This window comes from Tolypothrix sp. FACHB-123 (assembly GCF_014697075.1).
Taxonomy (GTDB): Bacteria; Cyanobacteriota; Cyanobacteriia; order Cyanobacteriales; family Nostocaceae; genus Aulosira.
Map to the genome: position 1 here is coordinate 1 of NZ_JACJRE010000032.1, position 57,671 is coordinate 57,671.

39 protein-coding genes, 1 pseudogene and 1 CRISPR repeat array (1 of these 41 running past the window's edge) are annotated in these 57,671 nt (G+C 40.4%); of the genes and pseudogenes, 22 read left to right on the forward strand and 18 right to left on the reverse strand.

The features are described from left to right. Positions 1-332 precede the first annotated feature (332 nt). Positions 333-1,628, reverse strand: a complete 1,296-nt coding sequence (locus tag H6G41_RS20325) for a chloride channel protein (protein ID WP_190747990.1) — start codon at positions 1,626-1,628, stop codon at positions 333-335. Positions 1,629-1,803: 175 nt separating this feature from the next. Between H6G41_RS20325 and H6G41_RS20330 the strand changes: the two genes are divergently transcribed. Next, positions 1,804-2,022, forward strand: coding sequence for a hypothetical protein (locus tag H6G41_RS20330; RefSeq protein ID WP_190550323.1), 219 nt, complete (start codon positions 1,804-1,806; stop codon positions 2,020-2,022). A 42-nt stretch (positions 2,023-2,064) separates the two neighbouring features. Here H6G41_RS20330 and H6G41_RS20335 read toward each other — a convergent pair whose 3' ends face one another. Further along, a complete protein-coding gene (locus H6G41_RS20335) occupies positions 2,065-2,736 on the reverse strand; it encodes a basic amino acid ABC transporter substrate-binding protein (protein ID WP_308796225.1) in 672 nt (223 codons plus the stop codon). Between the two features lie 328 nt (positions 2,737-3,064). On the opposite strand from H6G41_RS20335, the gene H6G41_RS20340 reads away from it, so the two are divergent. From H6G41_RS20340 to H6G41_RS20350, 3 genes are all read left to right on the forward strand, one after another. Then, on the forward strand, positions 3,065-3,325 hold the full coding sequence (locus H6G41_RS20340; protein WP_190748002.1) for a MoaD/ThiS family protein: 261 nt from the start codon (positions 3,065-3,067) through the stop codon (positions 3,323-3,325). A 113-nt stretch (positions 3,326-3,438) separates the two neighbouring features. Then, a complete protein-coding gene (locus H6G41_RS20345) occupies positions 3,439-4,833 on the forward strand; it encodes a TldD/PmbA family protein (RefSeq protein WP_190748109.1) in 1,395 nt (464 codons plus the stop codon). Between the two features lie 298 nt (positions 4,834-5,131). Then, complete coding sequence (locus H6G41_RS20350; RefSeq protein ID WP_190748004.1) at positions 5,132-6,535, forward strand: hypothetical protein; 1,404 nt, start codon at positions 5,132-5,134, stop codon at positions 6,533-6,535. Positions 6,536-6,585: 50 nt separating this feature from the next. Here the strand turns inward: H6G41_RS20350 and H6G41_RS20355 are convergent, their stop codons facing one another. From H6G41_RS20355 to cas6, 5 genes and pseudogenes are all read right to left on the reverse strand, one after another. After that, positions 6,586-6,903 carry a hypothetical protein gene (locus H6G41_RS20355; RefSeq protein ID WP_190748006.1) on the reverse strand — a complete coding sequence of 106 codons (318 nt, stop codon included), beginning with the start codon at positions 6,901-6,903 and terminating at the stop codon, positions 6,586-6,588. A 765-nt stretch (positions 6,904-7,668) separates the two neighbouring features. Continuing rightward, positions 7,669-8,277 (reverse strand): dephospho-CoA kinase, encoded by a 609-nt coding sequence (coaE, locus tag H6G41_RS20360; RefSeq protein ID WP_190748111.1) that lies wholly within the window; start codon positions 8,275-8,277, stop codon positions 7,669-7,671. 89 nt (positions 8,278-8,366) lie between these two features. Further along, positions 8,367-9,938 (reverse strand): uroporphyrinogen-III C-methyltransferase, encoded by a 1,572-nt coding sequence (cobA, locus tag H6G41_RS20365; RefSeq protein WP_190748009.1) that lies wholly within the window; start codon positions 9,936-9,938, stop codon positions 8,367-8,369. Between the two features lie 108 nt (positions 9,939-10,046). After that, positions 10,047-10,300: direct repeats of the CRISPR family, unit length 38 nt; unit sequence GTTTCAATCCCTCATAGGGATTAAGAGAAATTGCAATT. Positions 10,301-10,322: 22 nt separating this feature from the next. After that, a pseudogene (cas4, locus tag H6G41_RS20370) lies at positions 10,323-10,760 on the reverse strand (CRISPR-associated protein Cas4); the annotation flags it as partial. 30 nt (positions 10,761-10,790) lie between these two features. Continuing rightward, entirely contained in the window at positions 10,791-11,609 is an 819-nt protein-coding gene (gene cas6 / locus H6G41_RS20375; protein ID WP_190748011.1) for a CRISPR-associated endoribonuclease Cas6, read from the reverse strand. Positions 11,610-11,716: 107 nt separating this feature from the next. On the opposite strand from cas6, the gene H6G41_RS20380 reads away from it, so the two are divergent. Further along, positions 11,717-12,127, forward strand: a complete 411-nt coding sequence (locus tag H6G41_RS20380; protein ID WP_190748014.1) for a hypothetical protein — start codon at positions 11,717-11,719, stop codon at positions 12,125-12,127. Here H6G41_RS20380 and cas5d read toward each other — a convergent pair. From cas5d to cas3, 7 genes are all read right to left on the reverse strand, one after another. Beyond that, positions 12,124-12,831, reverse strand: coding sequence for a type I-D CRISPR-associated protein Cas5/Csc1 (gene cas5d, locus H6G41_RS20385; RefSeq protein ID WP_190748016.1), 708 nt, complete (start codon positions 12,829-12,831; stop codon positions 12,124-12,126). The two genes, H6G41_RS20380 and cas5d, sit on opposite strands and share 4 nt — an antisense overlap. 5 nt (positions 12,832-12,836) lie before the next feature. Beyond that, positions 12,837-13,865: a type I-D CRISPR-associated protein Cas7/Csc2 gene (cas7d, locus tag H6G41_RS20390; protein WP_190748018.1), complete on the reverse strand. Its 1,029-nt coding sequence runs from the start codon at positions 13,863-13,865 to the stop codon at positions 12,837-12,839. Positions 13,866-13,933: 68 nt separating this feature from the next. Beyond that, the gene (cas10d, locus tag H6G41_RS20395) at positions 13,934-17,296 is read right to left on the reverse strand and encodes a type I-D CRISPR-associated protein Cas10d/Csc3 (RefSeq protein WP_190748020.1); all 3,363 of its coding nucleotides are present in this window, start codon (positions 17,294-17,296) and stop codon (positions 13,934-13,936) included. Further along, positions 17,289-17,732 carry a DUF86 domain-containing protein gene (locus H6G41_RS20400; protein ID WP_190748023.1) on the reverse strand — a complete coding sequence of 148 codons (444 nt, stop codon included), beginning with the start codon at positions 17,730-17,732 and terminating at the stop codon, positions 17,289-17,291. The genes cas10d and H6G41_RS20400 overlap by 8 nt, the downstream gene beginning before the upstream one ends. After that, entirely contained in the window at positions 17,729-18,181 is a 453-nt protein-coding gene (locus H6G41_RS20405; protein ID WP_190748025.1) for a nucleotidyltransferase domain-containing protein, read from the reverse strand. The genes H6G41_RS20400 and H6G41_RS20405 overlap by 4 nt, the downstream gene beginning before the upstream one ends. A gap of 58 nt (positions 18,182-18,239) precedes the next feature. Beyond that, positions 18,240-19,259, reverse strand: a complete 1,020-nt coding sequence (locus H6G41_RS20410; protein WP_190748027.1) for a PDDEXK nuclease domain-containing protein — start codon at positions 19,257-19,259, stop codon at positions 18,240-18,242. 74 nt (positions 19,260-19,333) lie between these two features. Next, a complete protein-coding gene (gene cas3 / locus H6G41_RS20415) occupies positions 19,334-21,526 on the reverse strand; it encodes a type I-D CRISPR-associated helicase Cas3' (protein ID WP_190748029.1) in 2,193 nt (730 codons plus the stop codon). 99 nt (positions 21,527-21,625) lie between these two features. Here cas3 and H6G41_RS20420 point away from each other — a divergent pair, with 99 nt between their 5' ends. Continuing rightward, the gene (locus H6G41_RS20420) at positions 21,626-22,495 is read left to right on the forward strand and encodes a WYL domain-containing protein (RefSeq protein WP_190748031.1); all 870 of its coding nucleotides are present in this window, start codon (positions 21,626-21,628) and stop codon (positions 22,493-22,495) included. 85 nt (positions 22,496-22,580) lie between these two features. On the opposite strand, the gene H6G41_RS20425 is transcribed toward H6G41_RS20420, so the two are convergent. Genes H6G41_RS20425 through H6G41_RS20435 form a run of 3 tightly spaced genes read right to left on the reverse strand, consistent with a single transcriptional unit; the run spans position 22,581 to position 24,830 of the window. Further along, positions 22,581-23,048, reverse strand: a complete 468-nt coding sequence (locus tag H6G41_RS20425; protein ID WP_190748033.1) for a tetratricopeptide repeat protein — start codon at positions 23,046-23,048, stop codon at positions 22,581-22,583. A 4-nt stretch (positions 23,049-23,052) separates the two neighbouring features. Beyond that, the gene (locus tag H6G41_RS20430) at positions 23,053-23,988 is read right to left on the reverse strand and encodes a homogentisate phytyltransferase (RefSeq protein WP_190748035.1); all 936 of its coding nucleotides are present in this window, start codon (positions 23,986-23,988) and stop codon (positions 23,053-23,055) included. Then, complete coding sequence (locus tag H6G41_RS20435; protein ID WP_190748037.1) at positions 23,988-24,830, reverse strand: methyltransferase domain-containing protein; 843 nt, start codon at positions 24,828-24,830, stop codon at positions 23,988-23,990. Before H6G41_RS20435 ends, H6G41_RS20430 begins: the two co-directional genes overlap by 1 nt. 151 nt (positions 24,831-24,981) lie before the next feature. On the opposite strand from H6G41_RS20435, the gene H6G41_RS20440 reads away from it, so the two are divergent. The 11 genes from H6G41_RS20440 (at position 24,982) to tilS (ending at position 45,861) form a co-directional block, all read left to right on the forward strand. Further along, a complete protein-coding gene (locus H6G41_RS20440; protein WP_190748039.1) occupies positions 24,982-26,316 on the forward strand; it encodes a TrkH family potassium uptake protein in 1,335 nt (444 codons plus the stop codon). 155 nt (positions 26,317-26,471) lie between these two features. Continuing rightward, on the forward strand, positions 26,472-27,167 hold the full coding sequence (locus H6G41_RS20445) for an NAD-binding protein (RefSeq protein WP_190748041.1): 696 nt from the start codon (positions 26,472-26,474) through the stop codon (positions 27,165-27,167). A 729-nt stretch (positions 27,168-27,896) separates the two neighbouring features. After that, positions 27,897-29,759, forward strand: a complete 1,863-nt coding sequence (locus tag H6G41_RS20450) for a hypothetical protein (RefSeq protein WP_190748043.1) — start codon at positions 27,897-27,899, stop codon at positions 29,757-29,759. A 93-nt stretch (positions 29,760-29,852) separates the two neighbouring features. Next, positions 29,853-30,422 carry a DUF11 domain-containing protein gene (locus H6G41_RS20455; RefSeq protein ID WP_190748045.1) on the forward strand — a complete coding sequence of 190 codons (570 nt, stop codon included), beginning with the start codon at positions 29,853-29,855 and terminating at the stop codon, positions 30,420-30,422. Positions 30,423-30,517: 95 nt separating this feature from the next. Further along, complete coding sequence (locus tag H6G41_RS20460) at positions 30,518-32,044, forward strand: DUF11 domain-containing protein (RefSeq protein WP_190748047.1); 1,527 nt, start codon at positions 30,518-30,520, stop codon at positions 32,042-32,044. Continuing rightward, the gene (locus H6G41_RS20465; protein WP_190748049.1) at positions 32,041-35,961 is read left to right on the forward strand and encodes an Ig-like domain-containing protein; all 3,921 of its coding nucleotides are present in this window, start codon (positions 32,041-32,043) and stop codon (positions 35,959-35,961) included. Before H6G41_RS20460 ends, H6G41_RS20465 begins: the two co-directional genes overlap by 4 nt. A gap of 40 nt (positions 35,962-36,001) precedes the next feature. Continuing rightward, entirely contained in the window at positions 36,002-37,579 is a 1,578-nt protein-coding gene (locus tag H6G41_RS20470; RefSeq protein ID WP_190748051.1) for a right-handed parallel beta-helix repeat-containing protein, read from the forward strand. Between the two features lie 10 nt (positions 37,580-37,589). Continuing rightward, positions 37,590-40,553 carry a lamin tail domain-containing protein gene (locus tag H6G41_RS35230; protein WP_242037987.1) on the forward strand — a complete coding sequence of 988 codons (2,964 nt, stop codon included), beginning with the start codon at positions 37,590-37,592 and terminating at the stop codon, positions 40,551-40,553. A 440-nt stretch (positions 40,554-40,993) separates the two neighbouring features. Further along, positions 40,994-44,113 (forward strand): MFS transporter, encoded by a 3,120-nt coding sequence (locus tag H6G41_RS20480; RefSeq protein ID WP_190748053.1) that lies wholly within the window; start codon positions 40,994-40,996, stop codon positions 44,111-44,113. A gap of 286 nt (positions 44,114-44,399) precedes the next feature. Further along, complete coding sequence (locus H6G41_RS20485; RefSeq protein ID WP_190748055.1) at positions 44,400-44,708, forward strand: hypothetical protein; 309 nt, start codon at positions 44,400-44,402, stop codon at positions 44,706-44,708. Positions 44,709-44,841: 133 nt separating this feature from the next. Next, positions 44,842-45,861, forward strand: coding sequence for a tRNA lysidine(34) synthetase TilS (gene tilS / locus H6G41_RS20490; protein ID WP_190748057.1), 1,020 nt, complete (start codon positions 44,842-44,844; stop codon positions 45,859-45,861). A gap of 30 nt (positions 45,862-45,891) precedes the next feature. On the opposite strand, the gene hmpF is transcribed toward tilS, so the two are convergent. After that, positions 45,892-47,661, reverse strand: a complete 1,770-nt coding sequence (gene hmpF / locus H6G41_RS20495; protein WP_190748059.1) for a pilus motility taxis protein HmpF — start codon at positions 47,659-47,661, stop codon at positions 45,892-45,894. Between the two features lie 677 nt (positions 47,662-48,338). Between hmpF and H6G41_RS20500 the strand changes: the two genes are divergently transcribed. The 5 genes from H6G41_RS20500 to H6G41_RS20520 form a co-directional block, all read left to right on the forward strand. Beyond that, a complete protein-coding gene (locus tag H6G41_RS20500) occupies positions 48,339-49,523 on the forward strand; it encodes a response regulator (RefSeq protein ID WP_190748061.1) in 1,185 nt (394 codons plus the stop codon). Between the two features lie 224 nt (positions 49,524-49,747). Next, complete coding sequence (locus H6G41_RS20505) at positions 49,748-50,113, forward strand: response regulator transcription factor (protein ID WP_190748063.1); 366 nt, start codon at positions 49,748-49,750, stop codon at positions 50,111-50,113. A gap of 13 nt (positions 50,114-50,126) precedes the next feature. Continuing rightward, a complete protein-coding gene (locus tag H6G41_RS20510; protein WP_190748066.1) occupies positions 50,127-50,657 on the forward strand; it encodes a chemotaxis protein CheW in 531 nt (176 codons plus the stop codon). Positions 50,658-50,673: 16 nt separating this feature from the next. After that, entirely contained in the window at positions 50,674-53,535 is a 2,862-nt protein-coding gene (locus H6G41_RS20515) for a methyl-accepting chemotaxis protein (protein WP_190748068.1), read from the forward strand. A 145-nt stretch (positions 53,536-53,680) separates the two neighbouring features. Next, a protein-coding gene (locus H6G41_RS20520; protein ID WP_190748070.1) for a response regulator crosses the window boundary here: on the forward strand, positions 53,681-57,671 show its 5' portion. Its footprint extends 2,807 nt past the window's final position; 3,991 of the gene's 6,798 nt are visible here — the first part of the coding sequence; its start codon is at positions 53,681-53,683; its stop codon lies beyond the right edge, outside the window.

Below are 57,671 nucleotides of genomic sequence, written 5' to 3' on the forward strand. Positions count from 1 at the left end.
ATGTCAATACATATAAGGCTTTTGGCAAAATAAAGATGCTTTTTTTGTGTTTATATGAGTGCTATAACTAATAATTTGGCATAATAGCTACTGAAGAACCACATTTTCTTTTCTTTTGCCTTGCTCTAACTCAAGATAAAAATATCTACAAAATTTTTTTTAACATCATCTTTAGGTTAGCTTAGATTAAGCTTTGGGTTGGACTGTGTTTGTAAATGTCAACATTGAATCCCACACAAGGCGGCGAAACCCCGCCCCTGCAATTACATATCAAAACGCGGATTGGTATTAACTCTCACCAATGCCCCATGCCCGATGCCCCATGCCCTATTTCAATGCACCACTTCTGTTTGGTTTTTGAGTTGAGATGCAATCAAGGGAACTTTAGGTGCAAGGAAAAATCCCATCAAACTAGCAAAAAGTATGGGTGTGAAGGGACTAAAGTTAGTTAATTTCGACAGCAGTAAAGTGGTGCTGATGGGTGTGCGCGTCACTGCTGCATTAATCGCCGCCATTGTACAAATCATTGCTAAAGCCGGATTAACTCCAGGAATTAACATGGCTACGGCTTTACCAACACAAGCACCAGTAAAAAATAGAGGAATAATAAATCCACCACGCCAGCCACCTGTAACAGTCATGCTGATGGCTGCCATTTTACCTAAAGCGAGTAATAACAAGAAAATAGCCGTAAAGTTACTATTAAGAACAGTTTCTAATTCTTCATGTCCAAAATAACGGGTAAGAGGCAAAATCGTGGCTAAACTGCCAATTCCTAAGCCGGCGATTGTGGTACGTATATAAATGGGGCCGGGGATACTAGTAAATAAGCGATCGCAACTGCGAAAAATCGCCATAAAAATCCAGCCGACTACTGCACCTAAAATACCAAAGGCGATCGCTACAGCAAAATCATCAATATTATGTAAGTTGTATTGGGGAAAAGTCCAAGTTGGCGCAATTCCTAAATGGGTGATAGCTGCAAATACTAAATAACTGGCGCAACTAGCCACAATTGCCGGCATAAGTGCTTCGTAATATTCCACAATATGCTGATGATGCAAAATCTCTAAAGCAAACATCGCACCCCCCAACGGCGCGCCAAATAAAGCCGTAAAACCTGCCGCCATCGCTGCTAAACTCATAGATCTGAGGTCTTCACCTTGGAGTTTTAAGCGATCGCCTACCCAAGTACCAAAGGAACCAGTTACCTGTACTAAGGGCGCTTCTGGCCCCGCACTCCCACCAGCTGAGATACTAGCTAAAGATGCGAGAATCATTGAGGGATTTTTTCGCATATCCAGCCTACCGCCGCGAAAGTGAATATTATCGACAATCACAGCGATTTCACCCGGATTTCCCAGAAAATGAATCACTAAGCCAATTAATAAACCACTAAGCGGCATAATCAACAGCAGACTCAACCCTTGAAAATGTCGCAGTTCATGCGTAATCAGTTCAAGAATATGCCAATACAAACCAGCAAATAAACCACTCACAGTCCCCACAGCTATCCAGCAGAGAACCCAGCGAGAAATCATCAAAGGATGACGCCTAGCCAAGCCAAAAAGTTGAGAAATCGTCCAACGTTGAGTTTGGTTGCTATTCGGTGGCTGATTTGGTAGCACTGCTTATTTCCTGTTTTGAAACGAAATATACAGAATCATTACGTTTTCCATAGTAAAGGTTATTGGCAATGAAAAAGCAGCTTGCGTCTTCAGGATGAGCGATTTAAGCCCCCAGATAGTGTGTACCTAGCAACCAGAAAATTTAAGCTTGGCGTATAAATTGGGGTAAATAGTCATGAATAAAGAAACCGTTCCTAGCCAAGCCGAAAAGATGAATCCGGAAGGTGATGCATCGCAATTAAGCCCAGAAACCCTAGATAAAATCAAACATCCAGCGAAAATGGATGATGTCATCCGGGAACAATCAGCCGAAGAACGTCGCTCCAACCCGGCTTTAGTCCCGGAAATGCTAGATGAACCAACCGACGAGATGATTGGCTTTACCAAAGAGTAGAATAAATGACAATTGTAGAGACGCGATTAATCGCGTCTCTGATTAATTTGGTAACTTTGACGGTTTAGTACCCATCCATTTTTGATAAATTTGCTCGTAGGTACCATTCGCCAATAAAGTGCCTATGCCTTTGTTAATTGTCTCTAAATAAGGAGAATTGTGGGGTGTAGCAATCCCATAAAATTCTTCTGTAAGCAGGTTACTCACAACTTTAATACCTTTGAGTTGACCAGTTTTGATGGCATACAATGTAGCAAAGGCATCGCTAATTACTGCATCAACGTTACCATTTTGCAAGTCTTGAAAGAAATCAGGGCCGGAATTAAAGGTAATAATTTGGGCGTTGGGGATGGTTTTGGCAAAATCTGCCCCTGTTGAGCCAATTTGCACCCCGATTTTTTTTCCTTTAAGACTGTTGATGTCTTGAATATCTTGGTTGTTGGCGCGAACTGCGATCGCCAGTCCAGCTTTAAAATAAGGTCGAGAAAAGGAAATTGTTTTCTGGCGTTCGGCGGTAATGGTAATCCCATTAATCGCTGCATCTACTCTTTTGGCTTGTAATGTAGATATCATGCCATCAAAAGGTAGACTTTCCCATTCCACTTGTAAACCTGCTACCTGAGCGATCGCATTCATCAGATCGATATCAAAACCTTGGAGATTACCGTTAGCATTTTTCATCTCAAACGGTACAAAGGTTGGATCTGTAGCCACTTTCAGCGTTTTCAATCCTGAGTTTGGGCTAATGCTACTCGTGTGCAGCAAACTATTACAAGCAATCGTTAATAACAGACAGCTTAAGCCCAAAATTAGTTGACGCCATTTCCTCTTAATCGCTTTCACTACCAATCAAATACAGAGTGTGCAAAGTTTATCTACATGATTATTGCGCTTGTTTCCCAATACATGCTCATAAGAATCTATAATTGCATATACCTAATTTCCAGATACATTATTACCTGGTGTAGGTGAAAGCCTCTGAGGACAATGCAATCTGAAGACCAGAAATCTCCAGATTTAAGACTGGGGAACAAAAAATATTATGTCTAATTCTGAAATTACTATAACCGTCAAGCTATTTGCTGCTTATCAAGAAGCCTATGGCAAATCAGAACTGGTGTTAGAATTTCCCGATGGTACACCAGTGAGTGCAGTATGCGATCGCTTAATTGCCGAACATCCAGAATTGAAAAAATGGCGAGATTTAACGCGCTTTGGGATTAATCTGATATTTGTTAAACCAGACACTCCTTTGCAAAATGGCGATGAAGTAGTATTAATTCCGCCGGTGAGTGGTGGTTAAATCAATAGGCGATCGCATAGAACCTCGGAAATTCCTTAGACTAGTAATGGAGTAGCAGATATTGCTCGAATATTTGCCATAAATTGCAGTTGGTCATGGTTACTACCTACGAAATGCCGAACAAACTTGCGGATGCACAAAATTTGCTTTCTGATTTAATCTCCCGCTACTCATCTCGTGTAGATTATTTGATGATTCGCTTAGAACAAGCAGAAGGTACGGATATCTTGTTGCGGGGAGACAAGGTAGAAACCTTGAGCGAAGGGATTTCAATGGGCGGACATATTCGCGCTTGTTATAAAGGTGGCTGGGGACTGAGCTGTTTTAATCGACTTTCGACAATTCAAGAACGGATCGAAGAAGCGATCGCTGCTGCGCGTATGGTAGGCGATGAAGAGACTGTACTTGCACCGATAGATCCAGTTCAAACGATATGTCAGCTTCCCCTCACGGGGACAGATCCACGCAAAATTTCTTTAAGTCAGAAAAAACAATTATGCGATCGCTATTCTGATGTCCTCAAAAGTATCGATCCGCGAATTACAACAACTTCAGTCCGCTATGCTGACAGCGCCCAAAAAATTATCCTCGCCACCTCAGAAGGAACATTAATTGAACAATCTTGGGTGGACATGGAAATGCGCTTCGCTGCGACAGCCAGAAACGGCGAAACCGTGCAAACCGGGAGAGAAACCACCGGTTCCCGCAAAGCCTATGAAGACTTAACAAGTTTAGATGAACAAGTCAAAAGTGCAGCCCAAAGAGCGATCGCAGCCTTAACTCTACCACCAGTCAAAGGTAACACTTATACCGTCGTCATTGACCCCATACTTACCGGGTTATTCGTCCACGAAGCTTTTGGACATCTATCTGAAGCTGACATGGCTTACGAAAACCCAGACCTGTTAGAGGTTATGACCATCGGCAGACGATTTGGCCCCGAAGAACTACAAATCTTTGATGGTGCGGCACCCGCAGGACATCGTGGTAGTTATTTTTACGATGATGAAGGCACACCAGCCACCACAACTCAACTAATTAAAGATGGTATATTAGTTGGACGCTTGCACTCCCGTGAAACCGCCGGCAAACTAGACGAAACACCCACAGGTAATGCGCGGTGTTTAAATTATCATTTTATGCCCATCGTCCGCATGACAAATACCTGGATTGAACGGGGTAAAACACCAGTTGCAGACTTATTTACTAACATCAAAGAAGGCGTATATGCTCGTAATTGGTTAGGTGGAATGACCAATGGCGAAATGTTTACCTTTAGCGCTGGCGAAGCCTGGATGATTAGAAACGGCCAAATAGCCGAACCTGTCCGAGATGTCACGCTTTCAGGTAACGTTTTTCAAACATTAGCAGATATTGAAGCAATTGGTGATGACTTTTACTGGGACGAATCCGGCGGTTGTGGTAAAGGCGGACAAAATGGTTTACCTGTTGGCTGTGGCGGCCCCAGTTTACGAATTCGTGACGTAGTCGTCGGTGGCGAAAGTTAAACATTAGTAATTCGTAATTAATTAATAATTACAAATTACAAATTACAAATTACGAATTACGAATTACGAATTACGAATTACCAACCTGTAGGCTATGCTTTTAAGCATAGGGCAAACACATCTAATTTTTGATTGTGCTTATTTCCATGACCTTATGCACATAAAAATTTGACGTTCTTGGTCATGCTTTGCGTAAATCCTGTTGTATTTGTATCAGCAATTGACTAACAGAGGGGAAACTACTCATCAAAATTTGCCCGGCTGTTAAACAGGATTTAGTGTGAAAGGTAGTTGAGAAATGGATAACACTTCCACGACGCAAAGCAGCGCCAGTAATTCCCTATTGGCCAGATTTAATTTAGGACTCACTAAAAAGAAAATAGGCTTTGCTTCCTTAATTGTCTTTTTTGCTTTGCTTAGTTTGGGTGGTTTTTGGTTTACTGGTAGGTATAAATTCGCGAATAAAATGCCAGTTAAAGTCAGAGAATTTTCTAATGCTGAGTATCCGGCTAATCCCGCTTTGTTAAGCAAAAACTACCAAAGATATGCGAACCGCAAATTAACCATTATCAAGAAAGATACTAATCGCTTTGACTTTGTGTTAGAACCTACAAACACAAAAACAGCGAAGGTAGTTATTAAAAATGTTGACCTCACATTACTAGTACCTAAATTACCAGAATGGGTGAAAAAAGATAAGAATTTAGAATTAATCGCTTTGATTGAGCGAGAGTGGAACCGACAACAGGTGACTTTTCCTGCTAACTCAGAAAATATAGAAATCAGTGGTGGTGATGGCTTTGAAAAACAAAATATCACCGAAATTGCCGTAAGTAACAATTGCTTAAATGCTGGTTACTGGGAAATTGCGCTGTTTACCAAGGAGGATAATAATAAATCTTTGTATTACCAAGGTTGGTTTACTTTCCCCTTAGGACATTACAAAAATGTTTTTGAGAATAACAATAAAATTTCCTATTGGGATTATTGGTGGCAATTAGAACATTGGCAAGAACCAAGTGATGCCATCATCAAAAGTAATCTGCTGCGCAACGTTATTGATGAAAAAGCAGTTAATGTTACCTTTCCTTTAGATGAAAGGATTATTTCTTCAGGAGAACAGAGTAGAAAAATTCGCACCACACTTACTAATAACCTCATCACTTGGCGAGATTTTTACAACAATCAACGCGAAATTCAATTTGCAACGTTTCTTGCACCAGGATTTTATCAACCAGCACAACCTTGGAATACTCAATATTGGCGAATTGGCAAATTTGAGAAAGGCATTTTACGGAATGTTAAGCCTGTGAATAATTCGGTAATTTTACAGGAAATTGAGTTATTGTTTACTGATACCAAGACAGGCGAAAAAAATAAGTTCGCAATCGGTGGATTTAATTGGCAAGAGTTACCTAAATTGCCAATTACCGATTATGCTAAGGGCTTATCCATGCCACTGGGTATAGGATTACCACCATTTTTTCAAAGCTACGAAGATTTAAACCAAAAAAATCCAGATAAGAGCAATTATTTCAGTTTGCTTTTAGATTCTCAAAATCGCTGGATTAATCATCACCAATTAGGGGTTGATGGTACAATCATGCATCTAGATAAAGAAAACCCTAATATTTTGCATCTTTATTTACTTTCCTATGAAAGAAATACGCTAATTGCCCATTTTTTGGTTAATCGAGAATAAACGAAATCTTGTAGGGTGGGCAATGCTCACCCGATGAAGTTATATATTAATTACTCAAATTTGACTTGCTTGAGTAAAGCTATCCACATATCTGATGGGTCGGTATAATAATCAATTGACTCAACTTTATACCGAGAATTGGATTTTAAAATTATGTGATCGTGGAGCTTAATACCTTTTCCTGTTCCGGTCATATAAGCTTCCATACCTTCATCTATAATTTCCAAGATGTAGTCTTTGCCCGCAACTAATTGGCTGTAATCATGTACTTTAGTATTTAGTTTGAATTCCTTTGTTAAAGAGCGTATTGGTAAGAACACACTGAATAAAATAAAGGTGAAATTAATACCTGTTCTAATCAGAGACATAAGTGAGTTCTCCAAAATAATTTCTTTAACAGCAGAGTAATGATCCAATCAACAACCAAAAAGTTAGTAAAAAGTTTCGTTTCTGATAATATACAATTTAAATTATTATTGCTCAGATAGAGAAAAATTATTTTTTGTTAAAAATAATTCTAACTTAGAGGAATTATCGCAATTTTTTTGCTATACAATTAGGTGGCGATTTTGTTGATAAAATCGGATATAGCCAGCAATACCTACCCTATATTTGAAGAGTAGGTAATTTTGCCAATAAATTACACTGGAATCTAGAAAAGATTTTATGTGTTGATAAACAAGTAACTGCACTGATATTTGGTAAAAACCAACCAAATATTGTTCAGTTATCTATATTTATGATGAAAATGTAAAAGTCAGCACCCTAAAAAATAAATTTTGAGTTTATAAAGCTTGTCAACCAATTTTCTACATCAAAGACATTACTATTATCTAATATAAAAAATGAAATTACTTTAATTAATATTTAATTATTAGATAAAGTTAATCTTATTTTTACAACCCATATACAATGAGTCATATTAGGGTCAATCTGGTTACTAATTAGCCCTATATCCTCAATATAAATACCTGTTTAATTAACAGTTTACAACCCGATTGTACGATCGTCTACTGTGAAAACACCAAGATAGTATGTACTTTTGAGAAAATTACAAACACTTTGGTATTTCGATTGACAATAATTTAATTTTAAATGAAAACGAGACTATAAATTTTTTCAATGGACAGAAATTAAATTGGATTATGAGATGAGCTACCTTGTGCCAATGCAACATCTACCTGTTGCAGCAATATTTCTAGTGTAGAGGAATTATCTAACACCACATCTGCGAGATCTGCTTTTTCTGTCAGCGGCATTTGGCTATTAATTCTAGCTTGTGCTTGCTCTTGAGTTAAGTGATTGCGCTGCATTAACCTTTGTAACTGTTGTGATGGGGAACAGGACACTACCCAAATTTCTGTTATTAAATGAGTCATTTTGACTTCAAATAGCAGCGGTATGACTAATACTAATATGGGTGCAGAGGATTGGGCGATCGCCTCTTGAAAGCGATCGCCTACATAAGGATGAATTAAACTTTCTACCCAATTGCGTTCATCTGGACGCGCAAAAATAATTTCCCCCAGCTTTGGGCGGTTTAGGTTACCATCTGGGAGTAAAACATCAGTGTCATAACGTTGGGCGATCGCCCTGAGAATTGGTGAACCAACAGCCACTGCATCTCTAGCATAAATATCTGCATCAAAAATCGGCAGATTATAAGCATTAGCCAAATAATCAGCGACAGTGGATTTACCTGTGGCAATACCTCCGGTTAAACCGATGATACGTTTAGTCATGGGATATGGGGCATGGGGCATTGGGCATGGGGCATTGGGCATTGGTTAACAGTCAACCGTCAACCGTCAACCGTCAACCGTCAACATTGCTATTTTGCCCAGACAATTAATGCTTGGGTTAATCCATCTAAAGTATATTCTTCAGCTTCTACATCTACTCTTCCAATTAATTCCTGACAAGTTTTTGAGGTTTGGGGGCCAATTGAGGCGATACAAACTCCTGTTAAAACATCTGCAAGATTGGTGAATTTGCTATTAATTAATTGACAGAAAAATTGCACAGTTTTAGAACTAGCAAAAGTAATGGCATCTACTTCGTGATTTTTTAGGGCTAATTCTGCGGTTTGGGGAATACTATTAGGACAGCAAGATTGATAGGCTGCAACTTCGGTGACTTCTGCTTGCTTTGCAGTTAATTCCTTAACTAAAACCTCTCTACCACCACTTTCAACTCTAGGAAATAAAACTTTTTTTCCTAATAGTTCTTCTGGGAAGTTTTCTACTAAGGAATCAGCAACAAAATTAGGGGGAATAAAATCGGGGTGCAAACCACGCTTTTTCAAACTTTGGGCTGTTTTCTCCCCAACCACTGCTATTTTGAGATTAGCTAAACTACGGCTATCTTTACCCAGTGCGGTTAATCTGTCAAAAAAGTAGTCTACACCATTAGTAGAAGTGAGAATTAACCAGTCAAAGTGAGCTAAAGTAGCGATCGCTCTGTCTAATGCTTCCCAACTCGAAGGGGGGCCGATTTCTAAAGTAGGCATTTCAATCACGGTAGCACCTGCGGCTGTCAGGCGATCGCAAAATTGGCTAGATTGTCCCACTGCACGGGTGACTAAGATAGTTTTACCATTGAGAGGAAGTTGGGAATTAGCTGTCATAGTTACAGGGCTGGGAGTTTTGGTGATAGTTAACTGTTCTGTTGGTATTTTCTCAGGTTGTAGGTAATTCCGTAGCCCAACCACCTCGCCAATGACAATTACCACTGGTGACAGCGATAAGCCAGCGGTTATTTCTAAAATATTGCCCAGTTCCCCTGTCCAAATTTGTTGATTCACAGTTCCCGCCCACCGAATAATAGCTATAGGCGTGAGACGCGATCGCCCTTGACGGATCAGCCGATGTACAATCTCTGCTAGATGTTGTCCGCCCATTAAAATTACTATTGTTTCTAGCCTTGACAGGGCTTCCCAGTCTAAAGCTTCTGGTTCATGGGCTGTTAAAACTGCAAAACAGCGACTCAAAACCGGATCTGTCAGGGGAATTCCTGCAAGTAAAGGGGCGGCTAAGGCGGAAGAAATTCCCGGTACTACTTCAAATGCACAGCCAGCAGCTTTCAAAGCCTGAATTTCCGCACTACAGCGCCCAAAAATAAACGGATCGCCTGACTTGAGTCTGACAACTTGTTTACCCTGCTGACAATAATGAACTAATAACTGATTAATCTCGGCTTGGGGTGTGCTGGGTTTACCACCGCGTTTACCTACATCTAACTTGAGACAATCAGGTGATACTCGCTGCAATAATTGCTCATCTACCAAGGCATCGTATACCAATACCTGTGCCTGCTGCAAAAGATTGTCAGCTTTTACCGTGAGATATTCTATATCTCCTGGCCCTGCACCTACGAGGTATACTTTGCCCATTGCTTCAATCATGGTTGAAATTTGTACACACAATTTATTTTTAGGGTGTGTTGTCACCTAGTGCAACGCATCATGCAAGATTTGCGGTGTGTTAGGTACAGATACAGCTAGTACTTCTGGGTTTCAACCCCTCATAGGAATTAAGAGAAATTACAATCGTATTTCTATGGCTAAGTTTTTGCGCCAAATTCTTGGTTTCAATCCCTCATAGGGATTAAGAGAAATTGCAATTAATAGGTAATTCATCCTCTAATATCTCTACTAAGTTTCAATCCCTCATAGGGATTAAGAGAAATTGCAATTACTGGAGGTGAAAGGGGATAAAACTATAAGCGAGTTTCAATCCCTCATAGGGATTAAGAGAAATTGCAATTCACTGCGCCAAGCGATCGCACTTTGGCGCAATTCAGGAGTAATTTCTACTAATTGACGTTGATGTGAATGTGCATAATATATATAACCCGTATTGATACTCTTCCCCGTCATTTCTTCCAAACACAAAGCTTGCGCACAAACTTGCATTTCATCATTATCCCATTCACCCTTGCGACCGCGCTTGTATTCAATTGGGTAAAATGTGCCATTTTCCGCTTCAATTAAATCTGATTTACCTATCAATTTATACTTGTCAGATTTCAACCAAATGGCGCGGATTTGCCAAGTATCCTCACGATACCCATCACCAATTGTATGCACCCGCTCATGTAAACTTGTACCTTCAATTGTGTATTGATTATCAATAAATTCACCTGCACAAAACATCCGCCAACAGCGATGAGCGCAGTAAGCATATTGATTTAATGCCGCAATTGGAATGTAATCAATTTCATTCATAATTTAATTTGATATTTGCAAAGAAAAAACTTATATCCGACGTACCATACCCATACCCATCGTTGTTTTCCGCCCTAATCCTGCATATAATGCAAAATCTGCTAAAGCATTCATTTGCTTAATTGCTAACGGTTCCACCTCTCCTAAAATCCGATAGCTAATTGCACCAACACAACCAATAAATTTACTTTCATAGTTGCTGACAATTTCCGTATTAATATCAAAAGCACTCGGATAAATTGATTCAATAGGAATAGCCGAAAATTCTATGCCACTATATTTATTCCACCGATTTAGTAAGCTATTAAACACAGATTCTTTAATCGGTAGAAACGTATCATATCCACCTTGACGGAAAGATACCGGCGTAGCAAAATTAAAGCTCAAATTACGCTCTTTATTTGATGCTTGTTCGTAAAGTTGTGCATAATTACAAGCATTAGCCCAAGGTTGCTTTGATTGTGCTGTACCTTGAATTTGAGTAATATACAAATTTGCCGAACCTAAATGCCAAGGATGTTCTGGGTTAAGATTTAGCCACAGTGGAGTTAATTGGCTAAATAAATTGTCATCCAATAGAGACACACGCCACCAACAGGGAGTACCAGCCGGAATAGGTTTTTGATGAATAAATTGCAACGTTTGGTGATGTGGTTTGGGTTGTCGTTGAATTTGCAATGGAGAGAGAGTAAAGGCTTTATCTGCATTCGATGAGTGTAGATATTCTCCTAAACTGGAGTCTACAGAACTGATGAGACTGAGAAATAGTGCATGAAAATGTCTACCAGTCAGGAATCCTGGGTAGATAGGAGACTGGGGGACGAGATTAAGAACAAGACTGTAAGGCATTTTTTCAGCTTTTTTTTAGACTGAGATCTGCTACATGCAGGTAAAACTTAAATTATGCAAATGTTACTCTACTTTTGGTAAGTGTGATTACACCTGGAGAAAGACAGATGAGAATTGATGATTACAATGCAGCCAACGCGCTGACTGAAAAATTAAAGCAGAGCTTACCAATTACAGTAAAGGCTGGCAAAGAATTTCTCAAGACATTAAAGCAAAAAGGAGAAAACGCCAATCCAGACAGAGAATTTGAAGTTGATTTTGTTGGTTATTCAGGAGATGATGGCGGGATTATGTGCGGATTAAAAGAGCCGAATAATCCCGAAAGTAAGGAGAAATATGTTTCTTCTATTACTCACCTCAAAATTGATCCAAATCATCCCCTAGCTGCTGAAGTTCAGGCTTACCAACGTCAGCGAATTCGTAAGTTAATGTTGCAAAACTCCGGAGGTTTTACAGCAGAATTAATGACAATAGAGCCGACAAGAAAGAAAAAGTCTGCTAAAGGTTTCGGAAATTAACTCCGAAAATGATATTCCATGCAAAGGGGAATCTTGAGTTCTTTCATTTCTTTAAATTGGTAGTATTGCCCTCGCATTTGGATATTTTGAATTAAACTAACTGGAGGCATATTCACCACATCGTAACTAATTACTTGATTAGTGAACATTACATCTAAAGGATTTAAAGGATATTTGTAGGTGAATACACCTTCTGTAGTTTGAGGTTGAGGTAATTGTTCCACTGTCACCTCAGCCTTACTCATCCATTTCCCTAAGCGAATCCATTTTGGTAATTTAAGTTCTTTTTGCGAAATAACAAAAAACTCAAATATACTTTCTGGTGCAATTTCTTTGGCTCTACCAAAACTAGGAATATTTTTTTGCGTCTTCTCCATTTCTACATGGTAGTTATTATTAGCATATTTCCATGTATTGAGAATGGCAGTATGATTAACTGCACGCGCAGGTGTAACATAAATTCCCTGTTGATTTAGCGGCGTTAAATGTTCCTCATATTTGGGAACTTGTTCAGGACAAAAGTAACGATAGGAATGTTCTTCAGCTACATTGGTAGAGTAAACTTCGCTATCAACTAACCCTAATGCATAGCAGAGTGCATAATTGTGAATTACCGCTTCCGTTTCGTATAATCTTCCAATTTCACGAGTAGCGTAATAAAGACTGTCGTGTAATTCTAATTGACAGCAATAAATAATTGGCATAGCGATTACCCTGCTTTAGCAGCCGATTTCTTTTTGCTGATGTGTTTGTTAGCGTATTCTTTAGCTTCTGCATCAGCTTTTTGTAAAATTGATTTTATTCCTGCTTCGCTATTTGTGAGCGCTTTAACTTCACTTAGCAAGGGTACAAAAGTCTCACCAATAAAGTCAGTATGAACAATAAATTCATCAGCCATTAATTCCTCGATCGCACTTTTAGCAGCAGATATTACATCATCTTCATCTAACGGTTCAGGAGAATTGATACTGTTATTTGACTGCATTTTGTCGTATATTGCTTGAGTCCAGCGTAAATTACTAGTAATTTCTCCATCAGCAAATATAACACCAATTAACTCATTTCTTACGCGACCTGTGCGGGTTGTTTGCGCTCCATAATGGCGAGTCCGGAGGATGTTATTAAATACGTAAAGAAAACTAGCTTCAGTTGGGTCTTTTAATGTGACAATACTAGGAAAGAAAGTTTGCGGTAGAATATGATCCTGCTGGTTAATTCTGGCTGTTACTGAACCTAGTTCACCATCTAATTTACCATCTGACTTCTTTTCTCCTTTTGCTGCCATTGTACCATTTTCATAAGGAGCATTCAGGGTAAAAGTTTCGTGTGATTCATCAAAAGCTGTAATTGAAAATGCGGTATCTACAACGACTTTTGATTTCTCTGAGCCAGAATCACCAATCGCAAATCCATAAATAATACAATCAGGATTATCCATTGCAAAATTAACGTTGTATTCGCATTCTTCAGCAGTCATCAAGCCATAATTACGCAGCAATTCCCGCCCAACTAACCTTTCTGGTGTTGATTGTTTGCGTTTGAACATTGACAGGCGGCTAATTGTAGTTTTATCTTTGACTCCAGCCCTAACTCTGGCTTTATTGAGTTCTCCATCTGTTTGAAATAATGGGTATGATTCGGTGATACGAATAGTTAAAAAGTGGACATATTTACCCATTGGTTTGTAGGGAATGGCAGTTTGAAATAATTTAGGTTCAACTGTTTTGAGCAAAGCCATGATATTTCTCCAAAAAATATGATTATGCGATGTCATTTGCAAAGTCGTTAGCTGAAAATAGCTGTTATTTATTCATTATCTGATTCCGGCAACTTTTGATTTTTCTCTAGATTTTCTTTGTCGTCTTCTAAGCGATAAAGAAACTCACAAGTATCGCGAATTAAGTTGAGTTGACGGCCTGCTAAACGAGCGCGATCGCCTGCAAAAGATTTTTCAAATACCTCAACTACAAAGTACTGTGCAAAATCTAAAATCGCTTGTCGTTCTTCCTCCCGTTTACTCATTACCCAGCGTCCCTCAGCAGTGGAAGAATGAACGCGATCCATGAGTTTAAAAACTTCGGCGGCTACAGCTGTAACTAATGTTTCACCCCGAAATACACTTAACTCAGCTTTAAGTATAGTTTCAGATGCAATATCAATCGGTTTTAATACAGCATTAGCTTTGGGATTATATCGCTTATTAGCTCTATAAAAGCGGCGATAAAGTTCCGTTAATTTCTTAGGATGATTGAGACTTGATTCTTCTCCCACAATTAATTCCTCTTTGGTGTAGTCAAATTTTGCATAAGGGTCAAAACAAGGATAAAAATGATAGGTATAAAGCCGAATCTTTTCAATTCTGGCTGAGTCAACTCCCTGGTTACGTGCCCAACGATTTAGATAATAAAATACATACAAAGGACTAGTTTCTAAATCCTTAGCTAATTCGCTAAATCTTCCCCAGTTGGCATCATAACCAGATTTACCTTGCCGCGCATTCACATCTAAATGAATGGCGTAAGCAGCAGTCAACACATTCAGGGGAGCAGGGTATTGAATACCATTTTCTTGCCAACCTTCCAAAATGTAGTCTAAACGGAACCTATCTCTTTTTACCAAAGCGCGAAAAGCATGAGGCGCACTGTCAAGAAAAACGCTTTCTTCAAACTCTGCACCATCATTAAATGGTGGAATTGGCGATTCTGAAACTACAGTTTTGACATCCAAAATCATCGGGAAAGCAAAGGCTAACCAAGTAGGCATAATCCAAGATTCCGTATCTGTGCTGTCTCTTCCTGGAGGTAGCGCCATGAAATAAAATGTTAAAGGCTGGTCTTCAGGATAAGCAAGCTTAAATGTCCGGTCTTTTTCATTATTGAGATTTTCATCTATTAAAAAACTATCCACACTTTGATAATTTTCTTTATCTAAATGTGCTTGAAAATCCTTGGTGATAAAATGATTGCGGATGCTAGTATCAAAGCGAGTTTGAGCTACACCACTATAAGCTTTCTGTAAAAATTTATTAGTTTCTGGGGTAAAGTAATAAGTTGGATAAAAGTAGAGATAGCGATATTTACCATCTTCAAAACGTTTACCTACTGCTTGAGTTTGATTCATCAAAATTTGTCGCAGCATCATTTCCACACCTGCAATGCTGGAAATATTGCGCTTGGCATTAGAACCACCTAACATTTGTTTATTTGTATAAACTTGCGGTGTAAATAAAACTGCTGATTCCATCTGCTCTGTTACTGTGTAAGCAGAATGGGAAATTGAACAAATTAATTGTCTTCCTCTTCCTGGTTTTTTAGCAGCATTATAGTTACCTAACTCATTGAGAAAATTCTCTGTTTGCGTTTCAGTTGATTGTTGTTGATTTGTATTTGGCAACATCACCACTCGTGATACCCATTGCCTTAAATCATCCCAACCATCAGGTAATTGATATTGAGCAAGAATGGGTGAAATTAAACCTGTCAAATATTCAATAACTTGCTGGCAAATTTCCCTGACATCTTCCACACCTGGATGTGTTTCTAAATATTTAGCAGCGAGATAATACCATTCATAAGGTACGCCGCCAGTATTACCTTTTAACTTGTTTTTTTTCAGGCTTTCATTAATGCGCTGAATGTGGCGAATCTCAGGAATATATTCTGTTAAATTCCAGAATTCAGCGACTTTATGAGTTAAATCAAAAGCAGGTATTGCGGGTAATTTTTTATCTTTCTTGCGAATTGCTTCAATCCTGTTAACGGCTTCATCCCAAATTTTACGACTGACTAAATCGCCAAATTCTGCTATTTGGTCAATGCGGATATCATCGGTAAATTTAAAATCAAACTCAGCAGGTAAAACACCTTGTTGTTGAAACTTAACTAAATTTTCACTGCGACTTTTAGCAACAGATGGTTTAGTAGAACTTAAAATGCGTAATGTTGCATCTAAAGCTACTTCCATTAAGTCGGGAGAATCAAAAAATAAGTTATAATATTCGGCATATTTCATGCCTTTACCATCACGACCAAATCCTGTTTGTCTGAGTTTTAATTGTCCTGCACATAGGAACTTAATATTATTAACTACAAGGTCTGGTAACTCTTTTGTAGATAGATAAGGAGCATTACGCGCTGCGAGATAAATTACTCCTGTTGGCAGATATAGTAAAGGTTCATAATATATCTGCTCATCCGTATTGAGGCTAGTATAAGCTTGAATTACGGCATTATTAACAACATTAGTTAAAACACCCCGGTTTTCAGCAATACGGTGATAGGTAAATTTCAGTTGTCCATCACTGAGATTATGAATAATTTCTTGCAATCTCGGATTTTCTGCATCTTGGGGATGTTTAATAATAGAAGCGAGAGAATCAGCTAAACAAGTTAAATCAGCAAGACAGCGAAGAGTACGGTCTTTAAGAACAGGATTTAAGCCAAATTCCGAAAAATTCCAGTTAGTATCCCAACGACGTTGAGCATTGTAAGCCAAGCATAATAAATCGTCAATATATTCTGTATAAGTTTCTGGATTATCGGGATTGATAAACTTATTAAGTCCTAGTTGTTTGATTTTTTCATCAATAATTTGACGATGTTCTGCTAAGGCTAATTTGCGGCAATTTTCTGTGACATCGGGAAATTTTTCAAAGTCATGTAAAATGAACCCAGCAATGACTAAACGCCGTTCTCGTTCTTTGACTACCCGCCGAATAGTTGTATCTAGATTTTCTAAACGTTTCTCAATTAAATTTGCCGGAAATAAACCATTGAGTAAATGTGTATTAAGTGATTGATCTGCTGCATTATCTCGCCTAACTCTAGTGTCACCTGCGGCTTCTCGCTGTTGGTCTATTTTATCAAAAAATTTACCACCTTTAGCTGTGACACCAATTGCTATTTTTAGCAGATTAGGTAAAACATATTGGGCAAAATCTGCCATGACTATATCATCAGGATTTTGCGCTTTAATCGCTTCTTGCAGTAGCTTGAGTGTGAGTAATTGTTGTTTAGTTGCGATAGTGCGATTGTCATCACTATCAAAACCAAAATCACCTGATAACCAATCTTCATCCAATGACTCAGAATTTGCAGTGTTTTCTATATCTAAAAGTGATAATTGCTGATATTCATCTGAAGCTTTTGCAGCTTTACTTTTTTTAGCCATTCTCTTCACTCAAGGAAATTAAATATGAGTTGACTTGTCTGACATACAGTGGATATTGCTGTAATGCGAAACTAATTGCCCGAAAAACTTGCTGCGGATCTATATCGTCATATTCATGAACTAGGCGATTTCTTAATCCTGCTGATGGTGCCAATTGTCTTGCTAGTTCGGGAGAAATTACACCATATTTACCAAGCTCAATAAAAGCTTCAAAGTTAGTATTTGAATTCCCTGGATTTAGCTTCGACAAGATATGATCGTTGATATCTATCGCAGCTTGAGCGATTAATTGTAGTAGTCTTTCTACAACAAGTTGTTGACGGAAATCAGCTAAGAAGTCATCGAGAGTAGTAGCTCGAAACTCTTCTAACGTGTTGTAATATTTGGTAATGAACCTAAGTCTCACTAAAACTATTTCGGGATCTATATTACTCATGCTCCCCACTTATTTAGTTCTCTTTCAATAATTTGATGTTGCTCTTGCCGAAATTTCTTTAACTCTGATTCAGTTTTTAAGGAATTTAATCGAAAAGATTCAAATTGCTCAGGATATTTTTCAAACAAGAGAATTCCATCACGAGCCACGAAATGAGCTATTAGCCAAGAGCATTGGTTAAGTTCTACAATATCAATGTGGTCAGCATTGATTTTTAATACTTCGCCAAGCAGCATAGGTAATTCAAACAAACCTGAAATATTATTTTTTATGTAAGCTTCGCGCTGTTCTTCATCACACAAAACTGCAAAATCCCAGTCACTTTTTGCGTTGGCGTTACCAGTAGCTCTAGAACCAAACAGCACTAACATTTTTAAGTAAGGAATTTTTTCAGGAAGTTGTAAGGCTAATTCTTGCAATTCTGCAATTGTTGGAGTGTGGTCTTGCATTTGATGATCCTCCATTTTGGTGAATAATCGTCAACATTCATTTGCTCATTCTAAAACTTTATTCAAATCCTTCAAGTAATTTGGCAACTTGTTCAGGAGCCGGAAGCTGATTTTTTAATTCTTGAGGTAGTGTTGAAACTATTTGATATGTTCCTACACCAATTGGCTTATTAGATTCTTTCAGTGCATATTCAACAATCGTTCTCTGCTTAGATTTGCAAAGAATAATTCCAATGGAAGGATTTTCATCAGCTAGCTTTACTTTGTCATCTAAAACAGCTAGATAAAACTGCATTTTACCTACATATTCAGGTAAAAATTTACCTATTTTGAGTTCTATTGCTACCAAACACTTTAAACTGCGATGATATAACAAGATATCTATAAAATATTCTTCATCATCAATTTCTAAGCGATATTGACTACCGATAAAAGCAAATATTCCACCCATTTCCTGTAAAAATGGTTCAACTCTTGTTAAAATTGCCTCCTCTAGCTGTCGTTCATTATGTTCATCTGCTAGTTCCAAAAAGTCAAAAGTATATTCATCTTTAACTGCAAGTTTCAATTGATTGCGAATCTCTGCTGAAACAGTCTGATCAAAATTGGTTTGATTTAGCAGAGTTTTTTCATAAGTCTGATTCTCAATTTGGTGAATCAAAACATTCTTTGTCCAACCAAACTTACGAGTCATTTTGATATAAAATTCCCGTTCTAGGTTATCTTTGCACTTCTCTAAAATGACTATATTGTGAGTCCATCCAATTTCTCGCACCAATGGTGCGAGTTTTTCGTTCGCGGCATAAGTTTCATAAAAAAGCCTCATCCGCCAGAGGTTAGCAGTAGAAAAACCACTAATTCCAGGAAATTCTGTTTGCAAGTCTTTTGCTAACTTTTCCACTACAGATTTACCCCAACTATCTCCTTGTTGTCGGGTAACAATCATCTTCCCAATATCCCAGTACAGCGCAATGAGTTCTTTATTAACTGCCTTCAGTGCTTCATACTGGGCAGAACGTATGCGTTGTTTTACTTGCACTAGTAGATTTATGTAATCATTGGGAATTGGTTTACTCATAGCGGTAACTATTCAACTTATTGATAGCGAACTGACTTAGATGTATATACTAAACAGGCTACTCCAACTCTCTATTAGGGATTGGAAGCTGAAGCAATCCAAATTTCATCCCCTTTGCTTTTAAAGGTGTACGCCAGCGTATCTAGTAGTAGTGCAGAGTGACCAAACGCGATCGCATACGGTGTGTTAGCATCATGAACACTGTACTGGTCGCTAATCGGGTAAATTTGAAAATGCATTGGTAGTCTTAGCCGCATTCGCACTTCTGCAACTGGACGGCGAAGCACATAACATACCAAACCCTGTGTTTTTAAGCGTTTGTTTATCTCCCTAATCCATTGGTTTTCAGGTTGCCAAACTTCTATACCTGTTAAAACCTGGACTTTCCAAGCGTCTGTTATTGGTTGTAAGTCGCCAGGGTAGGTAAATTTCCAGTTCAACCGTTCCTCACGGTAAGAACGCAGCTTGATAAATGCTAGACAGTGAGCAAATCTACCTTTGGCGATCGCTTGTCCGGTGCGTTGTGCAGTTTCTTTCAGTGTCCGTGTAAATGCTGCCTCAGTCCACATTTCAATATCTAAGTTGCTCAAAATTCCGGGTAAGTCGTAGGTTTTAAATCTATCTACTTCGTTGGCTTCGGTTAAGTCATACAAACCACATTGCAATGGACTAGAACCGCGAAAACTAGCTGCATCTTCAGCAATAGGATTTCCTGATTTTCCAGAGATTTCTTGCCATTCTTTAGCCCATCCTTTAATCCGTCCAGCCATCGATTTCAGACTGGTATTAAAGACTTGCTCACTGACTGTTTGAAATTTATCTCGGCTTTGGGCATACTGTTGTTGAATCGTGCGATCGCTTAATTGAGAACATAACCAAAAAGACTGTACAGCACCCCAACGGCGATAATATCCCTGAAAATCATTAATTTGGCGATATTGCTCTTTAATGGTGTTTTGTAAAAACGGGCGATCGCAAATACAATTAACTGTTAAGGGCGGAGATTCTACCTGAAATAAACGCTCGACTAAAAAGTTAGGTACAAGCGCATAAGCTGTGAAATTTACAAACTCAATTTTCTGCCCTTCTTTGTCATAGCCATCATGTCTGCCTAACCTGCCTAAACGCTGGGTAAAATTACCTGCATCTGATGATTCAAAAATTAAAAAGTTAATTTTAAAATCAACGCCTACATCAATTGTACTTGTACCAATAACTAAGTCAGCAGCAAGACTTTGTTCTTTAACTGTTTTACCAGAAAGTCCGGTATTTTCGCCTACTTTTAAACCATAAGGCTGTAAAATTTCTTGAAAAAATGGAGTTAGTCGCTTAACTGCTGCAATAGAATTGAGAATAATTGCGCCTTTACTACCTGGATATTGTTGAAATTGATTAACAATCAAATCAGCATTTTCTTTTAACCAGGTTTCTGAAGCTTTAAAAGCTGGTTCTAAGGGGATAAAATTTAAAGCAATTGGTCGTGCTACTTGCCGCCATCCCTGATATCTTAATTGCTGTTCTTGTGCTTCAGTCTCAGGAAATTGATATTTATTTTGTTCGTAAGGATTGATTTCTCGACAACGAAATCCTGCTGTTTCAAGTTTATTAATTAAATTTTTATCTGGTGTGGCTGAAAGAAACAGAAATTTTTTACGGCGATTGGTGCAGCTAATTAATAACATTGTATTAATAATGCTGGCAATTTGGGGAGCAGCAAATACATGAAATTCATCTACAAGAAATAAGTCAAAATCTTTATCGATTCTGCCCCATAATTTATCTGGACTATCACCCTTAATAATATAAGCACCGCGATGTAAATAATGGAAAATATCCGGATTAGTTAATAATGCTTCTCGCTGGCTGGTGAGAGTTGCGATCGCAGCACTTTTCTTTAAGCCTTCATTTTCGGCATATATTTCTAAATCAGCACCACTGAGTCGCACTACACGGGGTTGATTTGGAGGTTGAAATGCTGCAATATATCCTTGTATTTGTATTTCTTGGTCACGCGCTAGTTCATTAGTTGGGTAAAGTCCAATAGCGGAAGATTCACCTTGAAGCACTTCTAAATATGCTGCCAAACTTTTACCATCGCCTGTCATGGCGTTGTTGAATATTACATCAATATTTGGATCGCGTAAAGCTTCTAAAGTTGCTGCTTGATGCCAAGATAATGACCAATCTTTCGGTAATTGTACACCTTTAGGTGTGGGGACTGTTTGCGAATAAACAGATTTGAGATTAATTTTGTAACTTTCGGACATAAACTTAAATAGTGTCCGTAACTGGTTGTTAAAAACAATATTGGCACGCAAAATAGAAGTTGACAAGAGGAAATACGGACAAAGTATACGGACAAATTTATGAGTAGAAAGGGTCAGTCTATAACTTTATCGATATCAGAACGAGATAAAGCCGAGTTAGAAAACTTAGCGCTAGAGTTTGGCATGAAGTGGGGCGATCGCCCAAATATCTCTAAACTAATAGAAGCGATCGCTCGTCATCATTTAATTATTGGTAAAAATCATGACTGGTCAGAATCGCGTCTGCGTGCTGTTCACCGTGCAATGCTGGTATTAGCTGATATTGGGCAAAATGAGCAAGCGCAAATAATAGCACAATTATTACTTGAGCGTAGCGAACTATCTATACCTCTGCGTACTGAAATTGACAATTTTTTAGGAAACTTACCGCCAGCTTGGCGTTTAGAAATAGATCGTTACATTTTACGAGAGCAACCATTTCAACTAAGTTATCAAGATGCGAGACAGCATATCTGGAATTTTACTGTCCGTTACGCCAAAGTTACACTGCATGAAAAGCGCCAATATCTTGATTGCTGGTGTGAAGAGACTGAGGGTAACTTGGATGTGGAAGACTTACAGCACAATTGGAGTTTACGTTTAGACAGGATTCAAGATGCTGCTGTTTCGCCGATTGTTGGTGAGTGGCGGAGTTCTGGGTTAGCAGAGATAGATGTAGAAATGCATCTGTTTGCGGGTTTAGCTTTTGCTTATCAAGCCAAACTCGAAGACAAAATCAATGAATGGCTACCAGATCAACCACGAGTCAAGCGTGTTATTAGGCGTGTTTCTAGTACATTTTGGTTCATTCGCGAGGTAATGCAATATGCACCCGATTGTGTAATTGTCGCACCAGAAAATGTGCGATCGCTTATCCAAGAGAAAATTAAAACTCTGTATCAGAATTATGGTTTAGATGTGTCTCCATAAAAATTTAGAGATATACAAACAAGCTCCCCGATTTTTTTGAAGAAGTCGGGGAGCTAAGATTACAAGATTTGACAACTGAATACGGTTACTTTAATTTAGCTTTCATCTTCTCTAAAAGCTGAGTAATTTTTTCCGCCTTTTCTGGTTGACGTTGTTTCTGCAATAAATCTTTCGCTTGTTGCAGGTTATTTATTGCTGCTTCTCGCTGTTCTTGTTGCATTAGCACATTAGCTAACCGCAAGTAACCTTGAGGATTTTTCGGACTGTGACTAATTGCATCTTCATAACATGCTTTCGCTTCTGCAATGTTACCTTGCTCTCTTAAAACATCTCCTAACAGCAAGCGTACCATATCATTAGTAGAATTCTGCGCCATAACTTGGCGAAAAGCGGCTTCTGCACCTTGATAATCTTGCTGTTGATAAAGATTGACACCCTTTTGAAATAAATTAGAAGTCAGCAAAGTTTTGACAGCAAAATAAATCAGGAAAGAGATACTAGAAACTACTGCAACAATTGCCAAAACATCAGTTGTGTGAAAGGTTTCTTGCATTTTTCTAAGCCAAAAGACAGGCGATAGGGAAAATCAAATACTCAATGAAAAACAGTTTCCAGATGAATTGGTAGAATTGGGTAATTGCTCGTTTTTCTTGTGTCTCTACTGCTAAACTGCGTACCCACATCAAGCACAGCACTATCAAATGGGTAATGACTAAAAAAACAGGGTTAACTTCAGCTAAACGTAACACCCCGACTAAAATCATCCCTAAATAGCAAGTAGTCAATACCCAAAGCGCCAAATTAAAGACTGCTTTCGGCCCTAGTTGAATGGTTAAGGTAGTGATATTGTATAAGCGATCGCCTTCCATATCGGGGATATCTTTAAAAATAGCGATCGCAAAGGTAAACACCAAAATAAACACCGTCAGCGCCCAAACTGTCCCGGAAATCGAGAGATTTTGCTGTAATAACCAGCTAAAGTGCAAAAATAACCCTAAATTAACAATCGTCCCTCGCACGGAAAAAATACAAAAAGCCGCCCAAAAAGGAAAGCGTTTCAAGCGCATTGGTGGTAAAGAATAAGCCGTACCAATAGCTAAACTAATCGCTACCATTCCCAATAAAAAAGGGCCATTAAACCAAGCAATTACTAATGCAAAAATGCCAGTAATCGCGACAATTAATTTGCCTTGTGTAACCGAAAAAGCCCCGGAAGCTAGAGGAAGATGTGGCTTATTAATCTTATCAATCTCAATATCTTCCAGTTGATTCAGCCCCACAATATAAACATTGCCACAGAAACAGGCCAGCCAAGCTCCGAAAATATGTGTGAAGGAGAAATTACCATTATTACCAGCAGCAATTGCAATTAAATACAACGCAAAGACACTTAAACTGGTACCAATAATTGTGTGTGGGCGGGAAAACTGCCAAAAAGCATAAAGCCAGCGACCCCACACCCCAAAAGACTTTTGTCCAGAAAACAGATTCATTATTTATTCCCGCACAACAACCCAAACCGAATCAACCCGCGTTGATAACCGCTACGCATCAAACCTAGTGATAGCGCCCCGACAATTGTTGTCCAACCGGCAGTTAATAAACCCCAAATCGCCTGAGGCGTAAACGCCGAATCAATCACAAAATCCCAAAATGGGGCGACAGCAGTTGACCAATCAGCCGTGCGAATATTTTGTAGGGGGAGTTGATGCGCGATCGCTTTATACTCTGGTAAGGAAATCACATAAGGTAAACAATATACCCGGTAAATTTCCTGCAAATGTTTTTGTTCATCAGCAGTCAACGGCGAGTTATCAATTGGGCGATGACACCAAGTCACCATAATTAACTTACCGCCAGGTTTGAGTACTCGGTAGCACTCTTGCAGAAACTTGGTTTTATCCGGCATGTGTTCGCCACTTTCCAAAGACCAAACCAAGTCAAAACTATTGTCTGCAAAGGGCATTTCTAGGGCATTAGCCACAAGAAACTGACTGCGATCGCTCAAATTTAACTCTTGGGCGCGTTCTGTGGCTCTAGCGGCTTGTACGGGGCTAAGAGTAATTCCCGTCGCCCTAGCTTGAAACTTCTCAGCTAAGTATAGAGAACTACCACCAATTCCACAGCCCACATCCAAGATATTTGCCGCCGTTTCTACCTCTGCCCAATTCAGCAGTTCTTCAATTAAATCAATTTGCGCCTGACGACGGTCTTTTTTATGCGTACCATTCGGCCCGTAGTAGCCGTGATGCATATGTTCGCCCCAAATGTCTTCCCAAAGACCAGAGGAAGCATCGTAAAATTGCTGAATTTGTTGGTAAATTGTTGCACTCATGAAGAAAGCGGTGTTAAGACGAAACAGAATTTAAATAAACATATTCGTAGGCTACCATGTGTGTTTTTAATTGAATAAGGGTGTTTTGAATTTTTGGCAGGCTAAACCCCATGCATACCCCTTTAACAAAATTTATGAATCTTACCCCGGTATGACTGTTGCCCGTACAATTTGTTTAGGCTTTTTAGCAGTTATCACTGTAGGAACTCTCCTACTGATGCTGCCTTTTTCAACTACTAGCGGGCATTGGAACGATCCAATTGTCGCCCTATTTACCTCAACATCGGCAGTTTGTGTAACTGGTTTATCGGTAGTCGATCCGGGCACATATTTTTCCTTTTGGGGTCAATTTTTTATTGCCCTATTAGCGCAAATTGGCGGTTTAGGTTACATGACTACCACCACCTTTTTGATTTTGCTGATTGGGCGCAAATTTGACTTGCGAGATAAAATCGCCATTCAACAAGCCTTAGACCGAACCGGAATTAGTGGTAGCGCTCAAGTAATTCGCTCAATTATTGCTACTACTTTAATTTTTGAAATTACAGGAGTGTTTTTATTACTACCAGCATTTGTCCCTGAGCATGGTTGGGATAAAGGATTGTGGCTAGCAATTTTTCATAGTATTAATGCTTGGAATAATGCTGGTTTTAGTCTGTTTAAAGATAACTTAATTGGCTATCAGTCATCTTTTCTGGTCGTCTTCACAATTACAACATTAATTATCTTTGGGGGGATTGGTTATCAGGTAATTTTAGAAATGTACCTGTGGTTACGCGATCGCTTCATGAGAAAAACAGCCTGCCAAATATTCTCGCTAGATTTTAAAGTTGCCACTAGCACCACGTTATTACTGTTGTTTATTGGTACTCTTGCCTTTCTTTGTATCGAATATCGCAACCCCCAAACCTTTGGCGGCATGAGTTTACGCGATCAGTTTTTATTAGCCTGGTTTCAATCTGTTACCCCTAGAACTGCTGGATTTAACACGATTGATATTAGTAAAATGACAACTGCTGGTTTGTTTATCACCCTGGCAATGATGTTTATTGGTGCTAGCCCTGGCGGTACTGGTGGCGGGATGAAAACCACCACATTGAGAGTTCTTACCAGTTGTACTCAATCAATTCTCCAAGGGAAAGAAGAAGTATTATTATATGAACGAAAAATAGCAATCAATCTCATTTTAAAAGCTGTTGGCGTTTTAGTTGGTTCTGTAGGGATGGTGATTTTATCTACAGTTTTAATTTCCCTGACAGACCCCAAATTGGATTTTATCCAAATTCTGTTTGAAGTAGTATCAGCTTTTGCTACAGTTGGTCTGTCAACCGGGATTACAGGAACAGTCTCCACAAGTGCTAAACTGATATTAATTCTCACCATGTATGTCGGACGGGTTGGTGTTCTTCTATTAATGTCTGCTATTCTCGGAGATCCGCGTCCTACCCGAATTCACTACCCTGAAGAAAACTTGTTAGTGGGATAATTAAAGTCAATATCCCAATCCAGATATCTCCATAACAGCTGAGAAATAACCTGATAAAATTTACACTGATAGACCAAAATATTTTTGAGATATTTTTGGATATCAGTGTAATTTTTTGCCCTAAACCCAGGGAGCGCTATTTAAGGATAAAACTTGTGAACCTGTCAGCATTAAGCTTTTTTCGCAGTTTACGTAAAGATAACCATCAATTTGCAGTGATTGGTTTAGGTCGTTTTGGTCGCTCTGTCTGTTCTACACTGCATAGATTAGGTTACGATGTCCTAGCTACAGATGTTGATGAAAAGCGCGTATCTGAAGCATTGACAGAGCAGATGGTTGGTCATGCTTTACAGTTAGACTCCACAGAATCCGCTGCTCTTAAAGAAGCAGGAATTTTTGAATTTGATACAGTTATCGTCGCCATTGGCAATTATATTCAAGAGAGTATCATTACTACATTAAACGTGAAAGAGGGGGGCGTCCCCCATGTTGTGGCTAAAGCTTCTAGTGAAGTTCACCGCAAACTATTAAAGCGGGTGGGAGCAGATCATGTAGTCTTTCCAGAATATGAAGCAGGTTGTGCTTTAGCACGCACCCTCACTAAACCATCAATCTTAGAGCGCTTTGATCTCGACCCCGATAATAGTATTGTCGAGGTGATTGTTCCTGATGAATTTCATGGAAAAACTATCACCGAACTGCAACTGCGTAACCGCTATGGGTTGAATTTATTAGCTGTGAGTCATGATGGTAAATTTCTGATTAATCCCGAACCGACAAAGCGCTTAGAGCGGGGTACGGCGATGGTAGTGATTGGCCATAATAAAGATATTAATCGCTTACCTATTTAATCTTGAGTTACAGCGAGCGATCGCATCTAGAATTACTTGCATCTTCATGGGGGACTGAGAATCATAGCCAAGAATATCCCCCTTTCTACCTCGATATTTGCAGCCTTTCACCGTAATTTCCGTAATCCTGCAAACCTTATAACAATAATGTGCAGTTAATAACCTGTTACATAACCGAATTTTGAGCAACTTTTGCCTATCTTCAGATTTTCCTCATTTTTAAGATTTAATATTTATTCTTTTTGTTTATATTTATTAAATTTCCTAACTAAACATACTCAGATTTTCTTCATTTTTCCGGCTTAATATGACATCAATAAGGTAATTATCTCCATAAAAGATAGATTTGCCTTCAATCAATAGAAATAGCATCTTTTGGCGTATTTCTATTATTCCAAAAAAAAATATCATTGTTTCTACTGAAGATTATTCAAGTTATACAATGTATATTTTTAGTTACCCTAAGCAAAATATACAAATATTTTCCGGTGATGTATGAGTGCAATTGTTGATACACCCAGAACACAGCACTCATGACTATGGGCAAAATATTTGTGTATATCTGCTGTCATAAAATTGAGGTCAATCAATAATTAATCCCTCAAACATGCGTTCCTAAAGCTATTAGCTTTAGGTTATTTTAACTGGGCAATTTCTCACCGCATTGTAAAAAAGAAATCCTGCGATCGCACGCAGGACTAGTTTTGATTGAATATATACACTTCCATCATGCCAAAAAAACAGAGATTTATCAAACAGTCTTCCAGGTTCTACCGTGCCTTAGTAGCAACAGCATTATTAAGCAATGGCGTTTTCCAGTTTGTTGCGCCAGTCTTAGCGGAAGGAACCGCTGCGGGACAAACCATTAGTAACACTGCGACTGCGACTTACGATAATCCTGACGATCCGACTACACCGCTCAATGCTACATCTAACACAGTTACCGTCACCGTAGCAGAAGTTGCTGGTGTAACTGTGACCGATAATGCGCCGACATTTAAGACCGATGCCAACGGTGATGGTGACTATAATACTAACGATATCATTTACTTCAACTTCAGTGTAAAAAACACTGGTAACGACCCTACCAAATTTGTTATTCCTGAATCGCCATTAGTGACAGATAACAATAGTGGAGTCACTCTAGGACAGCTTGATGGTAAAGTACAAATCAATTACGGCGATGCCAATGGTTGGAACGATCTCCCCAGTGGTGGAGTCACAAACTCTGTTGCATCTGATGCGACTATTTCAGTACGTGTACCTGTAAAAATATTGAACAATGGCGATCCGACAAATGGCGATCAAATCTCGGTTCAGTTAGGTGACACAACAAACAACGCTCAGAACATTGCAAGGACAACAAATGACGCCACTGACTTGTACACCCAAGATAACACAGGTACAGACAATGGTGATGCTTCTGCCAATCCGCCAGTGAACGGTGTTCGTGAAGCCAGTGATACCTCAACCTTGACACTCACACTCAAAGCTTTATTAAATGGGCCTCAAGGCACACCAGCAGCAGATTATAATGGTGATAATAATCAAGACTTTACCAACAAATCTTCAGCCATAAATCCAGGTACAGCCCCCGGTAGTCTGATAGATCCTAATGCTGTCACCTTTAACAATACAATTCAGAATACTGGTACAGGTACTAACAACATTTCTTTATTACCCACACCACCAACGAATATAGCAGATTTGCCTAACAATACTGTAGTTACCATTAGCGCCAATAATGGTAATACAACAGCTACCTATACATACAATAGTACTACTGGCGTTTTTACTTTTACTTCAGGAACAGGTGTTGTCGGAGGAAATCCTGTTAGTGCAACAAATCCTGTGCGGATTGATAACGTAGCAGCAGGCGATACAGCCCCTTACACTGTAGAGGTGAATTTACCGGCTAATACGCCACTGTCTACTGATATTGAGAAAGGCTTTCCAGTTCCCGTTACTGCTTTTGTAGATCTTAATTCTAATGCAGTAATTGATACTAGTGAACCAAGAAATATTACTATCGACAGGGTATACACTGGTTTCTTGAAGTTGGTTAAAAAATCTCGGATTCTCAAAGGTACTGGGCCAGATGTTGGCGCAGGTCAAGAGAATTTTGAATCCACACCAGCAGTCGATCCAGATGGTACAGGGCCTTTACCAGCTACCGACCCCAATCCTGGTGTTAATGATGTACCTAGAACTCCTGCACCTGGAAACATTATTGAGTACCAAATTACCTCTAAGAACATTTCTGAGGCCCAATCAGGTACAGGTAACAAGATTTTACAAGCTGCCAATGTACAGATTATAGAAGACGGCACCACTGGTGGTAATAACTGGGCGCTAGACAACAATACTAATAGTGAGATCGATACTAGTCATGTGACTGCCGATTCAGGTGGTGAAGAGATCGTTTACTACAATAATATTCCCCCAGCAATAGGTACAGCTCAGTCTGGCACAACTGCGGCGACCAATGTTACTAAGTATGTAGTCAAAGTTACATCTGGCAATGTGACACCTCAAAGCACGGTAACATTCACTTTCCAAAGAAAGATTAGTGGTACTACAGCTACACCATAAAGCAGTAATTCAGGGGCATCTTTTGCCAAAGATGTCCCTACTTACATAGCCAATTGATTGCAGACTTGAAAATTTTTGTAGCAGGAGATTAAGATGAAACGTTTTTCCATGATCAGTATAGGCGCGATCGCACTGGTTGCAGGTATATCCTTTGCGGGTAAAATTCCTGTTGTTAGCAATATATTTCATGGTGAAGTTGCGATCGCGCAAAATGCCAAAAAAGCACCAGTTCAGTTGCGCTTAGAAGCAGAAAAGAAAGTAGTACAACAAGATAGCCAAGGTAAGCAAACAGTTACATGGCAAGCTTTGCAAGGCCAAGTAGTGGTACAGCCAGGAGATGTGTTGCGTTATACAGTTACTGGTGGTAACAATGGCGATAAAGCTGTCAAGAATCTCACCATCAATCAACCAATTCCCCAGGGAATGGTGTATGTACTGAAATCTGCTACCGTCAACAATAAACAAGGCGCAAAGATTACCTACAGCATTGATGGCGGACGCAGCTTTGTCGAAGAACCGACAATCAAAGTCACTCTTGCTAATGGTAAACAAGAAACTCGTCCAGCACCAGCAACAGCTTACACCCATATCCGTTGGAATTTTGGCTCATCTGTTGCTGCTAGAGAGATAGTAAAGGGTTCTTATCAAGTTCAAGTACGCTAGGGGCAGAGAAAGGAGAGGGGGTAGAGGGGACAAATGCCCCATACCCAATGACTAATTACAAATTATTTAGTTAACTTGAACAGGAGAAAAATTCAGTGCGCCGTCAAAGTTTGCAACATCAGATTTCTGATGGTGGCTGGTTTAAGCGGTTTGCGACAACCATTTTATTAGGAAGTTTTTTACAGAGTCCAATACCTGTTTTTGCTCAAATTAATAATGGGATTGCCTCTACAGCAATCAATAACCAAGCTACATATACTTATACAGATCCAAGTAGTCAATATACATTTCAAGGGACTTCTGGTTTAAATCAGGCTGATTCTAAACCATTAATTGACCCATTAGGAAGAATCCTTGGTTGTGGTGGGCAAAAGTTACCTAATTATCAAGGATTTTCTGTAGCTTTGTATGAACCATTAGCTAGCGATCCACTAGGTACGGAACTAGGACAATTAGTATCGTTAACCAGAACAGAAATACCGGATATTCCTAATAATAATATTTCCAAAGGCATTAACCCAAATGCCGACAATGTTAACCCCTTTTCGCTGACAGATGCGACTGAGGGATATTACAACTTCTTATTCGATCAAGACAAGGGACAAGCCGATCAAGGTAAAACTTATATTTTGGTAGTCAATCCACCTGCCAACTCTATTTATACCCAAAGACGCATTAAATTAACAATTGTTAGTAACACAGGTGAAGGTAGTAACAGGCTGGTTCAATATACAGCTACTTCTCTCGATGGTTTACCAATCAGCGTTCAAGGTACAACCCAGCTCAGTGATACGGTTTTAATCTCCGATGCTGAACGCATTGGACTAGATTTATTACCGATGCAACTGGATTTAGGTATGTGTCAAACACAACAGTTGCAAATTATTAAAACAGCCGATCGCGCTGCTGCTGAACCTGGAGATACGGTAATTTATCGCCTATCTCTCAAAAATGTTGCTGACAGTACATTAGATAATATAGTAGTTAATGATACTTTACCTCTAGGCTTCAAATTTCTGCCGCAATCGGTGCGGGGTGAGGCTAATGGTCAAGCAATCACCTTTACCGCCGAAACTAGTGGATCGGAAATTATTCTGCGGACTACAGAAGCGATCGCACCTGGTAGCATTATCAATATAGCCTACGCTACCCAATTGACACCTGATGCGGTGCGCGGTTCAGGGCGCAATTCAGCAATTGTTAACGCCCAACGCATAGACAACGATTTCCCTGTCAAAGATGGGCCAGCTACTCACTCTTTAAAAATTCGGCCGGGAATTGTCTCTGATTGCGGTACGATTATCGGTCGGGTTTTCGTAGACAAAAATTTTGATGGCGAACAACAACCAGGCGAACCAGGCGTACCGAATGCAGTGATTTTCTTGGAAGATGGGAACCGCATCACCACAGATCCCAATGGTTTGTTTTCCCTCGCCAACGTTTTACCAGGAAACCACACAGGCGTTCTCGATTTGAGTAGTCTTCCTGGCTATACCCTTGCACCTAATGTCCGCTTCCGCGAACGCAATAGCCAATCTCGGTTAGTGCGTTTAGAACCTGGTGGTATGGTACGCATGAACTTTGCAGTCACTCCCACCTTTAACTCAGAGGTGAAGAAATGAAAACCAGACTGCACCATACTCATCTTGTCAATTTGCAATTAATCGCGGCTGTAGCTGGGACTGTAAGTGTAATTCTATATCCGGCGATCGCAAAAGCAGAAAATACTCCGATTATTCAAGAACAACAGAACTTTAGTGACGGAGAAATATCCTCTTTAGTAACAAACAAGTTAGAGGTTGAAGACAGCACCAAGGTGGAAAATAAACAACTACCAGCCACCTTTGCGAGTTTGTCCGAGGACTTAAACCGTTGCAACACCAAGGTGACATCAGAAATTACAGAGCAAAAAACCTCTTCCCTCTGTTCACCATCCGCAACAGAAGCCGTTGGTATACAACCGTTTCAACCAGCAGATGAGATTCAATTATCTAGAGGTTTACAGCAAGTAGCATCCGATCAACAATTACCCACTGGTACAATACAACCATTTCAACCAGCAGCTGAGATTCAATTATCTAGAGGTTTACAGCAAGTAGCAGCTGATAGCGAAAATTTATCTGTTACGGCTGGTATCCAACCCTTCCAAGCAACATCTGATATTAAGTTACCTAGAGGCTTAGAAAAAATCGCCAATGGGACACAAACATCTACACCAGATATAACTACCAGCGTTAAAATCCTCACTCCCACACCTGATGAAATACTTGATGTGGCAGCTACTACAGTAATTCTCGAATTTTCTGAAGGAGCCAAGATAGAATTACGAGTCAATGGACAGTTAGTCGATCCTTCACAAATTGGACGTACAGCTACTGATTCCGCAACTAAATTAGTTACGCAGACATGGTATGGGGTTTCTTTAAAGGAAGGGGAAAATACCATTACTGCTCAAATTGTCGGTTCAACTGCACTGGCTGTAAGTAGGCGCGTGATGGTGCGGGGAACACCCACACAGATAAAGTTAGAAACTGTAGAGGCGCGGATTCCCGCAGATGGGCGTTCTACAGCCACAATCAAAGGAAAGTTGTTAGATGCGAATAACAACCCTTCTAAATGGGATACTGTTGTTACTTTAGCCGCTAATGCTGGGGAGTTTATCGGTGCAGATTTTAAACCCGATCAACCAGGATTTCAGGTAGAGGTGAAGCAAGGAGAATTTACAGCCAAGCTGAAATCTAGTTTAAATGCGCAGACAGTAACTATTAAAGCTAATGTTAATCAGTTAGAAGCTTTTACCAGCTTACAATTTGAAACCGCTTTGCGTCCGAGTATTTTGACTGGGGTAGTAGATTTGCGTTTCGGGGCTAGAGGTACGAATTATTACGGTAGTTTCCGTGATTTTCTCCCCCCAAACAAAGACAATAGTACTCAGTTAGACTTTCATTCAGCAGTATTTGCTACAGGTGCGATCGGTGAATGGTTGTTTACTGGTGCATACAATAGTTCTCGCACTCTGAACGAAGACTGCAACTGTGATAATCGCCTATTTCGCAGTAACCAATTCAGCGAACAAAACTATCCTGTATATGGCGATAGTTCCAAAGTAGAGGTGCTTACACCCTCTATTGATAGCGTATTTGTACGTTTAGAGCGTTCTACAAAGATTCCTGGTGCTAGCCCCGATTATGCTATGTGGGGTGACTACAATACTGAGGAATTTGCCCGTTCTTCACAGCAATTTACAGCAATTACTCGTCAACTCCACGGTTTTAAAGCCAATTACAACTTAGGGAATTTCCAATTTACTGGATTCTACGGTAACAATTTAGAGGGTTTTCAACGGGATACCATTGCCCCTGACGGTACTAGCGGTTATTATTTCCTATCTCGCCGCATCTTGCTACCAGGAAGCGAAAATGTCTTTTTAGAATTAGAAGAATTGAATCGTCCGGGTACTGTTTTGCGACGCCAGCAGTTAAACCGAGGCCCAGACTATGAAATCGACTACGATCGCGGAACTTTATTATTCCGTCAACCAATTCTGCGTACAGATGTTGATGAATACGGTCAGGTTTTAGTACGGCGAATTGTTGTTACCTATCAATATGATAGCAAGGACTCCAACAGCAATATTTATGCGGCGCGTCTGCAATATAACTTTTCTCGCAACTTTAATAGTGAAAGTTGGATCGGCGCAACCTATATTAAAGAAAATCAAGGAGTGCGTAGTTTTGAACTCTACGGTGCAGATGCCATTATTACTCTAGGTTCTCAGGGTAAGGTAATCGCTGAATATGCCCATTCCAGTAATGACTCTGATGTCATGGGTAAAGTTAATGGTGCAGCTTATCGTGTAGAAGCCGAAGGACAGATTTTACCGGGTATCCAAGGTCGTGCTTATTATCGGTTTGCCGATACTGGCTTTGCTAATAATGCCACAATTAGCTTTGTTCCCGGTCAAACTCGCTATGGCGCGCAAGTTACAGGTAAAGTTTCTTCAACGACAAATGTGCGATTGCAATATGACCATGAAGATAATTTTGGCATTGCACCCCAACCTTTAGATACCTTTGAAGAATTATTTTCACCCCGTGCGCAAGCAGTTCCCGGAAGTAAGGTTGATAACTCCTTAACAACAATTTCCGCCGGAATTCAACAAAAAATCGGTACTGTTACTGCTGATGTGGAATGGATTCATCGCAATCGGGAAGATAGAATGGCTACAAATAACCTACGTAGTAATTCTGACCAACTGCGATCGCGTCTGACTATTCCCATAGCCAAAAACCTGACTTTCCAAGCGCAAAATGAACTAACTTTATCTGCTTCTAAAGATGCTGTCTATCCAGACCGGACAATTTTTGGTTTGAATTGGGCTGTCCTTCCTGGGATTAATGTTAGCCTCGCACAACAATTTTACAGTGGCGGTCAACTTTCTGGTAACTCTATTACTAGCCTTAGTGTCAACGGAGAACACAAACTCGGTACAGATACCACTATCACCGGTCGTTACTCAATTTTGGGTGGTGCTAATGAAATCACAACCCAAGGCGCAATTGGTTTAAATAATCGCTGGACTATTGCTCCTGGTTTGCGGTTAAATTTGGCTTACGAACATGTATTTGGTAGTTTCTTCCAACGCACTGGCGCAGGTCAGCAATTTGCCCAACCTTTTGCCCCCGGTCAAAGCGCTTCTTCCATTGGGTTTAATGGTGGCGATAGTTACAGTGTTGGCCTAGAATACACTGATAACCCTGATTTTCAAGCCAGCGCCCGCTACGAACATCGTAGTTCCTCTGGTGGTTCTAATACCGTCATCTCAGCCGCAGCTACGGGGAAAATTTCTCCGTCTCTGACAGCTTTGGCACGTTATCAACAAGCAAATTCTGCTAATCAACGGCTGACAGGATTAGGAGATACAGTCAACCTGAAGGTGGGTTTAGCTTATCGCGACCTCAACGACGATAAATTTAACGCCCTCTTGCGTTATGAATATCGTCAAAATCCCGCAACTACGCCTGACACTATCCTTTTAGGTAGCGGTACGGGTTCAGAGGATCATACCTTTGCACTAGAAGCTATTTATGCACCTAACTGGCAATGGGAATTCTACGGCAAATATGCTCTGCGTCACAGTACCTCTTACCTAGCTAACGATTTAGTTGGTACGAATACGGTCAATCTGGCACAATTTCGCGCTACCTATCGCCTGGGATACAGCATGGATTTGGTAGGTGAGGCGCGGGTAATTAATCAATCTACTTACACCGAAACAGGCTTTGTAATTGAAGCGGGTTATTATCTTAGTCCTAATTTGCGCTTGGCTGCTGGTTATGTATTTGGCAAAGTCGATGACCGCGATTTCTCCGGTACACGTTCCGCAGGTGGTGCTTATTTGGGTTTAACACTCAAACTCAACGAATTATTTGATGGTTTTGGACAGCAAAAAATTGCGCCACCCCAGCAACAAGAATCTGTAGTGCAACGAGTGGAAAAAAATTCAAAATTAGGAAATATCAAGACAAAAATGCTGTAAAGTTATCTATTTTTCAGATTTTAGATGAAAAGTTAAATATATGAAGGTTTTTTCTAAATTAATCAATTTTTATCGGTCTGTATTCGGGAATGAAATTCTGACTACGGCTATTTTAGTATTGACATTGGCAGAAATCGCTGTAAGTCAGTCTCCCCTACCTTCTATCAGAGTAGTGGTAAATAGCAACCAAGATGGGGCGATTCAAGCTGATGATGTAGTGACTTTGCGAGAAGCGATCGCACTGGTTAATGGTACCTTATCAATTGAGCAGTTGAGCGATCGCGAAAAAATTCAGGTGCAAAGCCTTGATAATAATTTATCCTCCCGCATTGAGTTTAATTTACCATCTCAAGAAAGAGCGATCGCGATCCAGGAATTGTTACCACCTCTAGCTAGCCCAAGCTTGCTAATAGATGGCACTACACAACCAGGATATGATGATGCGAAGTCACCCGTTGTCGCAATTACACCTATTATTAACGCAGATGTCCTCCGTGGTTTTACTGTCGTCGCTGATGGGGTAACTATTCGCGGTTTGAGTATATATGGATTTAATGCTAGTCATGGCGCTACTGCAAGTCTCCCCCCCGCAGATATTTTTATTGCACCACTTTCGGACGTTTTCGTGGGAACAGGGCGTCGAACTCTTTCCTCTACACCGCCGAAAGATGTGGTAATTGAAAATAACTGGCTGGGTATACCACCAGATGCAAGTATCCCTACTAAAACCTCGGCTTTTGGCGTATCTGTCTTTAACAGTGTCGGGACAACTATCCAAAATAATCGTATTGCTCATCATGATGGTAGCGGCATTATTACCTCAGTCCGGGGAGAAAATTTACAAGTCAAGAACAATATTATTACTGACAATGGCTTGGCAGGAATGCCTGATGCCATTCGTCTAGAAGGTATAGTTAATAACACTGAAATTACCGCTAACTTAATTCAATTTAATGCTGGCAGTGGTTTGTACTTATTTAAACCACAAGGTTCAGTAAAAATTCGTGATAACACCATCACTAATAACGGTCAACAGTTGCAGCGAGCCGCAATTTACCTGATGGGGAAAGGACATGAAGTGGTGAATAACAAAATCACCGATCAGCCAGGGACAGGGGTAACAATCGCCGCTTATCCCCACAGCCAAGGTAACCGGATTCAAAATAACCAATTTGCCAAGCTACAGGGACTGAGTATTGACTTAGTAAGTCAGCAAAATGTTGGTGTTATTGACTACCAACAAGGTGATGGTGTAAATCCAGTCCATGACAGCTATCAGCGTCATCGTCAGGCGGGTAACTTTGGCATTGATGCGCCCAAATTTCTGAGTCGGGAGTTTTTTATTTTACAAGATGAGTTGGTAACGCTGGATGGTTTAGCTGCTCCTGATTCGGTAGTGGAAATTTATAAAGTAAGTGAAGTCAATAGCAATATAGGCACATTAAACGGAGCGATCGCTACAGTAAATACCGATAAAGATGGTAGATTCTCTATAAAATTGGGAAACCTAAAAGACGGAGAACGAGTAAGTGCGATCGCGATTCATCCCCAATATGGAACCTCTGAGCCAGCCTATCCTGCATTAATTCGCACCCATGAAATTCAAATCAGGAGCTAGTGAATTATCAATGAGTCTACGAATAAAAAGTCTTGTAGTGGTGAATCACAAATCCCTCAGCCGCTATAGAAAACTACTAAGTAGCATTGCATTATCACTATGCATTTTGAATTGTGGAACACAAGTAGCGCAAGCTGAAGGTAGTCGCACAATCTATCCCAGTAACGCCCCTGCTAATAGTTACAGAGCTAACCTAGAATGGCGTACTAATACTTATGGCAATCTTGTCCTGCGGCGAACATTACTAAAAGTCTATGCCAATAAAGATGAGTATATTCTTTTGGGTTCCAGTGCCGTTGGGGTGGATAATGGTAATATCCGTGTTTACAATCCTGGTCGTGTTAGTGGAAGTATTGGCAGCGAAACTATACCCAACACAGCAGATTTTGTTTGTACTTCCCAATCTGGACGCGGTTTTATCTCAACTCGTCAACAGGAGTTAAATGGCCCCCGTGCTATTTCTGGCGGCGGTAATCCTAACGGTTATATTCCTTGCTATTACCAGGCTCCATCCACTGGAGTTTATGACATCGTTTTCTACGGGCCGGTTGGAGGTAACTCCACTGCTGATGGTGCTCCCACTGGCGAACTTAATTTGAATAGTAGTAATAACTTTAACAGTCAACAAGGAAGTAGTATTGCAGCTTGGGATGTAACGGTACGCAGTAGCAATCAAACTTCAACAACTGACTTAAACGGACGGTTATTCAGCCACTATTATGCCTTATTCACTGGTAATAACGGTCTATATCTCAACTTCCCAATCTATCCAGTAACCACAGATGGCTTCCGATATAAAGTAGAACTCAGAGGTACAGATCCGAATGGATTTGTGATCTATGGTAATCAAACTGGCTTTTTTGATAGTGACGGTAAATCACCTCTCTACCGCGATATCTTAGGGGCGGATAGTCAGTTGACAAATCCTCAAGGTGGTGTAAGTCTGGCGCGTCCCCAATACCCAACTTTTTTAAACTCTGTTGATGCCAGTGTACTGCCATCCCTCAATCGTTACAAAGCTGATGGCACTTTAGAAGGAGTTGGAATTCCGCTCAACCCGATTATTCCTGTTGTGAGTAATTTACAATTTAACGGCACAGTTTCCGGGAATAACAGTTTTTTCGGTACCGGCGGTAATTTTAACTTTGATAGCAATGTCACAGGTAATTTCCAAGTCGTTCTCAGCCGAGATGGGAGCAATTTCGATCCTAACAGCTCACAAAACCGTCTGTTGCGAGGAACTATGACTGCAACCGGACAGCAAACGATTAATTGGGATGGTAAAGATAACAGTGGCAATTTTTTTCCAGTTGGGAGTAATTACAAAGTCCAAGTTAGAACCTATGGCGGAGAATATCATTTTCCCTTGTTGGATGCGGAGAACAATTTTACTGGCGGGCCGACAATTACAATGTTGAATGCTACTAATCCTCTCGGTAACACCAGAGGATTTTATGATGACCGGGGTTATAAAACCATTGGTGGTTCTACTGTTGGTACAGTCGGTCAAGTACTCTGTGGTATTAATCCCCCAAATCCAGCTTTTAGCGATCCCATTAATGGCTTTGACACCGCCAGTAATGACCGGAAATTTGGTCAATCTGGTAATGCAGGTAATGCGGGGACATCATGTAACGGCTCTTTTGGAGATACCAAAGGGCTAGATTTATGGACTTATTATCCTGGTCAGACCCAACCAACTCCACTTAACATTGTCGATCTAGTTTCACCTAATGTTGGCAAAGTTATTATTAATGAAGTTTTGTATAGCGAAACAGGTACGACAACTAATACTAATAATGAGTTTATTGAACTTTATAATGCTTCTTCATCTGCTGTTAATTTAAGTGGGTTTAAGTTAGTCGATGGGCATCTAACGGCAGATGATAATGATGGTATTAACGGTTTTAATTATACATTTCCTAACAACACAATTTTACAACCAGGGCAATATGCTGTGATTTGGATTGGAGATAACAACGCTAATCATCAAGCAACAGCAGCAGCTTTTCAAGCTTGGTTGGGACAAACTCCTAAACTCAATAACTCTGGTGACGATCTGTGGTTGTACGATAATCAAAATCAGGTGATTGACTATATTGCCTATGGTAGTGCTAATGAGATTAACCTACCGCCGGCAACTGTTCTTAATCTTTGGGACAACACTTATCAATCTTCTCTAACGGGAACTAATATCGGTCAATCTATCAGCCTCACTCCTAACGGCCAGGATACTAATGTTAGTGCTTGTTGGGAAGCAACTACTAGCAATAATGCTAACACCCGTTGTCCCAACTACTTATTAACTATTGATACTGATTCTACAGGTAGTAATATTACCAGCGTGGGCAAGAATAATAATGGTTTTCCTCCCAAGCTGTTGTTAGTCAAACGCATTACTCGCATCAATAATCAAGATTTAACGAATAATGTTAACGGACGCAGTGATGTTGCGACTACTGATACTAACTATGTACCAGAACCCTATGCTAAGGATGATGATGCTTCCCAATGGCCGGCTAATTACTTACGGGGATTGATTCATGCTGGTACTGTTCAGCCTGGGGATGAGTTGGAATATACGGTTTACTTTCTCTCTAAGGGTTTAAGCGATGCTACTAACGTTAAATTTTGCGACTTAGTTCCTGCTAATACTACTTTTATTTCCACTGCTTTTAATGGTCAAAGTCCCACTGATGGGGGTTTAGCTGGAGCAGATAGAGGTATTGCTTTAGCAATTGGTTCGACAACGCCTACTGTTTATCTCAGTAATATAGCAGATAGTAGCGATCGCGGAATTTATTATCCACCTAACGATCCCTCAACCCCATCATTCTGCGGTAATAATACTAATGGCGCTGTCCTAGTTAATATTACACGTAGCCCAGATTTTCCTAGCCTACCCCAAGCAACGGGATCGGGGACGCCATCTAATTCCTACGGTTTTGTCAGGTTCCGTGCCAAAGTAAAGTAATCGGCAACTTTTGATGAAAAATTAAGATGCGATCGCCCACTGAGAGAAAGTAGCGATCGCATATTTATTTGCCTGGAATTTTTAGTCAAAAATCACAACAATATACAGATATTTATCTCTCTTTAAGATCATAAACTAGTAAGTTTTAATAACTATTTAATACACTTGTTATCTAAATATTTTGGTGTAGTTGAGTATTAATGTAAAAAACTCCCACCAAGGCATAGACAAGAAAGCACAAATTCAGACCTTTGCAAGTAGTCTCATCAAAATTTCTATCTTGCGTTAGATATGCTCTTCAAACTGTGGAGAGATGCTGACAATGCCCAAATTCCACGATTCTGTAAGCTACAGACGTGATTGTTTACCCAATAAATAGAAAATTTCTGCTCATGTAATTCTTAATTTCCTCAAATTTAAGCTTAGAGAAAGGAAATACAATGTTTCAAAGTACAGAAATTATGCTGGAACTCTACAAACCACTATTGTGGGTGGCACAGGTTCCAGTAGACTCCTCAGGTGTCACACCAGCACAAGCATCGGTTCTCACTTCTGGGCCGCGCTTTTTTGTGGCTTTAATCTCTGGTGTAATTCTCGCTTTTGCTTTCCAAATAGTATTAACAAACCTCTCGGTGGCTGCGGGTATTTCTTACCTGGGGCATTCATCTGACTCTGATTCAAATCATGAAGAAGCGGGAAGTTTGGGCGGGACAATTCGCAAAATTGGTACAGCTGTAGGCATCTGGACATTAGTGACTGTCACAGTTGCTTTATTAATTGCTTGTTTTTTGGCAGTGAAGCTCAGTCTTCTGGTATTAGATCCAGGACTGGGTGCAACTTTAGGGTTAGTGATTTGGGGTGCTTACTTCTTACTCCTGATGTGGGTAAGTTCGACTACAGTCGGTTCCTTGATTGGCTCAGTAGTCAACAGCGCCACCGCTGGCTTTCAAGCAATTATGGGAACGGCGACGGCTGCATTAGGTGCTAAAACTGTCAGCAATCAAGTTGTAGCTACCGCTGAAGCCGCTGCTGCTGCGGTGCGCCGCGAATTAGGAAACGGGATCGATCCAACTAGCATTCGGGAAAATGTTGAAGATTACCTCGACAGGTTGCGACCCCCTGAGTTGGATCTGTCTAAAATCCGCAGTGACTTTGAAAACTTACTCAAAGATCCCCAATTCCAAGCCATCGCCGGTAGCCCCGATCTGCGCAACATTGATCGCCAAAAGTTTATCGATCTAGTCAGCAGTCGCACCGACCTTTCTAAACGCGATGTCAAGCGTATCTCTGATACATTATATAAACTCTGGCAACAAGTAGTCAGTCAGCAAGCACCAGCCCAAGACCGTTTAGGGGAGTTAGTTGACTATCTTAAATCTCTCCCACCAGGACAAACTAAAACCGATGAACTCAACGCCAAGTTGGAGAGATTAATTGCAGAAACTCGTGGTTCTAAAGAAGCTGACCAAAAAGCAGCCCCAGGCCCAATCCAGAGTACAATCCAGCAAGGAATTTCGGCTTTGACTGGTGTGGTTTTGGGGAGAACAGATTTGTCAGATTTAGATGTGGAAAAAATTTGGCAATCTCTATCCACCGCTAAAGACAAAATCAGCGAACAAGCAGATAAGTTGGGTTTACCAGCAGCTTCTCAACCCTATAGCCCCATTCGGGCTGATGTGGAAAACTATCTACATAACACCTATGCTTGGCAACTCAGTCCAGAAAGAATTGGTCAAGAATTCCGGGATGTCATCTACGATGCAGCCGCTGATCCGGGAGTAGTGCGGCGGGAATTAGAACGCCTTTCCCGCAATGATTTTGTCAACATCCTCCAACAACGGGGATTGCTGACTCAAGGACAAATTCAGCGGATTGCGGATCGCTTAGAAGCCGTGCGCCAAGAAGTGTTGGTAACAGTGACAGCGGTTGAAGAACGAGAAATAGTAGAAGACTTGCAACGTCGCGTTTCTAGCTACCTACTCGTTACCAGTAAAGCTGATTTAACCTCTGAAGGTATTGAAAGGGATTTTAAACCTCTGTTGTCAGATCCAGATGCAGATTATGAAACCCTATCTCGGCGGTTAGCGGCGATTGATCGCCACCAAATGCAGCAAATACTGTTTCAACGCAACGATATTCAACCCTACGAAATTGACGCGATTCTTGATGATTTAGAAAAACAACGCGATCGCGCTTTAATTGAATCGAAAAATCTGGCGGATCAAGCGAAATATCAAGCTGAAACTCTCTGGCTAAATTTAGAGTCATATCTGCGTAATACCGGCAAAGGCGAACTCAATCCCGATGCAATTCGTGCCGATCTCAAACGCTTATTAGAAGATCCCCAAGGGGGAGCGATCGCTCTCAGAGCCAGATTAGCTCGTTTCGACCGCGATACCTTGGTACAACTGTTGAGTCAGCGCCAAGATATCAGCCAAGACCAAGCGAGTCGCATTATTGATACTGTAGAACATTCATGGCACAGTATCCGCCACGCGCCCCAAGCTGTGGTTGATAAAGCGAAGGAGCAATATGACTCGGTTAGCACTACCATCGCTGATTACTTGCGCAATACTGGCCAAGCTGAACTCAATCCTGAAGGAATTCAGCGCGATTTAAATCGATTGTTTGAAAACCCCAAGGAAGGCGCTTTAGCCCTGCGGCGTCGCTTATCGCAAGTAGACCGAGATACTTTAGTAAAATTACTGAGTCAACGTCAAGATTTAAGCGAACAACAAGTCAATGAAATCATTGATTCTGTACAACATTCGATTCGCAATATTGTTCGCGCACCCCGTCGATTGGCTACCAGGACTCAGCAACGAGTAGAAACCTTCCAAGCCTATTTAGAAGAATATTTGCGGCAAACAGGTAAAGAAGAACTCAACCCGGAAGGTATCAAGCGCGACTTACAACTGTTGCTGCACGATCCGCGTGTGGGGATGGAAAGTTTTAGCGATCGCTTGGCTCATTTCGATCGTTCGACAATTATCGCCCTGCTGAAAATTCGCGAAGATATGAGTGATGAAGAAGCAGCGAGAATTGCTGATAACATCATCTCGGTGCGCGAGCAGTTTGTGGAACAAGTACGCGGGATTCAACGCCGCATCCAAGATGTCATTGATGGCGTTTTTGCCCGCATTCGCAACTATCTCAATTCCTTGGAGCGTCCAGAACTGAATTACGATAGTATTAAGCGTGATGTGCGCCAATTATTTGACGATCCGCAAGCGGGATTTGATGCATTGCGCGATCGCCTATCTTCGTTTAACCGCGATACCTTAGTCGCGATTATCAGTTCCCGTGAAGATATTTCCGAAGACGATGCTAACCGGATTATTGACCAAATTGAAGGCGCTCGCAATACTGTTCTTCAAAGAGCAGAACGCTTACATCACGAAGCACAACGCCGTTTAGAACAAGTTAAACATCAAGCACAGCGACAAGCAGAAGAAACCCGCAAAGCCGCAGCCACCGCAGCTTGGTGGTTATTTGCAACAGCCGTTGTCTCCGCTATTTTCTCCGCAATCGGCGGCGCGATAGCTGTTGTTCGCCTGTAAATTATAAAATTGTCTCCGCTCAATTAGTTTTACCTCCCTTTACGGGAGGTTTTTTTGCGTCCGGGTTATTCTCATAAATTATTGATTAAATATCTATTTATTTTTCATAAACCTCCGCAAAAAAACTTATTTCATCTAGTGTTGCTTTGGCAAATTTACTTTGAATAATCAAAACTTAAAAAATATAAACAGTAATAACCTCATGGTTAATGTCGATTTTGATTTCTAAAATGTAACTATCCTCTCAGGGATTAACAATAAGTAGATATTTATTTAGGTTAATATTGTGTTGTCAAATTTTAAAACCAAGAAAAAATTTTTGCGGGCTAAAACAGGTAAACCATTTTGGACTTTCAACAACATTGTCCTGGGCATGGCTTTTTTCTTAGGTCTGCCAGTTGCAACTTTTATTATCATCTATTCTTTGTTCTATGGCTCTAGCTCTTCTTCCCTATTTTCTTTCTTAAATTCCAGCAAAGAATCGCCTCATGCGACATCAATACCTTGGATTGATAATGCTGCTGAATGTCAATATACTCAAAGAGAGTGGCATGATAATAAGTGTTGGGACAAGGAACACAGTCCTTCATTCTGAATTAAAATTAGTAAGATTAGCTCCTCCATACCTTGGGAGTTAATCAAATCCCCAATTTTCAGTGGTAAAATACTTTAGAACCCACAGATAAAATATTAAAGGATGTGCGTTATTCTGGGGTTCAAAATCTAAAATGCTATGGACTGATTTACACGCAAAAATACATCGCACTATCCGAATGCGCCACTTATTTGCGCGTCATCAACGCCTATTAGTGGCGGTTTCTGGCGGGCAAGATTCTTTGTGCCTGATAAAATTACTTCTAGATTTACAACCAAAATGGGAATGGCATTTAGCGATTGTACACTGCGATCATCGCTGGCGTTCCGACTCCCTGGCTAATGCTATCCATGTAGAACAACTTGCTAAAAACTGGAATACATTATTTTATTTAGAAACTGCGACACAAGCTTTAACGAGTGAAGCGGCTGCTCGCAATTGGCGGTATCAAGTTTTAAGTGCAATCGCCCAGGAAAATAATTACCATTGTATTGTCACAGGACACACAGCTAGCGATCGCGCAGAGACTCTGTTATATAACTTAATTCGTGGTACCGGGGCTGATGGTTTGCAAGCCCTGACTTGGGAACGTCCCCTAACTGAGAAAATCACCTTAGTACGTCCACTTCTAGAAATTACCCGTACCCAAACAAAGCAATTTTGTGATGATTTTCATCTCCCGATTTGGGAAGACTCCACAAACCAAGATTTACAATACGCCCGCAACCGCATTCGCCAAGAGTTAATTCCATATCTGCAAACAAATTTTAACCCCAAAGTTGAATCAGCTTTAGCCCAAACAGCTGAACTTTTACAAGGAGAAGTGGAATATTTAGAAACCGCCGCCCAGCAGTTACAGGAAGCAGCCACGATTGAAACTGAGGAAGCACCGGGCGCAGATGGCTTAACTCCTGTACCGATTTTTCCCTTTAGGCTCAATCGTCGCGTCTTACAGACAGCACCCCAAGCACTGCAACGGCGTGTCATGCGTCAAGTCTTACAAAAAATACTTCCAGATGCGCCCAGTTTTGAACACATCGAGAAATTAACTAATTTAATTACAGCACCCAACCGTACGCAAACCGATCCATTTCCTGGCGGCGCGATCGCCCAAGTGCAAGATGATTGGATTTACATTAGCACTGAAATATAACAGCTGAAGGGCTTCAAATTTAGCCTAATTTTAGGATGCTAGCAATTCTGGCTGAGATATTAACTCTAAAAGCGTCTGGCGCATTTGAGCAATAGCCTGGAGTTGATAATCACCGCTTTGTTGAACTTCAGCTAAAGAATCAACTATTCCTTGCAACTTCTGACGTAAACCATCCAAGCAGTCTTGAATTGGTTGTAATGACTCTTGATAGAGATTCACCCGACTCCAGCATTCAGTAGTTGCTGTCCTTAAGGATTGCAGATTTTCCTCCATTGTTTTTAGTTCTCGACGCTGTTCTTCCAAGTCATGGCTTTGATTGTCAACCATCCCTTGGGCTAACTCAATACCAGCTTGCATCTGTTCAATCTCATGTTCCAGCTTTTGTAACTCTTGAGACTGTTGTTGTCGTTGGTTTTCGCTTTTTAATAGAATCGGCCCCAAATCGATTGGGTTCTGTTCTGGTTCATTGGTAAGAGTCTGTCCTTGTCTTTTTAAGAGTACCGATTGGTGTTGCTTGATTAACTTCTGCCGTTGTAGCAAATTTCGGCGTTGTCCCACCAAACTTTGGTTTAACATTTGGTAGTGGTCTTTTTCATCCGCCAGTTCCATTTCTAAATTAATCACATCATTGTCAGATGCTTGATTAATCTTGTTTTGGAGTTCGTCTATAGCTTCTTGCTTGTATTTTAATTCTTGTTCTTGATCGTGGACAAAACTAGAGTCAATTTCTAACTTCTCCTGCAAATCTTGTACCACTTTTTGTAGTTCGTCTAAAGCCATGTTTTCTAAAGCTTTGACATCAACTTGAGCTAATATTCCTTCCCCACCTGTTCCAGCTAATAACTGGATCTGTTGAGATAAATCTTCCTGATTGCGTAATTGCTCTTTCAAGATGCCAGCATATTCCTGCTTGCTAGTCAGAATTGCTGTATTTACGTTTAATTCCGCCTTTTGTTGATAGAGGAAATGTTGTGCCTGTTCCCAACTATTTTGGCGATCGCTAAACTCTTGCACCAGCCGATCGAGTTCCTCTTGCTTTTGCACAGCTACAGTTTTTTGCTGCTCTAGTTGTTCCCAATGTTGATTGAGAGTACCTTGCTGTTTTTCGACTAATTCAAAAGCAAAATTTAGATGTTCCCGTACTGTTTCTGTCGGTGCAACCTGGCTGGATAAGCGATCGAGTAACTCCTTCAGCACTCGACTTTGCTCTTCATCTAAAACTTTTCCTTGACAATCTGCTTGAAATTCCTCCAAGCGCCGCTGCTCGCCCCGTAAATGCTCCCAGGCTCCTTCTAGTTCCTGGCGATTGCGCTCAATTTCTTGTTGCAGTTTTTCAATCTCTGTACGGGAGTTTTCAACTTCCTTTTTTTGCGCCTCCAGTTGCTGAAAATCATTTTCCATGTGTTGCAACTGTTCTAAGCGGACTTCCATTTCCATTTCCCGGCGATTCAATTCTTGCGCCTGAAATGTCAACGATTGCTTCCATTGATCGATCTCTTCTTCTTTGAGCTTAAATTTTTCTAACTGGCGAGAAAAATTCTGCAAGATATTCACTAATGGACGCCCAGCCTCTTGAATGCGCTGCACCTGACGATTGGGAGTCAATTCTACCAATACCAATGCGCCGTCATTTAATTTGCTGGCTTCCTCCGCAGCAATCACATCTTCTGACACAGTACTCCAATTCTGGTCGGTTCGCTGACAAGCTAGGAGTTTCAATTCAGTTTTGGAATTACTACTGAGTAAATTGGTAGTGAGTAAGTTGCCTTTTTGCTTTTGTACTTCTGCTAAATACAGCACACCGTTAGTCCTTTTGTGTACTTGATGTCCGTGATTTGAGTTATATCTTAGATATTTTTGTTAGCTTGTCTGATTTCACCCTAGTTAGGGAAAACAAGACAAACAAAACTACAAAACTATTTATAGAAATGACATGTCACATCTGGTTACATATTTGCTAAATATAGATGTGTGTGGATCGCGCCTTTATATTTTGTGCTGATGGCAATAATGATGGCTACCGTGTGATCACTAGCTTTGTCAAAGTGTATTACGAAAAATTAAGGAACATTGCTGAATGTACTCGATGATGGGAAATATTGCAGCAGTAGCAATTTTCCTGATTGATTACAGATATTTCTCTATTCCCGCTTGACAGAAACTATATCTAGTACTCAAAGTTGTCAATAAACTACCCTCAGGAAATGTATCAGGCAATGAGCCATGAGGCTTTGAGACTGGTTATGGGGAATTACGAATTTTGCACATTGGTACTAGGGGCAAAAATTTGAAAATTTGGTGAAGCAATATTTTTATCTGCCAGAATAACTACGTTAGGGTTACTTCTAGCTTGGAAGTTCTGTTTTGCAGCCCAAAGTCAGTTGAACTACTTTGTCAGAAAAGTTAAACATGAAAACATTACTGGGCAAAATTAACAAAGAAGATCAACAGAATCACAAGGAGTACCTTTGAGTTAAATGCAGGGAGATTTAAATGAAATTGATATTCCTAGTATCCTGCAATTGATTGAGTGGGGACAGCGAACTGGTCAATTGTTGGTGACAACCCATAACTTTTGCCCTAGCCAAAAATTTATTGCACAAGCGAACAGACATCATCATTGTTTTAGCTGCAAGCCACAACAGTATTGGTTTATCTTTTTCGTCAACGGTCAGATTATCTATTGCCAACAAGGTGATGGTAGTTTATCAAGAATTGACGATTATTTACGATATTACCGAGTTAACATGCAGCTTGACGATCTACAACTAGCTTCTTTAGGCTCAGTGAATGTAGCCGAGTATAGCTATTTCTGGGAACTGCTGGAGCGCAATCTGATTAAACCTAAGGTAGCGCGTGATATTATGTACGGCCTTGTCTATGAAACTCTTTTTGATTTACTGAGTTTGCACGCAGGTTGCTTCACTTTTCACCAAGGGCCAGCACTTACCCCCCAATTAACGACTTGGGAGATTAGTCCTATCGTCAGCAAAATTATCAAGCAACTGCAAAATTGGCAGCAGATGTATCCACATATTCAGTCTCCTAATCAAGTGCCGATACTTGCTGATGAAGTTCAATTCCACAGTTATTTACCAGTAGAAACCATTAATAAGCTCAAGCATTGGGCAGACGGTAAAACTTCCCTTAGACAACTAGCTCGTAGTCTCAACCGAGACATTTACACAATTGCTAAGGCCATCTATCCTTATGTGCTGCAAGGCTGGCTGCAATTAGTATATTCAGATACTTGCTATTTTGATATACATAGAGAAAATTGGGCGATGTCGGGCGATCGCAAAGTACAGATAGTCAGTATTCAAACAGCAACAAGTAGCGATAAGCCTATAGAATCTATTTTGCACCGAAAAGGATATGAAGTGTTAACTTTAACTAATCCCTTAGAGTCCCTCAGTCTGATTTTTCAACTCCAGCCAGATATGATTTTTTGTGACATGACCATGCCGGAATTAGATGGGTATGAGATTTGTGCCATGCTGCGACAGTCAACCGCATTTAAACTAGTACCGATTATTCTACTGAGCGATCGCGATCTATTTATCGATCGCGTCCGCGCAAAGATGGTAGGAACTACTGATTATTTGACAAAGCCTTTGAGAGATACTGAGTTACTGACACTCATCGACAAATATCTCAAATAGACTATTGCATGACTAGACAAAAAAGATACAAGACTTGTTGATCTGCTAAAAGATGGGGTAAAAAATGTTATCACAGAAACAGCCAGCCCCAATCTAAGTAGTACAAATTTATTATTTAGTAAATTAGTGAAGGAATAAAGTTAATTTATACACTAAATGCTTGCTTTGAAAATCAGGGAATGTTCCAAATGGGAACGTCTACATCAGGAGGTAGATAGGCATTTATGAGTACAGTTCTGATTGTGGAAGACAGTATCGCACAAAGGGAGATGATCACAGACCTCCTGAAAGCAAGTGGCTTAAAAGTCACCCATGCTAGTGACGGAGTAGAAGCTTTGGAGGCCATTCAAAGCGCACCTCCCGATTTGGTGGTCTTGGATATTGTCATGCCCCGGATGAACGGCTACGAAGTTTGCCGTCGGTTAAAATCCGATCCGAAAACTCAAAATGTCCCTGTAGTGATGTGTTCTTCTAAAGGAGAAGAATTCGATCGCTATTGGGGAATGAAACAGGGTGCAGATGCTTACATAGCCAAACCATTTCAACCAACTGAGTTGGTGGGAACAGTCAAACAACTGCTGCGAGGATAAGGATGAAAATAACATGGTCAGCAAACCGGACTTTTTAAGTGGTGGTAGTCAAGACCACTTCCGTCCTGAATTACAAGTAGAAAGTCCTGAAGGTGAATTACATTTGCGGTTTTACATTCCTTCGCACCAGGAGTTTGCACTACCTGCAACTGGAATTCGAGAGGTAATGGAACTGAGTCCCGATAGAATCACTCCGATTCCTAATGCTTCTCCTTTACTTTTGGGTACTCTAAATTTACGAGGTCGAGTAATTTGGGTGGCTGATTTGGGTCAATTTTTGGGGGAAGCAACCGCGCTAAACACAGATAGAGCAGAAATTCCGGTAATTGCTATCGAAGATCAAGACACAATAGTGGGCTTAGCGGTAGAAGAAATCGGTGGCATGGACTGGCTAGATGTCCAGAATCTCATGTTACCAACTCATGTGCTGGATACAATGGCTCCCTTTTTACGCGGTGAGTGGTTATTAGATGCTAAAAAAAATCAGTGTCTAAGACTGCTCGATCAAATGGCAATTTTGCGGAGTGCAAGGTGGGCAGGATGAAATTGGGAGGGTGGATATGGCAGCAGGTATAGAAGATTACTTAGAAATATATAAGCAGGCTTGTACAGCTTACGCGCAACAAAATTATGATGTTGCCGCTACTTTAGTTGATAAAGTGGTGCAAAATTTACCAGATGACCCTAACTCCCATTTGTTACGGGGTCACATCTACTACGTTTTACAACAGTATGATATCGCCAAAGCCGAATATCAAAAAGTCTTACAGTTAACTGAAAATAAGGAAATCCTTGATTTTGCCAAGCATGGATTGGAGAGTATTGACCAATACCAACAGTCCTTAAGCGATCGCGTTGCTACTATAGAGAATCATCAGCAAATCTCTGCCGAAGATTTAGAACCTAGTACAGCAGATTTTACTAGTGACAGCTTTGAAGATAAAGCTTTTGGCGAGTATCAAGCAGTAGTAGAAGAAATCGAAGAACTATCCTTGGATAGTCCCTTTAATATCTCTGCAAACAGTAGTAATGGGTTTAGTTCTCAGTCCGATTCTTCAGCATCTTTCAGCGATGACCCCTTTAAGTTAGATACCCAAGCAATGGGGTTAGATTCTCAGACTAACAGTTGGGAAAAGGAAGAGGATTTGGAATTACCTGCTTTTTGGCAGGAAGATTCAACAGAGGATAGTACTGCGCAACCCACTAATGTGGGGATGACAAATTCCTTTGTTGAAGATGATAGCGATTCACCTTTTGCAGAAGTTGATTTATCAACCAGCAACAGCTGGGAAATACCTACAGAATTCTTGATCGGGGAACAATATAACCCACCAGAAGATTTAGATACCCACAGCAATAGCAAAGAAAGTGAAACTTTAGCCAAGAGCCAAACAGTTGTCCGGGATAATGCTACAAAAACAAATAATTTGCCATACAATTATCAGGAGAATATATCCGAAACTACATCCAATAATTGGTTGGGGCCGATAGAAGCCGAAGATAGCTTAAAAGAGGTATCTGCTGAGGCTAACAGAGATTTACCAAAAGAAGAAAAGCTGCCTAAACAGGGTGTAACAATAGAAACAAATAATTTAGAAATTGACGATAATTTTGATTTAGATGCTTTTGAATCTGCTTTTGGTTCAGAAAGTTTCACCCCAGATGAAGATACAGGAAATCTTTCTAGTAGCAGCAATTCCAAGAGTAACATAGAATTTTTAGATGACTTTGATGACTTTGACGATTTAGGTAATATTCCCGGTTTTGACCTAGCGGATGCAGACTCCAGTTTCAGCGATGTGGGTATGCATTCTGGTTCTTTAGAAATGGGCAGCAATTCTGAGTCTCAAAGTGGAGAACCTTTGAGAAGTGATGAAAATAGCGATCGCGAAGATGAACTATTTTCCATCACTGGGTCACAAGAAGCTGTGCCAATTTTTACCCAAGTTGATGTCTCGAAGTTAGAACCATCTGTCAGCATTGAGCAAGGTTGGTTAGCACCTTTAGAGAATGCTTCCCTAGAAAAGAAGCAATGGCTGATTGCAGGTAGTGTGGGTATCGTTTCTTCACTCGTGGTAGCTGTTGTTAGCTTTGGGGCAACAACATTTTCCCCACCCCAACAACGGGAATCGGTACGCAACACAGGCTGGGCTATGTCCTTAGCTGCTGGGTTGGCTGGTTTTGCTACCGCCGCTTTTATGGGTAATTTTACTATCAAGCAAGTTCGCCGTACTACAGATAACTTGCAGGCTCAGTTTGATGCTGTGCGTCAAGGTAATCTCAATGTCCAAGCTACGGTTTACTCCGAAGATGAATTAGGACTCCTAGCCACTGGCTTTAATGAAATGGCGCGGGTAATTTTTACTACTACCAATGAAGCCCAACGGAAAGCCGATGAACAGGAAGAAGCAAAAGAAAATCTCCAACGCCAAGTAATTCGCTTATTGGATGATGTGGAAGGAGCCGCGCGAGGTGATTTAACAGTCCAAGCTGAGGTGACAGCAGACGTACTGGGAGCCGTGGCGGATGCCTTTAACCTGACAATTCAAAACTTGCGGGATATTGTCCAACAGGTAAAAGTAGCCGCTAAGGAAGTAACCAAAGGTGCGACTAACTCGGAAACCTTTGCTAGAGCCTTATCTAGTGATGCCTTAAGACAAGCAGAAGAATTAGCAGTAACATTGAATTCCGTACAGGTGATGACCGACTCTATTCAGCGGGTGGCAGAAGCAGCGCGGGAAGCGGAGGCTGTTGCCCGTGATGCTAGTACCATCGCCCTCAAAGGTGGGGAAGCAGTGGAAAATACGGTGGCGGGTATTTTAGAAATTCGCGAAACTGTAGCAGAAACCACCCGCAAAGTAAAGCGGTTAGCGGAATCTTCCCAGGAGATCTCAAAAATTGTTGCCTTAATCTCGCAAATTGCCTCTAGAACCAATTTGTTAGCTCTGAACGCCAGTATTGAGGCGGCCAGAGCAGGAGAAGCTGGACGCGGATTCGCAATTGTCGCCGATGAAGTGCGCCAGCTAGCAGATAAATCTGCCAAATCCTTAAAAGAAATCGAACAAATTGTCATGCAAATCCAGAGTGAAACCGGCTCTGTAATGACGGCGATGGAAGAAGGTACACAACAGGTAATTAAGGGCACTAAATTAGCAGAAGAAGCCAAGCGATCGCTGGAAAATATTATTCAAGTAGCCAATCGCATTGATATTCTGGTGCGTTCAATTACCACTGATACTGTGGAACAAACTGAAACTTCTCGTGCTGTAGCTCACGTTATGCAATCCGTAGAACTAACAGCGCAAGAAACCTCACAGGAAGCACAGAGGGTTTCTGGAGCACTCCAAAATTTAGTGGGTGTATCCCGTGACTTGATAGCTTCTGTAGAACGTTTCCGGGTAGAAACCCTGGAATCTAGATAATAGTCACATAGTCAATAGTCCAAAGTCAAATAATTGACACTTGACTCTTGATTATTGAACTCACTGGCTCTACCTGGGGAGACCCCTGCGTACCCGTCAGTGGCTCCCGTTGACCTTAGACCTTTGACTCTTGGCGAAAAAAACTATGCTGCCGGAACAACAACAGCGCATTTTGGGTTACTTTATTGAAGAAGCAAGAGACCACCTGAATACGATTGAGCAGGGGTTGTTAAATCTCCAGAGTACCCTGAACGACCCAGAAATGATTAATGAAGTCTTCCGGGCGGCTCACTCTATTAAAGGGGGAGCGGCGATGCTTGGTTTGAGTAGCATTCAGCATACATCCCACCGCCTAGAAGACTGTTTCAAAATTCTCAAAGAAAATCCGATCAAAGTTGACCAAAAGTTAGAGTCTTTATTCCTTGGTGTTGCTGATACCCTCAAGGCGCTGTTAGAAAATTTGAGCGGCCCTTATGGGTTGTCGGAAGAGACAGCTAATAATTTGATGTCCGAAACTGAGCCAGTCTTCCAATGGCTGAATCAGCACCTAGAATTGCTGGTACAACAAGCAACCAATGGGATAGACAGCAGTTCGGTAACAGAAATACGTCCAGCTTTTGCAGATAACGGCCACACACTGACAGAAATTTTCATGCACCGGGATTTCTCGGATGCAGAAGATGACAACAGCAATGTATCTAATGATACAACACTGAAAGTGCCCCAGGAAACAGGTTCGCCGACTGTTTTACAAAAACAGGAAAATTGGAGCGAATTCCAAACCCAAGTGATGCAAACACTGCGGGAAATGTTGCAACTGTTTAAACAAGGGACAACTCCCCAAAATCGGCAAAGTCTCCAGCAATGTTGTCAGCAGTTACTCCAGCTTGGTGAGGCATTTAATTTACCTAAGTGGTGTAATTTATGTAAAGCAACCACAAATGCGATCGCTAATCCAGATAATACTTATCTAACGCTGGCGAAAATTGTCATTACAGAAATTAAAACAGCACAGGAATTAGTTCTCCAAGGTAAAGACGCGGAAATTGTCATTAGTCAGCAGTTAGAAGTACTCTTGAGCTTTCCGGAAGTTGAGCTATTTGAAATGACTACCGCTGATTTACCAGATGAGTCTGAATCGGACTTATTTGCTAACCATGATGATAATGCGATCGCAGCGGAGCTATCTACAACAACGAATGATATTTTTAATGACAGCATAACTAACTTATCTACCCTCTCTGAGCCAGTTAATCCAGATCGGGCAATTCCATCAATCAAGGAGCTTACAAACACTGAGCTTTCTGTATTATTTAATACAGAAATTGGCAATGAAGATGAGACCTTGCTAATTAATCGCAATCTTGACCCTAAAGGCCCAGAAGTTGGTATAGCAGAGTTAAATACACTTGCTGATTTATTTGAAGGTGAAACGCCAGAACTCGATGAAACTTGGCAACAAGAAGAAATTTTAGACATTAATGCTAATAGTAATTTAGGTATCGATATCAGCGGTAGCGATACGGAGGATGCTGATAGCGATATAGCTGATTTACTATCTTTTGATGAAGATACAAGTATTGATGATTCCCAAAAAACTATAATTCAAACTGAAGATTTCAGCGCTTTATTTGGTGAGATTTTCTCAGAAAAAGAAAATTCTGTACCGCTTAAGCCTCAAATACCAGCAACCAATTCTGAATTAAGTAATCTGATCAACCAAGATTTAAATTTAGATAGCTCCAATAATGAAAGTGTAGAAGAATTTGCTGATTTGCTCCTGGAATATCCTGGAGATATTGCACCACCAGATGTAGTGCAAGATTTATTAGGATTGGCATTAGATGCAGACGAAACCCAGATTGGCGGTGAATTTGCTCAACCAAAAGAGGAAGCGATCGCTAGCACGGAAATATCTAATAAACAATCAAGGGATTTAGATGAATTATTCTTGGATGATTTCCACGATAATTCTTTAGAAGAAATCACTCCGATTAAAGAATCAAAACTTAATTTACCACAACCAGAAAGCTTTTCTTTAGATAATTTATTTACGGAAATACCAGAAAAAGAACCACTTTCTAACAATAAATCAGATATTGGAGATTTATTTGATAGTTCGTCAACAATAGCCAGAGATTTTTCATCTTCAACAGAAAATTTACTCAATTTCTGGGATGAAGATGGACAAACAGAACAACAGTTAGAAGTAGATGCAAGCATTGAGCAAGATGTAGCTAAAGCATTAGAAGAAAGCTTATTTACAGCTGCTAATGAGTTTTTGAATGATAGCGAATCACTGTTATCTTCAGCAGCAACAAGTTTCGATTTAGAAGACTTCGATCGGACTATTTTGCAAACAGATGAGCAGATAGATTTGATATTGTCAGCAGATGCTGGGATGGATTTATTTGCCGATTTGGCGCTCACTGATACAACAAATTCCTCTATCGTTGACGATAAAGAAGAACCTGTAATAGACATTAACAGCTTATTGCCAGAGCAAAGCGGTGTCTCCGACGGGCTAAGCCAAAGCACGCCACTCCCCACAACAGCCTTACCTCCAGAAGCTTTAGATTTTACTCCTGAATTTACTAATCAACCTACAGGAAATTTATTTGCTAATGGTTCTAATTCTGTTACCGATCTGGAAAATGATTTGTTTCATATTGATACAGCAGAAACAACTGTTACTGAAACTTCAGAATTGAATCTAGTCTCTGTTGAATCAAATGCCGATAGCGAACTTAATTTCGAGGAATTAGAAAAATCTGATACCCCAGAAAATACTATTATCAATACTCTGGAATTAGATTTAATTGAGGAATCATCTGCAAGTAGCGAATTTGATTTTGGAGAATTAGAGAAATCGGACACAACAGAAACGACTGTTGCCGAAACGTCAGAATTGAATCTAGTCTCTGTTGAATCAGACGCCGATAGCGAACTCAATTTCGGAGAATTCGAGGAACTAGATACAGCAGAAACAACTGTTGCCCAAACTCCAGAATTAGATTTATTTGCTGAGGAATCAGACGCCGATAGCGAACTCAATTTCGAGGAATTTGAGGAACTAGATACAGAAAAAATAACTGTTGCCGAAACTTCAGAATTGAATTTAGTTGCTGAGGAATCAGCCGCAAATAGCGAACTCGATTTTGGGGAATTCGAGGAACTAGATATAGCAGAAACAACTGTTGCCCAAACTCCAGAATTGAATTTAGTTGCTGAGGAATCAGCCGCAAATAGCGAACTCAATTTTGGGGAATTCGAGGAACTAGATATAGCAGAAACAACTGTTGCCGAAACTTCAGAATTGAATTTAGTTGCTGAGGAATCAGCCGCAAATAGCGAACTCAATTTTGGGGAATTCGAGGAACTAGATATAGCAGAAACAACTGTTGCCGAAACTTCAGAATTGAATTTAGTTGCTGAGGAATCAAACGCCGATAGTGAACTCAATTTCGGGGAATTCGAGGAACTAGATACAGCAGAAACAACTGTTGCCGAAACTTCAGAATTGAATTTAGTTGCTGAGGAATCAGCCGCAAATAGCGAACTCAATTTCGGGGAATTGGAAGAATCAGATATAACAAAAACGACTGTTGCCGAAACTTCAGAATTGAATTTAGTTGCTGAGGAATCAACCGCAAATAGCGAACTCAATTTCGGGGAATTGGAAGAATCAGATATAACAAAAACGACTGTTGCCGAAACTTCAGAATTAAATCTAATCTCTGTTGAATTAGACGCCGATAGCGAACTCAATCTCGGAGAATTAGAGGAACTAGATACAACAGAAACGACTGTTGCCGAAACTTCAGAATTGAATTTAGTTGCTGAGGAATCAACCGCAAATAGCGAACTCAATTTTGGGGTATTCGAGGAACTAGATACAGCAGAAATGACTGTTGCCGAAACTTCAGAATTAAATCTAGTCTCTGTTGAATCAGATGCCGATAGCGAACTCAATTTCGGAGAATTCGAGGAATTAGATACAGCAGAAAAGATTGTTGCCGAAACTTCAGAATTGGATTTAGTTGCTGATGAATCAGATGCCGATAGCAAACTCAATTTTGGAGAACTAGAAAAATCTGATACACCAGAAAATACTATTGTCAATACGCTGGAATTAG

Excerpts from the sequence above, each read along its gene's own strand:
- H6G41_RS20505 (WP_190748063.1), top strand. The coding sequence starts at position 49,748 with ATGAGTACAGTTCTGATTGTGGAAGACAGTATCGCACAAAGGGAGATG.
- H6G41_RS20430 (WP_190748035.1), bottom strand. The coding sequence starts at position 23,988 with ATGAATCTGTTTTCTGGACAAAAGTCTTTTGGGGTGTGGGGTCGCTGG.
- H6G41_RS20455 (WP_190748045.1), top strand. The coding sequence starts at position 29,853 with ATGAAACGTTTTTCCATGATCAGTATAGGCGCGATCGCACTGGTTGCA.
- H6G41_RS20435 (WP_190748037.1), bottom strand. The coding sequence starts at position 24,830 with ATGAGTGCAACAATTTACCAACAAATTCAGCAATTTTACGATGCTTCC.
- H6G41_RS20425 (WP_190748033.1), bottom strand. The coding sequence starts at position 23,048 with ATGCAAGAAACCTTTCACACAACTGATGTTTTGGCAATTGTTGCAGTA.
- H6G41_RS20380 (WP_190748014.1), top strand. The coding sequence starts at position 11,717 with ATGAGAATTGATGATTACAATGCAGCCAACGCGCTGACTGAAAAATTA.
- H6G41_RS20450 (WP_190748043.1), top strand. The coding sequence starts at position 27,897 with ATGCCAAAAAAACAGAGATTTATCAAACAGTCTTCCAGGTTCTACCGT.
- H6G41_RS20515 (WP_190748068.1), top strand. The coding sequence starts at position 50,674 with ATGGCAGCAGGTATAGAAGATTACTTAGAAATATATAAGCAGGCTTGT.
- H6G41_RS20500 (WP_190748061.1), top strand. The coding sequence starts at position 48,339 with ATGCAGGGAGATTTAAATGAAATTGATATTCCTAGTATCCTGCAATTG.
- cas6 (WP_190748011.1), bottom strand. The coding sequence starts at position 11,609 with ATGCCTTACAGTCTTGTTCTTAATCTCGTCCCCCAGTCTCCTATCTAC.
- H6G41_RS20330 (WP_190550323.1), top strand. The coding sequence starts at position 1,804 with ATGAATAAAGAAACCGTTCCTAGCCAAGCCGAAAAGATGAATCCGGAA.
- H6G41_RS20350 (WP_190748004.1), top strand. The coding sequence starts at position 5,132 with ATGGATAACACTTCCACGACGCAAAGCAGCGCCAGTAATTCCCTATTG.
- H6G41_RS35230 (WP_242037987.1), top strand. The coding sequence starts at position 37,590 with ATGAGTCTACGAATAAAAAGTCTTGTAGTGGTGAATCACAAATCCCTC.
- H6G41_RS20470 (WP_190748051.1), top strand. The coding sequence starts at position 36,002 with ATGAAGGTTTTTTCTAAATTAATCAATTTTTATCGGTCTGTATTCGGG.
- H6G41_RS20355 (WP_190748006.1), bottom strand. The coding sequence starts at position 6,903 with ATGTCTCTGATTAGAACAGGTATTAATTTCACCTTTATTTTATTCAGT.
- cobA (WP_190748009.1), bottom strand. The coding sequence starts at position 9,938 with ATGATTGAAGCAATGGGCAAAGTATACCTCGTAGGTGCAGGGCCAGGA.
- H6G41_RS20400 (WP_190748023.1), bottom strand. The coding sequence starts at position 17,732 with ATGAGTAATATAGATCCCGAAATAGTTTTAGTGAGACTTAGGTTCATT.
- H6G41_RS20510 (WP_190748066.1), top strand. The coding sequence starts at position 50,127 with ATGGTCAGCAAACCGGACTTTTTAAGTGGTGGTAGTCAAGACCACTTC.
- cas3 (WP_190748029.1), bottom strand. The coding sequence starts at position 21,526 with ATGTCCGAAAGTTACAAAATTAATCTCAAATCTGTTTATTCGCAAACA.
- H6G41_RS20465 (WP_190748049.1), top strand. The coding sequence starts at position 32,041 with ATGAAAACCAGACTGCACCATACTCATCTTGTCAATTTGCAATTAATC.
- H6G41_RS20410 (WP_190748027.1), bottom strand. The coding sequence starts at position 19,259 with ATGAGTAAACCAATTCCCAATGATTACATAAATCTACTAGTGCAAGTA.
- cas10d (WP_190748020.1), bottom strand. The coding sequence starts at position 17,296 with ATGGCTAAAAAAAGTAAAGCTGCAAAAGCTTCAGATGAATATCAGCAA.
- H6G41_RS20440 (WP_190748039.1), top strand. The coding sequence starts at position 24,982 with ATGACTGTTGCCCGTACAATTTGTTTAGGCTTTTTAGCAGTTATCACT.
- tilS (WP_190748057.1), top strand. The coding sequence starts at position 44,842 with ATGCTATGGACTGATTTACACGCAAAAATACATCGCACTATCCGAATG.
- H6G41_RS20340 (WP_190748002.1), top strand. The coding sequence starts at position 3,065 with ATGTCTAATTCTGAAATTACTATAACCGTCAAGCTATTTGCTGCTTAT.
- H6G41_RS20345 (WP_190748109.1), top strand. The coding sequence starts at position 3,439 with ATGCCGAACAAACTTGCGGATGCACAAAATTTGCTTTCTGATTTAATC.
- coaE (WP_190748111.1), bottom strand. The coding sequence starts at position 8,277 with ATGACTAAACGTATCATCGGTTTAACCGGAGGTATTGCCACAGGTAAA.
- H6G41_RS20405 (WP_190748025.1), bottom strand. The coding sequence starts at position 18,181 with ATGCAAGACCACACTCCAACAATTGCAGAATTGCAAGAATTAGCCTTA.
- H6G41_RS20420 (WP_190748031.1), top strand. The coding sequence starts at position 21,626 with ATGAGTAGAAAGGGTCAGTCTATAACTTTATCGATATCAGAACGAGAT.
- H6G41_RS20480 (WP_190748053.1), top strand. The coding sequence starts at position 40,994 with ATGTTTCAAAGTACAGAAATTATGCTGGAACTCTACAAACCACTATTG.
- cas7d (WP_190748018.1), bottom strand. The coding sequence starts at position 13,865 with ATGGCTTTGCTCAAAACAGTTGAACCTAAATTATTTCAAACTGCCATT.
- cas5d (WP_190748016.1), bottom strand. The coding sequence starts at position 12,831 with ATGCCAATTATTTATTGCTGTCAATTAGAATTACACGACAGTCTTTAT.